We start from the raw sequence: 57,671 nt of genomic DNA, 5'->3' as shown, positions 1-57,671 counted from the left end.
CGCACTTGCTGGTGCCCGGCCCAGGACCCTGTCTCTGTCGGCCAGCTCGGAAACAGGCAAAACGGATCCACTCACCATCCTGTCTGCTCGGTGACCTTGACAACGGTCGATTGAAGATGCAAAGGCGTTCGTTCCGGAGATTTCCGTGGACGGCGCCAATGTGTTTCGTCTACGTTTTGGCCTTCCCTTCCAGTTTGATTCAAGCTGATGCTGCGAACATTGACAACTGGTTGCCGACTCAATTTTCACCAGTGATCTCAATGCAGTTGTTCTCGTCAATTGGCGCGGCAGCAGCGATTGTCGCTATACTTCGATGCCATCGTTTTCATCGGTTAGCGACGCGAGGAAAGGACTAGCAGGTTGGCAGGAGTTTTTCGGCATTGGATCTGTTTGGGAAGCGTCGTTGCTCCCACGTGCAACCGTGGCGAACGTCCCAACGGCTCACATGGTTGTGCCCAATCATTCCTGTCGACCTACTTCACTCGTTGGTGTTCCGAGGACTTGCGCGAGGAAGTTGGGTTTCCGGCCGGCCATTCGCCACGCATCGCGATGCTTTCCTTGTCGTTCACTCTTCCTTTCTTCACTGGTACCACAATGTCCGATCGTCGAACTTTTCTGAAAACCGGTGTCGTTGCTTCGGCGGGGGCCGCTGCGTTGGCTCAGTCCGCGACACTTGTGAGCGCAGCCGAAAAAGACGTTGCCGCCGAGCCAAACTTGATCGGGCAGGGTGACTTTCGTTATCGCGTTCAGAAGGACTGGGCACAGGTCAATCCGGTTCGGACTCCGATCGACAATTGTCACGAGATGGTGCAGGACTCTCGGGGACGGTTGGTGATGATTGGCGACGATCCACGCAACAACATCATCGTCTTCGACAAGTCCGGGAAAGTCCTCGACAGCTGGGGGACTTACTGGCCCGGCGGTCATGGTTTGACTCTGGTCAACGAAGGCGGCGAAGACATGCTGTACGTCAGCGAAAGTGGTTGGGCTCGGAGTCTGCAAGACGGTGTGACGATGGTCCGCCAAAACGGATACATCGCCAAGATGACAATCGATGGAAAGATGCTATTCACCATCAGTCACCCGATGACCGTCGGCGCCTACTCGCCTGAGATGGGGTTTCAGCCCACTGAAACGGCGGTTGCGCCCAACGGTGACATTTATGTTGCCGACGGATATGGATCGGATTACATCCTGCGGTACGACCAACATGGGCAATTCATTCAGAAGTTCGGCGGTCACGAGAACGAAGACAAGAACTACAACTTGGCCAACGCGCACGGCATTGCCCTGGACAACCGTGATCCAGCCAATCCGAAGCTGATCGTGACCAGTCGTGCTCAGCGAGCGTTCAAATACTTCACGCTCGATGGCAAGTGGATCAAGACGGTGAAGCTCGCGAATCTGCAGATCTGTCGACCGGTGATCCATGGCGACCATGTCTACGCCGGGGTTTGTTGGAGCCACAACAACGCCGACGTCAATCTTCCGAAGCCGTGGCTGTACCAGTCTGGTTTCACCATGGTGATGGACAAGCACGACCGAGTTGTCTCGTGCCCCGGTGGCGAGCAACCCGTTTATGAGGACGGGGTTTTGCAAACGGTGAAGCAGGACCAGGCAAGAACTTTCTACCACGGCCACGATGTCTGCATCGACGAGGATGAAAGCGTTTACGTTTGCCAATGGAATGGCGAACGAACGGCTCCGGTGAAGCTTGAGCGGGTTAGCTCTTGATGAGTTCTGGGATCACGTGTCCGTGCACATCGGTCAACCGTCGCTCGATCCCATTGTGATAAAAAGTAAGCTTGGTGTGATCGATGCCGAGTAGATGCAGCGCGGTCGCGTGCAGGTCGTAGCAGTAGGTGGGATGTTCGATTGCCTTGAATCCCAGTTCGTCGGTCGTTCCATAGCCAACCCCGCCTTGAATGCCACCACCGGCCATCCACGCCGTGAACGCTCCCGCGTTGTGATCGCGGCCTGTTGCTTGGGCGCCTTGCGCGGCAGGTTGACGACCAAATTCGGTCGTGCAGATCACCAGCGTGTCGTCCAGCATCCCGCTTCGCTTCAAGTCGGCTAGCAACGCCGCCGCACCTGTGTCAAGCACGCGGCCCCAATGCCCGTGGTCGCGGACCACATCTTCGTGCGAATCCCAGTTCGGTCGGATTTTTTTCGCGGTTGTGTTTTCGGCGCCGCAATACAGTTGAACGAAGCGGACGCCCCGCTCGACCAAACGACGCGCTAGTAAACACTGACGTCCAAAATCGGTGGTCGTTTCATCGTGCATTCCGTACATTTGTTGGGTCGCTGCTGATTCGGACGACAAGTCCGATAGCTCCGGTGCACTGAGTTGAAGTCGAGCGGCAAGTTCATAAGCGGACATTCGTGCTTCGAGATCGGTGTTGGCTTGACGGTCCGACAGATGCTGTTGATTCAATGAACGTAAGAAGTCGAGTCCCGCTTGATCTGAGTCGCGATTGACCGCATCGAAATTCTGAGGTGGAAACAGGTCGTTGATCGGTTGATGACCAGCACGCGAGTCCAGCGTGGTGGCTTGGTGGACGGCCGGTAAAAATCCGGCACCCCAATTGATGATGCCTCCTGGCGGCAAGCCCTTGGGGTCGGGCAGCACAACAAACGCGGGCAAGTCTTCGCTCTCACTTCCCAATCCGTAGGTCACCCACGATCCCATGCTTGGGAATCCCGGCAGCGTGAACCCGGTGTTCATCATGAAGCACGCCGGTCCGTGCAACGCGGTCTTGCTTTGCATGGAATAGATGAAGGCCAGATCGTCGACATGCTTGGCGAGTTGGGGGAATAGATCGGATATCCATCGTCCCGATTCACCGTGCTGTTGGAATGGCCAGAAACTGCCTTGGATATTTCCCGGCTTGGATGCGAAGAACTGCAGTTTGCCATCGGGATCAAACGGTTTGCCCGATCTTTTTTCTAACTCCGGCTTGTAGTCGAACGTATCGACTTGGCTCATCCCGCCAGGGCAGAAGATCTGGATCACCGCTTTGGCGCGGGCGGGATGATCGGTCGTTTGAACCCCTGCACCCTGAGCCGTCTGTTGCCGGAGCATCGCTTGCATTGCGAGCCATCCGAAGCCCCCGCACGCGGACTGCAGCATTTGCCGCCGATTGAATAGGTCCATGTTCATGGAGCGTCCTGTTAGTCCAGCCAGATGAATTCATTTGCGTTGAAAAGAGCACGACAGAGATGCAACAAGCCATGTTCAGCCACCAGTTGCCGGGCTGCTTCCCATTCTTGCCCGACGGGCTTGCGAACCAAAACGCGTTCGAAGGCAAGTTGAATCTGTTCTTCGGTTTGGCTTGTTTCCGAAGCAAGCTTTTCAGCCAGGTAAGATGACTGTTGCAACATGAAAGCGTTGTTGTACATCGCGAGCGATTGCAACGCCGTCGTGGTTACATTCCGCTTGGGCGTCAGGTTGGCGGAATCGGGACAATCCAATGCCGTCATGAAGGGTGAGGGCGATGTGCGGACGAGAAACCGGTACACGCTACGCCGCCACAGTTCAGCCGAATCAGCGGTCTTGTAGGTGTAGATCGGTGCGTAAGCCTCCTGGTAGTCAAAGTCACGGTAGCCAGGACCGTGCATCGCAAGGTTCAATTTACCTGTGATCGCTAGCACTGAATCTCGGACCGCTTCGGCCTCCAAGCGACGCGAATTCATTCGCCACAGCAGGTTGTTGTCCACATCGATTTCGCGGGGATCCTGCATCCCTGCTGCAACATCGGGTTCCAATCGACTTGTTTGGCGATACGTTTGCGAAGTGACAATCAAGCGGTGAATCGCCTTGAGCGACCACTTCTGACGGATCAGTTCGGCGGCCAACCAGTCCAACAACTCGGGGTGCGATGGCTGGGATCCGCCGAAACCAAAATCGCTAGGCGTGTCAACAATTCCCTTGCCAAAATGCCAATGCCAAAGTCGATTGACGATCACTCGCGCGGTGAGCGTGTTCTCGGGGGCAACGATCCAGTTGGCCAAGGCCAAACGCCGCTGTCCCTCCGGCATACTCTGGTCGCCAAACAGAAGCGGCGACTGCGACCAAGTCAGACCTCCGGGGGCGACCTCCGGTCCAGGTGATTCGGGATCACCACGCAGCAATACATGGACAGGGGCTGGTGCCTTTGATTGAACCCCAAAGAACTGAGGTGGCGGCTGAAGGGACTCCAGTTCCGCTTGCAAACGGGTCTTGTTGGCGAGCAGTGCGGATTGCCGTTCCTTCATCTCGTCGGTCAGTTCACTCGCCGAAGTCAATGCAACTCGCGGATCGCCAAAGCTGACTTGATCGTGTCCGTAGCCGTTGCCACCGTCGGTCGAGATCAGGGTCAGGAAACGTTTGTCCCGTTCGAGTAGCACATCAACGGAAACCGAGTCGTGGCGGCCGATTCGATCCCTGGCAACTTGTTCGCCATCGATGTACACATGAAACTCAGCACTTGGTTGGGCGGTTCTCCCGCCATATCCGACGGTCGAGGTAAACCGAACTGGCGAGGCGGAGTCTTGCGTTGGATCCACGGCAGCAAGAGCAGCGCGAATGTTCGATAGATCGAAGGTGATCCCCGCGTTGGCGTGCAATCCAATCATCGAATGTCCGGCGGCGGCGAAGTTGATTGAACCAAAGGTCGTTGAAAATTGACTGGCGACAGGACCATTGCGAATCAAATCCCAGGCTCGATTGCTGTGTTTGGGCAACCCCGCCGCGACCAGTTCGGTGGAGCTGATCTGTGTTTGTTCAAAGGCTGGGATAAAGACGCCGTCGATCATTGCCACATCACATGTCGCGAATTGTCCCGGTTTTCGATCGTCCAGTGCGTTTAAAGACCGTTCTTCCGACTTACCAGTACGAGGGTCGATCCCTTGCCCTTTTTTTCCTGATCCAAAGCCGTTGCCACCACCAACGACATCGGCCAGATCAATGCCGCGTCCTGTCAAATGCTGAAGCTTCGACTCGATCTCGGCCAGTGCTGATTCAAGTCGCGTCTTGCTTGCATTGTAGGCCTCTTGGGCAGTTTGGCTGACAACCCGATCCTGTCTTTGGACGCCAGCGAACACGGCGACCAATTGATAGTATTCCTTCTGCTTGATCGGATCGAGTTTGTGATCGTGGCAGCGAGCGCAATTGACCGTCATGGCCATCGTGGAGGTCAATACTTGAGTGACCATGTCATCCAAGTCGAGTGCGCGGGCAGCGCGTCGGAGGACAAGGCTCTTGGCTTCGACCTGGCCCACGAAATCCCAAGGTCCTGCCGCGAGAAAGCCAGTGGCGATCACCGAATTTTCATTCTCTGGATCGATCACGTCACCGGCAATTTGTTGTCGCAGGAATTGATCGTAGGGCATGTCGTCGTTGAATGCCCGGATGACATAATCGCGATAGTGCCAAGCGTTCTCGCGAAGCTTGTCTCGCTCAAAACCATGGGTGTCGCCGTAGTGAGCGATGTCGAGCCAATGTCGAGCCCAACGCTCACCAAAATGCTTCGACCGCAATAAACGATCGACTAATTCCTCGTAGGCGGCCGGATTTGGATCCGCGACAAACGCCGTGACGGATTCAGGAGTCGGTGGCAGACCGATCAAATCCATCGACAACCGACGAATCAGTGTGCGACGGTCGGCCGGTGGCGAAGGAGCAATCTTTGCTTGGGCCAATCGGTGTTGAATGAACCGATCGATCGGGTGCGACGACTGTCCTGCGGAAGGTTCCGGCGGTGAGACGTCTGCAAGTTCCTGGAGCGACCACCACGAAGCATCCGCCTTGGCCTTGTGCTGTATTTCAAGCCCGTCGGGCCAAACGGCGCCCTCGGCGATCCATCGCCTGACCAGATCAACCTGAGTGTCATTCAGAGGAGTGCCTTCCTCTGGCATCGAAGGCGTCTCACCGTCAGCCGCGTGGATCGTCTCCACCAGATAGCTGCTTTGAGGGTCGCCGGGGACCACATGTCCCAACTCCATCAGTCCATCGGCGAATGACAACGAGAGTTCACCACCTTTCTGCGTTTCGTTATGACAATGCAGGCAGTGCTGTTGAAAGATCGGCGCGATCTCGTTCTCGAAATCAATGGGAGCGGCGATGGACCAGCCACCTGTTGTCGATCCCCAAGCCGTCAAGCAAAAGATGCAAAGTTGCGTAAAACGCTGAACGCGAGAGAGCGAACACTTTCTCATGGTTGCTGGATGCATTTTTGGATCGGGAGGGATTTGGCGGGACTGCGACTCAACGGAAACCGCTCATCGAGCGACCTTCGGCGGGGGCATTGAGCAGGTCGGCAGGAGTCTTTCGTCATTGGAACTGTTATGGCAAACGCCACTAATCCCACGTGCAACCGGGGCTAACGCCCAAACGGCTCACATGGTTATGCCCGATCATTCCTGCCGACCTGCTTAGTATACCTTCCTCAAACAGTCATGTGGGCTGAAGGAGGTGTCCGGTGATGCTAACCAAGTTCTGCGCCGGAGCGGATCGCTGAAGCACAACACCGCCGTGCGGGCATTGCCTGGCACGGATTCTGTCGACCAAGGCTGGGGCAAGCGTTGGCGGGTCGAAGATGGCGGAATGAGTCCTTTCCGACGCTGGGGAAGGCAGGGTGTCGACGACGAAGTCTTTCAACCAAGCCTCGCGATTCACTTGGTTGTGCAGCCCTGCGGTGCGAAGTTCTTGCGTGTGTTCTTGCGGCCCGGGGAAGCGTGGCGCTCGGACGGTCGGTCGGGTTTCTGCAGTTCCTTGCCTCGGAAATCCGAGTGCCAGACTGCACTTTGCGTGTTGGGCTGATGCCTGAAACGAGGGATACCCCCGCGTGAAGCGGTCCCTCCAAGTTGCGCCGCGTTCCCAAATGGAGCGTTTTTACCTAGGATCCTGGCTGCTTTGACGATTTCTGTTCGGCAAATGATGGCCAGGACATGGATTTTTTTCCGAACCTTCACTTCGACGACCCGCTTTTCAACATGGCGGTGGTGCTGACTGCCGGTGTGCTGGGGGGCGAGTTATTTGCGCTGATCCGGCTGCCCAAGGTGACCGGATGGATTGCCACCGGCATTCTGCTTCGTCAACTTCGGTTTCCTGGGTTGGACACCGTTTTGGATCCCCAGGCATTGGACCGGTTTGGTCCCTACATGAACTTCGTGTTGGGCTTCATTGCCTTCACGGTCGGTGCCTCGCTGTACTTTGGAAGCCTGCGAAACACGGGCAAGCGGATCGGGTTGTTGCTGCTGGGCGAAGCCTTGATCACGCCAACGTTGGTTGGCTCGGTGATGTACTTTGGCGGGAGGTGGCTGGACCCGTCGATGTCGCTGCCACCGGCGGCTTTGTTCGCGGCCATTGCCATTGCGGGGGCGCCGGGAACGACGGTGTTGGTGATTCAAGAGGCCCGCGCTCGAGGCATCTTGACTCGCACCTTGTTGGCGGCGATTGGTCTCATCGACATGGTCGCGGTCGCCGCCTTTGTGTTCATCTCCACGTTTCTGGCGGATCAATCGGGGTGGGTTCATGCGTTGGAAAGTGTCGGCGTGCAGTTTGCAGTGACGCTTGCGATCGGTGCTGCTTGCGCGTTGTTGGCAATTGTTTTGGTTCAGACGGTGGTCAGTGCTGCGTTTTTGGGCCCGTTGATGGTCGCGGTTGTGCTGGGGGCCTGGGGAGCGGCGGCGAGCTTTGGCACATCGGGTGGAATCTTGGCATGCACGTTCGCCGGGATCACGCTGACCAATTTACGGCATGATTTGGTTCGGTCGGGAGAAGCCTACTTGAATGGGATTGGAGGAGCCCTGTTTGCGCTCTTCTACACGTTTGCAGGGATGAAGTTGGACTTCACCCAGATCCCGCCGGTCATTGGTTTGGTTGCCCTGTATTTCCTGTCGCGGTTGGTGGCCAAGACCATCAGTGCCTACACGGCGATGAGTTTGTCCGGAGCGACCGACAACGTTCGCAGGTACCTTGGAATGTCGCTGTTGCCCCACGGCGGCGTGGCGGTTGGTTTGATCATCTTGGTTGGCAGCGAGCAGTCAGGGTTCTCCGAAGAAATCAAGTCGATGGTGACGACGGTCGGCCTGTCGGCTCTGGCGATCAACCAGTTGCTAGGGCCAAGTGCAACGCGGTTTGCCCTGACCCAAACCGGCGAAGCTCGCCAGGACCGTCCTCGATTGCTGGACTTCTTGCAGGAGAATCGGATCATGGTGGATCTGGACGGCAACAAGGAAGAGATCTTTCAGAAACTCACCAACCTGCTGTATGCCACCACGCCAATGAGCACACCACAGGACAAGTTTCTGGAGACCGTTCGTTCTCGGGAAGCATCTCAGACGACGTGCTTGGGGATCGGTTTGATGATTCCTCACGCGATCATCGATGAACCCGGTGCCAATGATGTCAAAGGCGTGCTGGGAATCAGCAAGAAGGGTATCAAGCTCAATACACCGGACGGACGCTTGGTTCACGCGGTGTTGTTGTTGGCCACGCCTGAGTCGAGCCGCAAGCGTCACTTGGAGATCCTTTCTGCCTTTGCGACCGCGATCACGCGAGACATCAACATTCGCGAGCAGTTGTATCGGTCTCGCAGTGCGGCTCACGCCTACGAAGTGCTTCACGCCGATGATCTCAATGATGTGAATTACTTTCTCGAAGACGCTCAACAACGAGCGGGTTTGTTGGAACAAAGTGAGGAACCAGCGTCGTGAATCAACCCCCTCCAGATTCCCAGTGTGGTTGTCCAGATGTGGATCCCGCTCAAGCGGTTCGCGTCGCCGTGATCACGCTCAGTGACACGCGTGGCAAAGCAGAAGATCGCAGTGGCGACCGGATTGTCAGCTTGCTCGAGGAAGCCGGTCACTCCGTCGCGAAACGGAAGATTTTGAAGGATGATTCCAAACCGCTCGCGAAGCTGTTGGGGGAGCTTGCCGAAGACGGTTCGCTGGATGCGATCATCACGACGGGTGGGACTGGCATCGCGCCGCGAGACATGGCGGTCGACGTGATTGAGTCCCTGTTGGATGTGACGTTGCCCGGTTTTGGGGAGCATTTTCGAGCCATCTCGATCGCCGAGATCGGCCCCAAGGCGATGCTCAGTCGAGCCACCGCGGGACGGATGAAGTCCAAGGTGGTGTTCGCGTTGCCGGGGTCCACGGGGGCGGTCACGACGGGCATGAACCAGTGCGTGCTGCCGATTCTCAGGCATGCGGTGTCGCTCGCATCGCGCTGAATGGTGGGTTGTTAAATGCTTGGTGTTGTGACGCGATAGCAGATGCAAGCTTTCTTCCGACTCCAGGTTTTTTTATCCCGGTAGGGATTTTGAATGGTAGCCGGGGGTTGCTGCGTCGCAGCGCAACCCCCGGAAACCAAAAAACTCATACCGACCCTGAAAGGGGCGCGGAATCTTCGACCCTTTCAGGGTTGGGGATTGCCGGGGTCTTGCATCCGGTGGTGTTCACTGCGTTCAAACCACCGGCTACCATCTGCGATCCCTTCGGGATAAAACTCGCGCGAGCCTACCCTCCTTCGAAGGTTGAACATGGAGTGGCCTGGGCCAACGCCCAAACGGCTCACATGGTTTTGCCCGGTCGCTCCTGCCCGGCTGCTTAGCGAGGCACTAAGAAACAGCTGAAGTGGTCACGCGAAAGTTGTGACAGCATGGATTGGGCTTGCTCGGCATACAGAGGGTCCAGCTGTGCGGCGAGCTGAGCGTTCTCGGCGGCTAGCGAGGTCTTTTGGTGTTCTTTGTAACTGGTCGCCAGAAGGAAATGATTCTCGGCGGTGGGGGCCAATTGCACCAATGTTTGATAGGCCTCTTCTTCTAAACGCCGGTTGCCCAATTGGCGAGCTGCGAAAGCGATGCCTTTGTAAGCACTGATCATCGCGTTGCGTTTGCCGGGGCTGTCCGGTTGTCGTTCCCAGTGTTTCAACGAACGCTCGTAACCTCGCATGCTCTCGGCAGGTTGTTCCAAGCGTTGTTGGCAGAGCCCGTAGAAATCGAGACTAATCGGATGAAAATTGCGACCGGACATCATCGGTCGAATCCAACCGAGGGCCTCGTGATTTCGATCGAGCTGAACCAAACTGGTGATTCTTCTCCCGATCAAGGCGATGGAAATGTTTCGAGGCATCGGCTGTTGGACTTCTGATTCCAGTTGGACTTTCTGTTCGTGGAGATTGCCTTCTAACGCGGCCAGGTTCGAATCCGCGGTCGTTGCACCGGGATCGAGTCGGCGAAGCTGCGAGCACTGTTCCCAAGCCAAGGCAACGCGATGGCTGCTGAGTGATTCTTGCAGCTTCTTCTCGAGTGATTCCGCTGCTGAATGCGTGTAGGTGGCGGGAATGGCAATGGTTGCCGTTCCGAACAAGAGCCATGCCCAAGTCGGCAAGAAATGCTGGCCACCCTGCCCTGCCCCGATGACGTTTGATTGGGGGTGGTCAGGTGATTGGAGCGACGCGATGCCAACGCAAAGGTTGGCGACGGCGAATGCGGTGAGGCAAGATTGCAGTGCGCGAGCGATTGTGATTGCGAGCAGGTTTTCAGGAATTGAGATTCCATGACTCATGGCGGCCAGGCAAAGGCATCCCGCCAGCAAACACGCGCCCAGCACGATGGCGGATGAACGTGATTTCTTGGCAACCCGAATTGCTCCGGCAAATCCCATGGGCAATGCGGCGAACATGGAAACGGCGTAGACGTCGTCTCGCCCAAACCACTCGATGTGCCCGTTGGGGTCCAGCAACAGATGGCGAACGGCCACCAAGACGGCAATCACCGTGGGCGGCCAAAGCAACCAGCTTGCCGGGACGTTCTGCTTCGGTGTCTCACGGGATGACGTCATGCTGCACCCGCTGAGGGGGAGGGTGCGCGGCGTTTGGGCGACTTCCACAGCAGGCCGTCAAAGCAGTAGTGCCAAAAGGCGACGACCAAGTTGATTGTCACCCAGACTTCAAAGAAGCCGCGCGAAAGCAGGTAGTTCCCGAGGCCGATGACCAGCACAAACATGACCAGGAACAGCATCCAAATCTTGGAGAGGCGTGCCAGTGGATGGTTGGCTTTTTTTGCCCCCGACTTCTTCATTGACCAAGTCACAATGGACATGTATTCCATCGAATGGAAAATCGCGGACGCCAGTGCGAGCTGGATGACGAGTCGGCTGTTCTGGTAGTGAGCGGCCAACAGCAACGCTGCGAAGAGAGACATCACGCTCAACAGGTACAGCATGCTGGCCAACGTTTGGTTGCCGAGTTTTGCAAATCGGTGCATCGCGGAAATGGCAAACGCAGCAGGAATCAGCAGCATCCCCCAGTCCAGGAACTCCACTCCAGAGAACGAAGGGAACGGTCCTTCGGGCCAGCCAAATCCTGCCACTCGAGCGATGGTGTACAGCAAAAAGCCACGGAAGAAGAATTTCTGAAGCAGTGCCCCTTTGCTTTGCATGAATTGCGAAAGCGGATTCGAATGGTCGGAGCCTGCGCCGCTGCTTGCGGTTCGGTCAAACGGATCGGATGCCTTGGTTTTGGATGGGGGCGACGATTGGCGTTGGTAAATTCGAAAGATGCCGTGATGCTGGGACGAGAAATGCCAGGCGTTCCAGATGTAGTCGATCATACCGAGGCACAGCAGCGACCCGGTGCCGACCTGCAACCCGACGCAGACCGTCAAAATCGCGAGTGCCAAAGCGGCAAAGAGCCACCGTCGATCCTGGGACTTGTGGTGGTCGACGGACACCAGAACGATGGTGATCCAGCGGTGTGGGGCGGTGATGAAGTAGATTTGCCAGAACAGCAGGCCCTCATGGGTTGTCGTTCCACCGAAGACATCGACGAAGACCAACAGCGGCCAAAACAAATTCGCAATGAAGATCAGGTCGATGAGCGGCGAGAAGAGGAATCCACTTTGGGGATTCGCTGAGGCGACGGTCGGCGACGTTTCTCTCGAACGAGAGGTTGATGGATTGACCGCCGCGCGAGTGCTGGGTGACGGGGAGATGACGCTCATGGGGATGCCTCCCGTGTGGTCTCGGCAGCGTGGGAAGCGGTGTCATCCACGATTCGAATCCAGTGATCGCGAAAAGCGATTCCTTGGGTCCAGGGTGTGAGTGGCATGTGACATTCGATGCAGTCTCCCGCTGGTGCTTCAGGGCAAATCGTGGAAGCCTGCGGTTGATGGCAGCTTTGGCATTGCTGGATGTATTGTTGGCGATCGTGCGAGGTGGTGTCGTGCGGGTCGTGGCAAGTCGAGCAGGTGAGCTGACCCGAAGATTGCAGGTAGCATTCGCTTTTCTTCAGTCCATACGGCTGGAAACGAGCACGTTCAGCCGCCGTGGAATCAGCCGAAACGGAGCGTTCGTCGCGATGGCATGCACTGCACGTTTCCATGTGAGCACTGGCATCATGTTGGTCAATCATTGGTTTGCTCTGCTCGGGCAAGCCGCGGCCTGCAAGAATTACATGTTGCTTCCGTGGCCCGTGGCAGCGTTCGCAACCAACGTTGGCGATCATCGTGTCGGGGGTCAGCGGCAAGGGTGGAGGCGGGACGACGGTGGAGTGGCATCCGATGCAAGAACGCACGGCCATGGCATCCATGGGACGCCCAAAGCACTCGGCCGTGCCTTCACGGAAGGTCGTGTATTGATCGTGGTCGGGAGTCACATTCAGTTGGTCGTCGCCATGGAATGACGACCAACGCATCTCGATGCCGCGAGAGCCATCTTTCTGGATGGCGAGGGGAGTTTGTGCGTGGGTGCCGGATCCCAACAGCCAATTGACTGTGACCGAAAGGTTCTTTGATTGCGTGTTCGGTGGTGAAGACGCGTTCGCGGACGCCCTGCCCTGCCCTGTCGAGGTGCTGACCAAAAACTGATCCGCTTGCTTGGTGAAGCGGAACGTTTGATTGCGGAGCGAATCTTCGTATTCGCCTTGTGACAGAAGTTGCTGAGCCAACTCCGACTCGACCATCGGTGTGGCGGTTCGCGAATGACCGGATCGAAGATGGGCTTCGTACTCGACCGGATGGCAGGCCTGGCAGGCTTGGTCACCAGCGAACTGCGAGGAGACAAATTGGCTCCACTGGTTCACGGCATTTGCGACCGATGCGCCGGAGTCTTTGGGGGCCAGCGTTCGACGACTGGCCGAGGATGGCGTGGGTGCGATCGACATCAGGTCCCGTGCGACACTGGCCGCACAGACTCCGATGACCAAAAGCATCGAGAGCCCCAGAAACTGGAGGCTCTTGGCAGAGAGAATCTTGGAGAACAAGGGATGTCCTTCAGATGGGATCAACCCAAAGGAGCTTCTTTGATTTTCCAGTCTTCGCCGACGCGTTGCAGCACCCAGTTTTGAGTGGTGTTTCCGGATTCCGATGCCTTTTTCGAGCGATCGCCGCCGGAGGTAGCAAAGACGCCGCCAAAGATTTTGACGGGGACGGTCATTTGGTCGCCGTTCACTTCGCCGTCGCCTGCGATTTCGTAGCCTCGCTGAGCGTAGTCTTCGTGGTTCTCAGGAACTGCTCCATCGACGAAGACGGTGGCAAACATCTTGGGGTCGCCAGCGGCATCTCCGAGACCTTCCACGCAAGCGTAGGCGTCTTGTTCGAGAGTGATGGCTGGAGGGGCTGACGATCCACAACCGATGACGGTGAGCAACGCGAAAACGGGGATCAGTTGAATGGAGGTTTGAAAGTTCATCTGGTTTATTAAGGAGGTGAAAGAGTGCATGAGAGATTTTGAGCTCAGCCCGTCCCTCGCTTCACTCGCCCCTCCCAGCGGGAGAGGCGAGGTTGCACAGCTTTCTTGAAAGCTGTGCGAGATTCCTTCGAGGGAGTGCGACTAAGCAGGTCGGCAGGGGGCGTTCGGCATTTGAAATATCGTGGCAAGCGTGGTTGTTTCCACGTCCAACCGGGGCTAACGCCCAAACGGCTCACATGGTTATGCCCGATCATTCTTGCCGACCCGCTTACGCCAGGAGGGCTGGTTTGATGGCGTCAGCTCGATCAGGGCATTTCGAAGACTTCGCTGTTCTTCGCAGTTGCCAATGGATGCCAAACGCTTTCTTTGTCGACTGAGTCAGTGATGAATCGAACGGAGCTGTCTGCCATCAGGATATTGACGCCACCGGTGTGGTGACTGCGAGCAGCGGCCCAGATTTCGGCGGTGTCGCGTTGTTCCAGGCAAGCCAAGTATGGATTCAGTTTGTCTTCCGGGATGGTTTCATCGCAGGCAGCCAACACGTCTTTTTCGCGACTGTTGGGGCCGGTGAAAGCGGAGAAGATTGTGGCTCCCATGGCAGGCGACATCCAAGTACCACGGATGTCCGTTTTCGAGTCATGGTTGAGGATTTCGCTCATCGCCATCGTGTTGCTCATGCCGTCCAGGAAGTCTTCGCTGCCCATTCCATTGCGGTTCTGAAAGCGGTCACCTGCGATGCCGTCTTTGACGATCACATCTTGGTGAACGTAGTAGGTGCCGAACGCTCCGGAGGTCTGGTCGCTTTCCCAGGACAGCATGTCCCCTGAACCCCAGTTGGCGGCGTAGTTGGAACCCTTTGCCAAGGCTTCCAAGCCGTAGCTGCCGTCGGAAAATTGATTGGTCACGCCGGGTGCTGATGGGCAGGCAACGAATGAACCGAGTTGTTCGCGACCGATGTGTTCGAATTCCGCGTAGTACTCGCAGTGATCGCAGGGGTTCATGGTGTGACCCGTGACGGAATCTTCGCAGCGGGTGATCAGTTCCCAGACACCGGGTTGTTCCATGTAGGGGAACAACATTGGCAACCAGTGCCATCCCAGTTCGTTCTGACCGTGCTGCCAGCCGCCGGTTTTGAAGCGGTTGCCGCTTTCGTCGTAATTGACATTGCCGGGTGGAAACGATCCGAAGGCGGCCATGTGGTTGTGAAGTGCGATGCCGAACTGCTTGAAGTTGTTCTGGCACTGCATGCGGCGGGCGGCTTCGCGAGCGGCTTGAACAGCCGGCAGAAGCAGTCCAACCAAGACGCCGATGATCGCGATCACGACCAAGAGTTCGACCAAGGTGAAACCGGATCGCGTGGAAGTCCGCTGATCACAGGTGCGGGGATGTTGGAATTTCATGACTTTTGAGAGCTCTCAGGAGAAGAGAAATGAGTTGCTGAAATGAATCGGGATGGAGGCTCCGGGGATCAGGTTCTTTCACTCCCCGCAATCGAGCGCGGGGATTAAAGCAGATGAAGATGGCTCGGTTGTTAACGTTGGATGAAGGAAGTGTGAGAGAAGTGCTAGCTTTGAGCGGGCGGCTGTTAACGGTTGGTTAGTTGTCGTTAGAAGTGTTCTTGAGGGGCTTTTGGGAGCCGTGTCGGTCAGTGGTTTTTGAGGTTTGTCAGGGGGGAGGGCGATTTCTGGGTCGGGAAGTGACGATAGGCAGCTGCCGGAATGAGCAACGCCACGGAAGATCCGGAGATCCGCCGTGGCGTGGAGTGGTTTCGTTGAGGTGAGGTTCGAAGCAGGTGGGGTGCCTCGACGGGATCAGGTGGCGAATGCCCCGGGGGCCGGGACATTGCTGAAGGCAGCTCCCATGGGCGCCACCATGGCGGCGAGTCGGGATTCCGGAGCGTGGGATTTGCAGCCGAAGATGCCACGTTTCTGAATCACGGTCGCGACCTCTTGGGGAACGTGTTTTTTCCACTCGTCATCGCCGGATTCGATCATCTTCAACACTTCACGGGAGAATGTTGAAAGGTGTTCGGGGTTGTAAGCGTGCAATTGCTCGATGCAGCCTTTGTCCACCAGGTAGTCGTAAAGCTTCCGTAGTTCCGGCGCGATCTCAAGGTTCTCGACGGTGGTCAGTTCGCTGGTTTCGCGGTCCATCAACGGGTAGACGTAGAGCTTCAGGTCGTTTTTGAACATCCTGCCGAATGATTCCAGGATGCCGCCATCGAGTTCCGTGTAGTACTTTTCTTCGAAGAGTTCGTGCAGGCTGCCGGCGCCCATCGTGATCGCGATTTTCTTCTTGGTGTATTGCGACAGGTAGGCGGCCAATCGGTAGTACTCGAAGTAGTCCGAGATCAGCACGGTCATGCCACAGGCCGCCAGCGTGTCGACTCGGGCAAGGAAGTCTTGCAGGTCGATTTCGCCGTTGGCGCGGAGGTTCCGCATCGTGATCTCCGCCAGTGTCACGACTTGATTGGGATCCACGTCTTCTTCTTTGCGAAAGCTCTTTTGGGCCGCTTGGATCATGTCCAAGTTCACGTGGGTGACTGGCCGGAAGCTGCCGCGTTCCACCAAAATGGGTTTTTTGTAGAGCACTTCGGCGGGCTGGAGGACTTCGCCATCGGCGGAGAACATCGCTGCCTTGCTGAGTCCCAGTTGCACCAGGCGGAGGCTCATCACACGGTTGTCGACATGTCGAAATGCGATGCCCGAAAATTCGATCATGTCGATTTCGATGCGCTGGGTGCTGAGGTTGTCCAGCAACGATTCGATCAACTGGTCGGGTTCATGATTGAGAAAGAAGGCACCGTAGAGCAGGTTGACTCCGACGATTCCGAGTGCTTCTTGCTGGGCCGCGTTGTTGTTGTCCAGCATTCGGACGTGAAGAATGATTTGGCTGTCTTCATCCCGCGGGTGAGCTTGGAATCGGATGCCCATCCATCCGTGACACTCGTTGGTGCCGTGGTAGTTGCGGGCGGAAACGGTGTCAGCAAACGCGAAGAAGGCGGTCGAGTCGCCGCGTTGTTCCTTCAATCGTTCGATGTTCAGCGTGTGTTCTCGGGTCAGCATGTCATCCAGACGCTGGCGGCAGACATAGCGTTGGCACTCGCCGTAAATCGCGTCGCTGACGGCCATGTCATAGGCCGACATGCTCTTGGCGATTGTGCCTGCGGCGGCACCGACGCGAAAGAACCAACGCACGACCTCTTGCCCTGCTCCGATCTCGGCAAACGAACCATACCGCCGCGGATCCAGGTTGATTTGAAGTGCTTTGCGTTCGGTCGAAGGACGTTCGTTGTTCATGTTGTTTGCCCGATTGGAAAAATGGCCCTAAATCACAACAACATCTAGGTGACGATTCGGGGACCTCCAAACTCTTTTTTGTGGTCGGGCAAACGCGGGCACGGGTGACGCGTTTGGGGCCGTCGCAATCGCTACAAACCGAGAGAGCCGTTCTGACGCCGCTTGCGGGTGGCCGCAGAGAGGTGCTGCGGTGTCTGTCTGAGACTCGTTACAATGTGGGATTGGCCAATGATGCGGGATTGGCTCATCCAGTGCAGTTCGAAATTCCTACAGGTGATCGCGATGAACACGAAGATGATGTCACGACGTTGGTTCGCGAGTCGATCTGCGATGGCGATCGGCGGTGCTGCAATGTGGACGACGCCCGGGTTGTTTGCTGAAGAGTTGCTTCAGCCAACGCCCCCACTGACCGAAGGTCCGTTTTACCCCGATCGATTGCCGTTGGATCAGGACAACGATTTGATCGTGATGGGTGATCACACGACCCCGGCGGTTGGTGAGGTGACTCATCTGACTGGCCGAGTGCTGACTGCGGCGGGGACGCCGGTTCGCAATGCAACGATTGAAATTTGGCAATGCGATGCCAACGCGGTTTATCTGCACACGCGTGACAGCAACGGCAAGAAAGACCAGCAGGACAAGAACTTTCAAGGGTTTGGGCGTTTCGAAACGGCCAGCGATGGCGGGTATCGTTTTCGCACGATCAAGCCAGTGCCCTACCCCGGACGCCCTGCCCCCCACATTCACATCAAGGTCAAGCAGGGCGACAAGGATTTGCTGACGACCCAGTTGTTGATTCGGGGGCATGAAGGCAATCAACGAGATGGTGTTTTCCGCCGAGTGACGGATCCAGCCAGACGCGAGTTGTTGGTGGCTGATTTCAAGCCAATGAACGAGTCCAAGATCGGTGAATTGGCTTGCCAGTTCGATGTGATCCTGGGACAGACCCCCGCCGACGGTTGAACGCCAGCGATCGAACTGAGTGAGTCACTCAAGCGAGTTGCTAGAAACTGAGAGTTGCTAAAAAAGGGGTGGTTGGGTAACAAGGTCCGAATTGCCACGGTCGGCAATGAACAAGGGCATTCGTCGATTGCACCCTTTGCCACCGTTTCACCACCCGTCGAAAAGGCGTCGTCGTTGAATTTCCCGTTGTTGTTTCGTTTTTTGGGAACGATCTGCCTGTTGATTGGCGGGTCGATGGCGTTCAGTCTGCCATTTGCATTTCCGAGCGTTGCGAACCGAACGCATTTGCCTCCGGCGACGGAGTTTGAATCGGCGGCGGCGAGTGGTTTGCTGGCAAGCATGGCGATCTGTTTCTTTGTGGGGGCGTTCTTCCGATTTCTGGGCCGTGGCTATCGCGGTGGGGGAGAGCTCTACCAGAAAGAGGCGATGGCGATCGTGGGTCTGTCGTGGGTCAGTGCCACTGTGCTGGGGGCTCTGCCTTATTTTCTGAGTGGCACGATGATCGCGGAGGATTCGCCGATCACGTTCATCGAAGCGATGTTTGAATCTCAGTCCGGTTTCAGCACGACCGGTGCGACGGTTCTGACGGATTTAGAAACGCCTGAACTGGTCCCGCATTGCATCTTGTTCTGGCGATCATGGACGCACTTTTTGGGCGGATTGGGGATCGTGGTTTTGTTTGTCGCAATCCTAGGGCAAGGGTCGGCGGGCAAAGCGATGATGCGAGCCGAGATGCCGGGGCCAACCAAGGAAGGCAGCATGCCACGGATGCAGCACACCGCATTGGTGTTTGCGGCGATCTATGTGGGGCTGAACATCTTGCTGACTCTCATTTACATGTTCGAGGGCATGAGTTCGTTTGATGCTCTGTGTCACGCTTTCGGAACCATGGCAACCGGCGGTTTCAGCACCTACAACCGCTCGTTGGGCGGATTTGACAGTCCGTTGATTGAATACACGACGGTGTTGTTCATGATTTTGGCAGGGACCAATTTCACGTTGCTGTATTTGATGCTGTTGGATATCCCGCGGCGGCCGCTGACGGCCGCGCGACGACTCTTTCAGGACGTGGAATTTCGAACGTTTGCGATGGTCATCGGCGTGGTCACTGTAGGGGTGGTCGTGTTTGGATTGCGTGCGGAGGACGAGGGATTCGGAACGCTGGCCAAAGGGGTTCAAAACGGATTGTTCCAAGTCGTTTCCGTCATCACGACGACCGGGTACGGGACAGCAGACTTTGACGAGTGGAATAACTTTGGTCGGGGGATTTTGCTGCTGTTGATGTTCGTCGGGGGATGTGCCGGGAGCACGGGCGGTGGGATGAAGGTGATCCGGCATGTTTTGTTCTACAAAATTCTCCGATTGGAAATTGAGCGCGCCCACCGCCCTCGTGTGGTCCGGCCTTTGAGGGTGAGTGGTGTCGCGGTCGATGACCCTCAGTTGGCACACAATATTTTGTTGTACTTCTGCATGGTGTTGGCGATTTTCGTGATGTCCTGGTTGGCTTTGGTCACTTTTGAGCCCAATTCCACGTGGGGAGTTGTGATGACCAACACGCCTCTCGAAGACGTGGTGGATGAATCCATCCGTGCGAGAGAATCCGGTGAAGAAGTGGTGATCGTCGACCAATCCCAGGCTGGCAAAGAGTTGTTGCGTGGGACACTGGACGAGAAGTTGCTCGATTCCGCGAGTGCGGTCGCGGCGACTCTGAACAACATCGGTCCGGGATTGGGCGTTGTGGGAGCCACCCGGAACTACGCCGGGTTCAGCCAGGGCGCCAAGTTGTTGTTCGTGTGGCTGATGATGCTGGGGCGAGTCGAGATCTTCAGTGTGCTGCTGCTATTTGTTCCGTCGTTTTGGCGAAGGGTATGAGATGATGACTGCAACCCAATCACACGCAACGCTTCGTGCCTCCAATCGTGCTCCGCTGACAATCGTGAGTGCGTTGTTCGCGGTGGTTGTGATGGCGATTGCATTTGTTTCGTGCACGCCTGCCTTGGCGCAGTCAGCGACGGGTGACGCCTCATCCGGAAAGCGTCGTGGGGTGCTGATTGAGTTCAAAGAGGACATCAATCCACTCAGTGGTGCATTGCTCAAACGCAAGTTCAAAGCCGCGGTCGAATCCGGCGCCGATGTGATCATCCTGGACATTCAATCGCCCGGTGGTTTCACCTCGGTGACGTTTGAGTTGATGGACATGGTCTTGGAAGCCAAGGACGTCGAGACGGTGGCTTACATCGAAAAGGATGCGATCAGTGGTGCCGCGTTGCTGGCTTTGTCGACGGACACGATTTTGATGCGTCCCGACGCTCGGATGGGAGATGCTGGCGAGATCGTGATGGGCGAAGACGGTGCGTTTCGTTACACGCCGGCCAAGAGTCGCAGTGTGCTGGCCCAGAAAGTTCGCGACACTGCCGAGGCCACGGGGCGACCACTCGCGTTGGCGGAGAAGATGACGGACAAGGACATGGTCGTCTATCAAGCGACCAACAAGAGCACACGAGAGCAACTCTATTTGTCCGACAAGGATTTGGCATCCAAAGACGACGCCGATCAATGGGAGCTCAGCCCACCGATTCGGGAAGCGGGCAAGGAAATGTTCTTCACCGTCAACGGTCGTCGTGGGGTGGAGCTTGGGATGGTGGATCAGACCGTCGAGGGTCGAGACGAATTGGCAAAGGTCTTGAACTTGCAAGAACCCATTGTCGAGATGGAACGCAGTTGGACGGACACGTTGGTGTTCCTGTTGAACACTCAGTTTGTCACGTTTCTGTTGTTGTTGATCGGGTTGGTCTCACTTGCAATTGAGTTGTCGGCACCCGGGATCGGCATCGGCGGTTTGACCAGCGTGCTGTGTTTTGGGTTGTTTTTCTGGGCGCGTTTTTTGGGTGGGACGTCGGGTTGGTTGGAAGTGGTTTTGTTTCTTGCGGGGATCCTGTTCATCGCCGCAGAAATCTTTGTCATTCCCGGATTTGGTGTCGCAGGGATCAGTGGGTTGGCGTTGTCACTGGGGGCATTGGTGATGGCTTCGCGTCGATTCACGTTGCCCGAGAACGAGATTCAGTGGACTTCGTTGGCTGCGGACATGATGACGGTGATGGGGGCATTCTTAGGTTTCCTGGTTTGCTTGGCCGTGATGGCGAAGTATCTCGGCGAGATCCCGGGGCTGAGTCGATTGACGCTTCGTCCACAGGTCATGGTGGCTGCCGATGGCGGCGCCAGCGCCACCTTGGTCAGTGGCCCGGCTTGGCAGCGCGTGGAGGTCGGTGACAGGGGAGCGGCAATGTCGCCTCTGCGTCCGAGTGGCAAGGTTCAGTTTGGCGATGACGCGGTGGACGTTGTGACCGAGGGGGACTACATCGACCCCGGAACGGAAGTTCGTGTGGTCGGGAAGCAGGGGGCTCGTGTCACCGTTCGGAAAGTTTGAGCTCGCCGGAAGTGTCGTTGTCGGGAGGGGACGGCATCCATTTCTCGTAGGTGCTCGCGACCCAGCTGGATAGTAGGAACCAGGGGATCAATGCGGCCAACCAAGTCGATGTGATTTGGTTAGGATTCATGCGGGACGCCAGGAACAGCAAACCCACGGCGACCACGGCTTCAATCAAAGGTTTGACCACGCCCTTGATCAGAAGGATGGTTTCGTTGCGAACGTTGGGCGGCAGGATCGCATAAGCAGAAGTCATGCTGGGTTCGTAAAGTGATCGCTTGAGCACGGTCAGGCCTTGGCCAAGCGTGAACAGCAGGATCAACACCGCGGGGGATTGGTTGATCAACGCGATCAGCCCGAGAATGCTGAGCAGCAAGGGGTAGGCGCCGAGCGGCATTCCGATGCCGTAGCGATCGAGCACTTTGGTCGCGACGGTGAACTGGACCAGGACGATCAGAATGTCATTGATGGCATAGAAGCCAGCAAAGTAGGTCAGCAGTTTGTGTTCCACGAGCAGGTGTTCCCCTGCAATCACCTTCCATTGGTAGTCGACCATCGTGACGGCAAAAACGTTGAAGGCGATCAGGCTGATCAACCCATAGCGGTAACGATAGATTGTTTGGCTGGCGGGAGGCCGCTTCATCGAACCAGTGTTCTTGGAAATCCGACGCTGGGAGGGTTCGATTCCCGAGTTGGGGGCGGGCGTCGGTCTCTCTGACATCGCGGGGACATTGGGGATCCATCGCAGCAACACGATCGTGGCTGCGTCCAAGCCGATGATGATCTTCAGCCAGGTGGTGTCTTCTAGCACGGAGGCACCGAATCCCATGGCCGCTCCCATCGCAATTCCGGCGATCGGAGCGCCGGCGGCAACCAGGACAAAGGGGCGTTTGGAGGTCGACGATGCAAACGCATTGTTGACCAACGTCGTCGCATAGATCGTGTTGACGCAGCCTCGCACCTCCGCGATCACGTAGAGAACACCCAGCAAGACAAGCGAATGATGCTCGACCGAGATCATCGCGGTCAGCCAAGCGGTGACCGATGCCAAGCCGATCCAGCTGCCGATGACGCTGAAGCGTGCAGGGAATCTTTGGTTGATCAGGTGGGTGACCGCAGACACGGCGATCACGGTGACCGCCGACGCGACAAGAGCGACTGGCAGTGCCTCGGAGCCCATCCGTGCGATGAACAGGCTGACTCCCAATGCCCTGGCAACCGAATAGGTTGCGGAGGTCAAAAAGGTAAACCCACACAGGGTGATCAGGGTTTGGCGAGGCTGAGTCAAAACGGCACGGAGCCTCGTTGGACTGGAAGGGAGGGATCCATTTTAATCACCCGTCCAGTCCTCGTTGAGCCGGCATAGCGTCAGCGAGCGGCGACCTCAATTCAAAGGCAGCGGTCGGCCGCTGGCAACTTCGCGATCATCGCGTGTGAACGTACGAAGGCACGTAGTAGATGATTCGGTTGCGGTGTTGGTACTGGCCGAAGTTGCTGTCCCAGGCAGGACGCAAGTTGGGATTGCTCGCCCAGTAAGACGCTTCCAGTCGAGCTTGTCGTTGACGAGACGCTTCGAGAGCACGTGCTTGTCGCAGTTGCATCGCCAAGGAGGGGATTGCTTCTGCGGCGGAGCCCGGTGAATGGACGAGTTTGCGATCCGAGGGGCTGTTCACTGGTTCTGCTTCGGGAGCAGCTTCGGCGACGGCGGGTGCCATTGGCGGAAGTGCCAAGCGTTCGGCGTTCCGTTGAGGCGTGTCACGCTGCGGCGACGCTGAAAACAGATCGTCCAGCCCCTGTGCCGAAGCGGCTGGGGCCATGATTGCGCCAATCAACAAAGCAAATAGATACGGGACGGTCGATTTCATAGGTAAACCTCAGCGAATGGACTGATTTCGTTGGTGGTATCGTCCGGCCTGCCGAGTGGGCTGCTTTGGATTGATCAATTCTCCCAGGATAAAAGCGGGGTGCGGGCGGCTCAGATCGATTTTGGCGGCGCAAACGAACGCGTTGGTTTGCACATTGAAAGCAGTCGTGACAGCTGTTTTTATCGGCAACTTTGGGGAGGAAAAAAGGTTTACGCGGGTTGCAAGGGTTGGCAGATTGCCGTGAAACGGCTCTTGCGATGGATTCTGGCAACGACAGGGTGCAATTTATGAACGTTTTGCTAATCTAGAGGTTGGAAACCGAATTCGGGTTGCCGAATCGATCACAAGTTGTCCCACCTTTCTCCTTCCCGAGTCACCATGATTCAACAAACTCTTCGCTGCGTATTCGCACTTGCATTGCTGGCCACGACCGTTGGTTGCCCACCGCCAGCACCACCAGCTGACGTGGACGTCGACACCGACACCGCAGCTCCTGTTGTCAGCGACAACGCCACTGGCGCTGCTGAAATGCCTTCGGACAACGTGACCGGCACCGCAGAAACTCCCTGAGTTTCCGCCCCACTGGAATTGAAGTCAGAGGATTGAATTTGGTCACACTCGACCAAGTTGATTTGAACACACTCGCTCGGCTCGCGGACGCTTTTGTTCGCGAGCCGATTGCGTTCCCGGTCTGCTTTGCCGTCACCGGAACACTGGGTGCTGGCAAGACACGTTGGACGCAGGAACTCGCCCGCGCGATGGGATTGGACTCGTCTGAAGTGACCAGCCCCACGTTCACCTTGCTCCGAACTTATCGGGCGAAACAGCACACTCTGCACCACGTTGACGCGTACCGGGTCGGTGATGAAGACGAATGGTGGGAATTGGGGTTGGAGGAGTGCTACCAAGAACCCAACGCCTGGACCGTGATCGAATGGGCTGATCGGTTTGCAGAAGCGATGCCACCCGAAGCGATCTGGATGCAGATCGAGATCCAAGCGGATTCACCTGAGTCCGGAACTCGCGAAATTCAGCTTCGTTGCGCCGACCCTGAGCGTTGGCAATGGGTCGAGCGTGTCCTCGATCATCTTCATCCAAGAAGTTGACCGTCCGGGCGGCGCGATGGGCCCCGCCCAGTTGAACGGATCAGCACAGATTCCTACAGCACACCCTTCGTGCTCGGGATTGCATCGCTGCGAGGGTCGCTTTCAACGGCCATCCGGATCGCTCTCGCGGTGGCTTTGAAAACACATTCACTGATGTGGTGAGCGTTGCTGCCGTGGTGCAACAAGACGTGCAGGTTGCACTTCGCATTGACGGCGAACGATTGCCAAAAGTGTTCGACCAATTCGCTGTCAAAGGTTCCAATTTTGGGGGCCGCGATGGGAGCGTGGTACTCAAACGCGTAGCGTCCACCCATGTCGACCGCTGACGTGACCAAGCACTCATCCATCGGCAACGTGAAGTGTCCGTAGCGACGTACACCGGCGCGATTGCCGAGAGCCTGGTCAACCGCGGTGCCCAGCGCGATCCCGATGTCTTCGGCCGTGTGGTGATCATCGACGTGCAGGTCGCCCTTGGCTTCCACGGTCAAGTCAATCAAGGCGTGCTTGGCCAGCAGGTCCAGCATGTGATCGAGAAAGCCGATCCCGGACTTGCGTTTGCCAGCACCGCTGCCGTCGAGGTTGACCGACAACTGGATGTCGGTTTCGCCCGTTTTGCGTTCCAGGCTGACTTCGCGTGACGAGTTGGAGTGGGAGGGGGTCATGTCGAGTCCGCTCGGGCGGGAAGAGTAAGGTTGAGAGATTGCATCGCACGCTCGATCATCAACAAGCACGCATCGATTTGTTCGTCGGTCCCGACACTGATTCGCAATCCATCGCCCCAGTCGGGGAAGTCCATGTATCGGATCAGAATCTGGCTTTGTTTGAGGTACTGGTGAATTTCGGCGTGTTTTCCTTCGGGGTGGCGGCACCACACGAAATTCGCGTGCGATGGTGTCACGTCGAATCCAAGTGTTCGCAAGCCGACGGTCAATCGTTCTCGGGTGACGTTCATTTTGGCAACGACATCGGCCAGCCAGTCTTGGCACCCCATCGCGGCGGTCGCGGCGGCGATTGAGATCGCGTCGCAGTTGTAGCTGTCTTTGATCTTGGTCAGTTCCGCGATCACATGTGGTTGAGCCACCAGGAACCCGAACCGGATGCCTGCCAGACCATACGACTTGCTGAGTGTTCGGGTGACGAAAATGTTGTCGTTGGACTGCACCAGGTCCAGGCAGTTCTCTTCCGCGAAGTCCGCGTAGGCTTCATCGATGACCAGCGGGCAGTCGAGCGAATTGGAAAGTTCGGCGATCTGGCTCTTGGAAACGATCGTTCCGCTGGGGCTGTTTGGATTGGGCAGCAGCACCAGTTTCAGGTCGTCGCGATTTTCGCCAAATGACTGCGGGAGTTCCCACGGATCGTTGAATGGGACTTGTTCCCAGTTCGCACCTTGGATGTCAGCCAGCGTCCGGTACAGGATGTAGCTGGGGTAAGGCAGTCGCAACGACTCGCCTTCGCCAACAAAACCGCGAACGAGCAAGGTCAGGATTTCGTCGCTGCCGTTGCCGGCGAGCACCCATTCCGGACCAGGCAATCCCAACGCATCCGCGGCGGCTCGTCGGAACGAGGTCGCCATGGGGTCGGGGTAACGGTTCAGTGGTCCGGTTGCGGCGGACTGGATCGCGGAGACCACCGGGGCCGGAGGTGGGTAGGGGTTCTCGTTTGTGTTGAGCTTGATGAATTTGCCCGGTGGCGGTTGTTCCCCCGGGATGTACGGTTTCATCTTGGATAGCGCGGGACGGTATTGCAACGAATCAGCTCGAAGGAGAATGTCGGAAGGGCCGGCGGGGAACAGGCATTGTAGTCATTTCATGACAACATCCCATTCCGGGCGAAGCCGAAATGGGATGCTGGGTTGGACATCGTGGAATTGGAGTGACCGCCAAGCGGCCAGTCAGGTTCACCGGTTCGGGAAGAACTGTTGGTTGATCGAGGGAACGCTTGTGCCAGGACGTTGGGGACTTGGCGCCCGATTGCTGGACTGGCCGGTCGGTGAATTCACTGTGGGGCGTGAAGGGGTGTCCTGCTTTTGAATGTCACTGAGGTTCCAGCGTTTTCCGTTCAGGCCGTCGGAAGGGTTCCAGTTCAAACCAGGAACGAACATCAGCGAGGCGATGCTGGGGCCATTGATCGATGCGGTTCCCCATTCGGTTTCGACCGTGATGAGTTTGACATCGGTCGCTCCCGTGATCGAGTCACCGTTGAGCATGACCACGGTGGTGGTCGCGTCGTTGGCGGAGGCAAAGCGAATGCCGGCAACTTCCGACAAGGGGATGCTGGCGGTGCCGAATGACGTCTGCATTTGCAGCTGAGTCGTGTCGGTCAGCGTGCCTTCGATTTTGGAATCGTTGACCAGGCCGACGGTCACGCTGAGTGGACGGGCTTTGGCAGACATCTCGGCTGCTTGGACCGGGACCGCCTTGGTCGGTTCGGCTTTCGCAGGCGATGCCTTGGGGAGTTCTTCGTCTTGGGCGTGGGCCGAGACGGAAACCACTGCCAGGGCGGCAGCCATCAAAAGGTGGAAGCAACGGCGTTTCATCGGGAAGACTCCGAGGAGATAAGCGAAGGGACTGTGCGGCTAAATGTAGGGGGGACTACCGTAGCGAAAGTCATCAAGACTTTCGGGAATTTGTCAAGCAAGCCGAAACTCTTGATGAGTTTCGCTACCCGGGCAATGAGGCCAAACCGAAACTCTTGACGAGTTTCGCTACCCGGGCAATGAGGCCAGTCGAAACTCTTGACGAGTTTCGCTACCCGAACCATTCGCTGTCACGGACCACTAGCGTAATCGATCCGCAGGATGAAAGAAGAGAGCCTGCCACTCAAAAGGGTGGAATGCTCTCTTGGCGATCGTCAAATCAGCCCATCTGGTGTGACCCGCCTGAATGAGGCGGGGCGATTCAGCGTGTCGCTTCTATTCAGCGAGCAATCCGTCCATGGTCGAAACCAGCGATTTGACCGCGTCGACGCTGTTTTGGAAGGCCTTGGTTTCTTCGTCGGTGAGCGACAATTCGATGATGCGTTCGACGCCACCGCTGCCCAGCACCACTGGAACGCCAACGTAGTAGCCGCCGACGCCGTACTCGGAATCGCAGTAAGCAGCGACAGGGACGACGCGTTTCTTGTCTTTGACGATCGCTTCGACCATTTGGGCACAAGCCGCGGCGGGAGCGTAGTAAGCGCTGCCGGTTTTCAGCAAGGAAACGATTTCGGCGCCGCCCTTGCGGGTCCGGTCAACGATTTCGTCCAAGCGTTCTTTGGAGATCAGTTGGGTGACGGGGATGCCGCCCACGCTGGTGCAGCTTGGGATCGGAACCATCGTGTCGCCGTGGCCACCCATCAACAAGGCGCTGATGTCTTCCACGCTGACGCCCAGTTCCATTGCCAGGAACGTGCGGTAGCGAGCGGTGTCCAAGACGCCAGCTTGGCCGATGACTTTGGCGGGTTCAAAGCCGGTGACTTTGAACATCTGCTGCACCATCGCGTCGAGCGGGTTGCTGACGACGATGATCACCGCGTTGGGGCTGGTGGCTTTGATTTCTTCGGCAACGCTGGTCACGATTTTCGCATTGGTGGCCAACAAATCGTCGCGGCTCATGCCTGGTTTGCGAGGCAGTCCGGCGGTGACGACGATCACATCGCTGTCGGCGGTGTCGGCGTAGTCCGTGGTGCCGACGATGTTCGAATCAAACCCCATGATTGGCGAGGCTTGCATCAGGTCGAGGGCCTTGCCGCGAGGCATGTCTTCGGTGCGTGGGATGTCCAAGAGAACGACATCGCCGAGTTCCGCTGCGGCGCACCAATGAGCACAGGTGGCACCAACATTTCCGGCTCCGACGATGGTGATTTTAGCGCGACGCATGAGAACTCTTTGGGGTGAAGGTGTGCGGGGACTGATTGGGTGAATTCTGCACTTATGGTGGCATCCGTGATTTGAGCGTCAAGAGGGCACGCGAGGGAGCTGGGCAGCCATTGAGAAACGCCGGAGGGGCTGACGGCGGTCGCAGAAGGAGGCCGCCTCGCCGAGAAATTCGACGATTTGAAACGCCGTCGCAACGATTGGAGGTCGTGCGGATTTTGAGATCGTTTTTCAGCGGGGCCGGGCATGGGACGCGGCGGGTGATGCCCTCCCCGGGATTCTCGCTGAACGCTCGCATTCCGACCCTCCCCAACTGCGTTCAGGAGGGTGAATTCAACCTCGCGAGCACGGCATTTAAAAACTGCACGATCTCATTGCCCGGGGGAAACAAGGTGTTCCGAGCGGGAATGTTCCATGCCCCGGCAGTCAGGTGAGCCAGGCGAGAGGCGAGTTGCCTGAGAGAAAAAAACGAGCCAGTTTTGCTTCCTGCAAAACTGGCGTCGCTCTGTTACCAATTCAAATTGTTACCCGATGCGAACAGTCCTTGTCGGCGATCGGAATTCAAGTTCACCAATGCACCTTGATTGCGTGAGAGAAATCAAGAAGCATCGTTGGGCAACATTAAAATGAAGGGAGTGACGTCCGTGTCAATCGAAGTATTCAAACTGCGATGTGGAGTCCAAACCGTCTCCCGTGTATCGATCACACTCGTTGTGACGAACAAAAACATGGCGAAGCCCTTCGCCATGATTCAGTCAATGGAAAGTTGCCGTGTCAATCAAATGACGCCGGACGGTGACCCCGCTTGTCCAAGGGGAACGTCGAAGAAAGTGTGAGGCGATCGGTGCTTGACAGACTGAAAAGAAATTCTGGCAAACCGCATCGAACACACTCCGTTGGAAGAGACAAATCATCGACCACAATCGGTTGAACAGAACGTTCAGTGCAACCGCTTCACAAGCTTGTGAAGGGATCGAAGATGTGTGGGTCAAGCGAGCGAAAATTTGGCGTGGTGAACCATCGATGTCAACAACAAAGTGATCAAAAAAACATTCGCGTTGACCGGTCAATTGATTTGACCTTGAAAATTGCGACTCGTTCGGGTGAAGTTTTTTTTGTCAACCAAGGGGGAACCGTGGCACGATCAGGCACGGATGCGAAGTCGCAACATCGCACATGCGAAGTCGCGTATGATGTCACGCAAACAGGTTTCCTTTTCTTGGTTGCGGCATGTTGTCCGATGGGATGATTCGATGACGTTGCGTCATCGCCGCCGTGGCACCCGGTGAACTCAACGTGAACGAACTGAACGCGTCTTCCGAACTCGTTTCGAACGAATCGCAAACGCATTTGGACCCTGCTTCAACGGGATCCGATTCTGCCGTTGAACCAAGTTACTGGTTCAGCGATGAGTACGTTGCTCGGATGCGCCAAACAATGGGGCCGGACGCTTGCCGCGCGTTGTCGATCTATCCCCTGCCCGACTCGTTTTGCTTGTCGGTGATTGTGCCGGTTTACAACGAGTGCTCGACCGTGGAGTCGGTGCTGAACTCGTTGCGCAACACCGGCCTGCCGATGCAGATCATCGTGGTGGATGATGGTTCCAACGATGGATCCGGGGAGTCATTGCAGCAATATCAAAGTGACCACAATGTCACACTGATACGACACGCGGAAAACCGAGGCAAAGGTGCGGCGATCCGCACAGCGATTGAAGCCACTCAGGGCGACGTGGTTGTGATTCAAGACGCGGACAGTGAGTACGACCCCGGCGATTTTCGGGTCATGTTGCAACCGTTGTTGGCTGGGGAAGCCGATGTGGTCTACGGCACGCGCTACGGTCATTGCGATCGCCAGGTCTCGCCGTGGTGGCATCAGGCCGTCAACGGGTTCATTTCTTGGTTAGCCAGCGTGGCAATCGGGCCGCGTTTGAGCGACGTCGAAACCTGTTACAAGATGGCTCGCCGTGAGAGTTTCTTGGGCATTCTGCCGCAGTTGAAGGAAAACCGCTTCGGAATTGAAATCGAGTTGACGGCTCGCTGGGCGCGGAAAGGGTTGCGTTTCACAGAGCGTCCCATTCGTTACCACCACCGCTGGTACGACGAAGGCAAGAAGATCACTTGGCGGGACGGGGTCGCTGCTCTGGGGTGCATCTTTCGTTACGGATTGCTCCGTCGATGATCTGCGAGCGGGGCTGCAACGCGGAGTAGCGCAGGCGAACGGATCGCGATGCAGGGTTATCCCGCACAGAGGCTTCAAATTGGGCGGCTGAACAGAACGACAGGATGAAGCGATTGGGTTTCACGTCGCAGGTGTTTCACGCAGTGGTTGTTTCGTGAAAAAGAAACGCTTGTGGCCGTCTGTTTCACGGCCCTGGGCGGTCGCGGAATCGTCTTCCAGACAGGGGAATTCGACCCCGTTTCGATCTGTTCTTTTCCAGGCCGAGTTGGGTATGGTCGCAATCGTGAAACGGAGACTCGACGAGGTCTCGAAAGCCAGTTCACTGATGGGCTTTCGCGGACGCTGACCAGCGATTGAGCGCAGGTCGTTGTCTTGTTGGAAATCCGTTTTCGTCAGCCCACCCCATGCGGTGCGAAGGATTCGCCAAATGCACGAACGGACGATGCGAGCCGTGGCTCGAGGTTTGTTCGTTGCCTGCTGCGCGGTTCCGACCTGCGTGACGATGCTGATCATCCTCGTGATGTGGTCGCCGTGGTATCACCGCCGATGCATCCGGGCGACGGAAGCCACGCTTGCGCTGCAAACTGGTTTGGATGTTCGAATCGGTTCGCTGGAACGCGTCAGCCCAACGACATGGCAGCTGGGCGACGTTCAATTGCGAGACAATGAAACCAAGCAATCGATCGGCCGGATTCGGATTGTTTCCTGGGTGCAAGAGGACGACCGCACGATCGTTCGGTTGAGCCAACCTGAGATTCGCGCGGAGTATCTCGACGACGTGTGGCAGTTGGTTCATGACCGATTTCTTTGTCGGCCCGAGCACACGCTGCATCCGATTCGGTTGGCCGCTGATGACCTGACGATCCAGTCCGCGCATTCTCAAATCACGGTTCGTGATTTGGACGGCAGAATCTTACCGGGCGAGAAAGAAGTCTCCGCCGTTTTGTATTGCATGCTGGCGGGGGAACGACCCGACATTGAACCGATGGAAATTGAAATCAAACGTCGCCGTGACGAGGGGCAGCCACGAACCAGCGTTGCGTTGCGAACCGGCGAACTGAACGCACCACTTGCCTGGTTGGCGGGCTATCATCCCGCGTTTGAAAAACTGGGCGACGAGGCAACGTTCCATGGTGCAGCCAAGCTGTCTCAGGTGCCCAGTCAAGCTGGAGCAGGGGCGGCTGGTTTGGTTTGGATGTTGGATCTCAGCAGCGCTCGAATCGAGAACATCGACATGGCGAGGATGACGGAGTTCTTGCCGCATCGTTTGGTCGGCAAGGGATCGTTGCAGTTGAACCGTTGCCAGATTGTTCCTGGTGGCGTGGTGGATGTCGACGGGGTGGTTCAGATCACACGTGGCTGGATCTCTGCGTCGCTGTTGCCGCGTTTGGCAGAAGACTTGGGGTGCCAGTTGTCCACCGCGGTTCCGGATGACTTTCCATTTGATTTGATTGCGATCGACTTTGATTTGTACGACGGCAAGCTCGCGATGGAGGGCTTGTGCAACAGTCAGCGCGGGTTTGAAAAGATGCCGCCTGGAACGATGTTGTGCGCTGGGGGCCAGCCGATTGTGAGGACCGGTCCTCAACAGATTGCAGCGACTCAATTGATGCGTCTGTTCGCGGCTCCGCACAGCGTGTCGGTGCCAGTCTCCGGCCAAACGCTGGAGATGCTTTGGTTGCTTCAACCGCCTCGCGGTCCGCTCACGTTGAATGATTCCATTGGGAGTGTGCCGGGAACGCCACGAGTCGATGAATCAGGGCTGCCTGTTGGTCAAGATGCACCCCGGGTTTCGGGACGCATCAGCGGGTTTCAATCGGCTCCTGCTCCGAACGATGTGCCATCCCAACCACGTGGCTATTGGTAAGCAAGACGAAACAAGACCAGTCGTCGGTCCTTGGGCAGCGGTTCATTGCGTGGCCGGTGAAAGTCGCTTCAAGGCTGGGTCGGTGACGTTGCTGCCCAAGCTCACGCGATCAGCCAGCGCATCATGGCTGTTGATGGAATCCGCTTCTTGCGTGATTCGGTAAACTCCAGCCAAGCAAGCGGCGGAAACGATGAAGCAACATGCCGTCCAGTAAGGATGGTACGCCGGTCCATTGGCCGAGTTTTGAATCAGCTCATTCAAGATCGGCAGATCCAATTCAGTGACCCGTTGCAGCGACACCGAGAGGGCATTGTTGCAGAAGTGAATCGCGATGCCTGGCAACACGCTTCCAGTTCGCAGTGCGATCCAGCCGAGCAGCAATCCCATGAACGTGGCTGAAATGGATTGTTGAAGCACGCCATGCGAGATGCCAAACATCAACGCGGTGACCAAGACGGCTCGCAACGGGTGGCCGCCGCGGACCAGTCCGCCAAAGATGAATCCGCGGTACGTGAGCTCTTCACAGATCGCAGGCACAAACGCCATCAACAGGATCACCGATGTCCACGGGGCCGATGCGATTTGCTGAGTGAACGGCAGCATGGCCTCGACCGCTTGGTCACTGAGTGGGTACATCACGCTGATCCATCCAGCCAATTGGATGTAGAGCGGATGAAGCATGACACAGAGCACGCCGATGACCGGCCAAATTCGCCAGTTTGGAAGATTGAGTCGCAGGCTGGTGCGCAGAGAGGTGGTCAGCATGACCGACATCAACAACGTCGGAGCCAAGATCAATCCGAGTTGGGGGATCAGGACCAGCGTCGCGATGCCCGCAAAGGTGGTTGGCATCTCGGTCACGGCTAGTTTGCCAAAGAAGAGTCCGACGAGCACCACGGCTCCGCATCCAAAGGCGACGGTGGGAGTGGCTGCCAATTGGCGGTCACGCCATAGGTGTCGGAACCAAGCCCCGAGTTCCCACTGGTCGCCATCACCAAACAAAACGGATTCGGATTCGAACTGGCGGCGGGCCCACTGAACGGCCAACCACAGGCAAATGCCCGTGACAAGTGCAACGGTCGGAACGTACGTCAAGGCTTCGACCATGTGTCCCTCGACCAGAGTTCTGACGAGCAAGAACATCCCGGTGACGGGAATCAAGCTGGTGCCCAAGCTCAGCGTCGTGCCTGGCAACATCGGTAGCAAGACCAGTGGCAGTGTCAGCATCATCAGCGGCATCAGGTAGTACTGGCCTTCCTTGCTGCTGCGTGCCATGGCGGCGACCGCGAGAGCCAATGCGCTGAACAAGGCTGACAGCGGAATCAGGGCCACGAACAACCACAGCATCGGGATCAAGGGCGGCGTTCCCATGGAGCCGCCCGCGGGACCAATCGCGATTTGGTTGAACACAAACGTGCTGGTGACCAGCATCGAGCAGGCGTTGAGGATCGCGGTCATCATGCTGAATGACATCACCGCGCCGAGCTTGCCCCAAACGATTTCACTTCGAAGCGTGGGGCTGCAGAGCAACGTTTCCAGCGTTCCACGTTCTTTCTCACCAGCGACCAAGTCGATCGCAGGATAGAACGCGCCGGTCATCGCCCAGATCAGCATGATGAAAGGCAGAAGCTTGCTCCAAAACGCTGCTTCGCGAGTTCGCTCCGGGGCGATGTCGACGTCACGGACTTGGAACGGATCCAAGACCGAAAGCTCCATCCCGGCCGAGGACAATCGATTGCGAACCCAGGTTCCACGCCAGTGATTCAAGATCGAGGCCATGCGCTCTCTCGCGACCAGAGACTGGTCCGAGGCAACGTTGTAAAACAGCCCGATGGTGCCTTGTTGGTTGGGCTGGGTTGAGCTGGTTTCTGAGAGAGGTGTTTCAAAACAGATCACGCAGTCATAGATGCCGTCGCGAACCCAGCTTTCACTTCGTTCGCTCAAATCACCGGTGCGTGCCAGTTCGCTGGTTCGAAAAGTCGTCACGTTGACGTTGCGAACATCTTCGGAGACCGCATCGGCAAATCGGTACTGTGGCAGTGCTTTCTCTGGCGTGTCGGTGTCTTCCGCTTCTTTCTCCACCAGCAGCGGAGGGATGTCACCAGTCGCGGCGGCTTGGACATGTTCCATTCCGATCACGCACACCGAGATCGGATGTTGTTGGGTGAACTGCGCGATCTGCAGCAGCAGCATTCCGACGATGGGATACAGCAAGATCGGCAGAACAATGATCGTGAACAGGGTGCGACGGTCTCGCAATTGATCTCGCATTTCGCGTGCGTAGATCAAGCCGATGGTTTCCAGTCGCGGTCGATTGGCTTTGGCGGCCCGCTCGCGTTTTTGTTGGGATGATTCGCTCATTGAACTGCCTCCGTGGTAGCGAGCACTTGGCCACTGTCTTGGTCGTTTTGGGATGCTTCGTGTTGTTCGTTGGCTTCGGCGGTTTCGTGTTCGCTGAGCAGCGAGAAGAACAGTTCTTCGAAGTTTTCTTCTTCGTGCCGGTCGACCAGTTCACCCAAGGTGCCCGAGTCCAAAATGCGTCCGCGATGCATGATCGCGATTCGGTCGCACAACCGTTCCACCTCGCTCATGATGTGAGTCGAAAAGATCAGGCACTTGCCCGCGTCTCGTAATTCGCGAATGACTTCCAGCAGGTTGCGAGCGACCAGCACGTCCAGTCCGAGCGTTGCTTCGTCAAACACGAGCACCGGTGGGTCGTGCACCAAGGCTCGAGCAATCGAAACTTTTTGCTGCATGCCGGTGGACATCTTGCTGCCCGGAACATCGCGAAACTCATTCATCCGAAGTTGGCTGAACAACTTTTCGAGTCGATCGTTCAGTTCGTCGCGTTGCATGCCATGAAGGCGGCCGAAGTAACCGACCATCTCCCAGGCTGTCATGCGGTCATAGATCGCGGTGTTGTTGCTGACGAAACCGATGCGGCGACGGACTTCGGTCGGCTCATGGGACACGTCGTAGCCATTGATCGTGGCGATCCCGGAACTGGGACGCAGCACGGTCGAGAGGATCCGCAGGACCGTGGTTTTTCCGGCGCCGTTGGGGCCGAGCAGTCCAAAGATTTCTCCCGGTTGGACACAAAATGAAATGTGGTCAACGGCCAAGAAACGTCCCCGACGAAGGTCCTCGTAGGCCTTCGACAGGTGTTGGACATGAATCATGAGGTATCAGCCAGGCTCGAATGCAAACGGTCAGTCAGCGGTTCCCGGCGCTTGCACGTGGGTTCCTTTGGGAACCGTAACTCTCAGCGGCGTGTCAGGCGTGATTCCATTCCCTGAATGCGGGCCGCAGGAGTCAAACCGATGACGTGATGGACCGTTTGTTGGGCTTGGTCCGGTCGAATGGATTGTGTCGAGGGCACCGTCAGTTGGCGGGGCTTGGGCACCGCAAGACCAGGCAATCCATTTGCTGATCCAGGAAGATCCCTCCAGGAAAAGGGCCGGTATGGTTGATGGAATCGGAGGGTGGGGGTGTCATGGTCGCTGCACACGCAAGCATCGCCAGTCGCTGCCAATGTTCCATCGTCATGGAGCCTCGCGGCCAACCCAGTTGGTCCCATGCCAATTGGCTCGCCGCGACGATGATCGGACGCTCGGTCATCCAGTCCTGAATGGTTGCCACCTCACGGTTGTGTGAGTGGGCTTGGGTGGGGTTTGCCAATCGCCGCGTGTGAATGATCCATTGATTTTCACCCAAATCAGTGTGCATTTCCAGCCAGCGGTGAGCCAGTCGACGCATCATCTCATTCGTTTCGCGTTGCAGTTGAGCGGCGCGGTGAATTGCCTCAACCGCGGTTGGGTACCGGTCCTCAATCAGTGGCAGCACATCGTGCCGAAGCCAGTTGCGGGTGTAGTGAGTGAGTTGGTTGCTGGCGTCTTCCCGCCAGGGTTGTCCGATTTCACGAAGCCCTGCTCGCAGCGTTTCGCGACGGACTTGGAGAAGCGGACGCCGCACAACCAGGTCCGTGTCCAGGTCCGATGTTTCGGCGATGCCGGCCAACCCCAGGGGGCCTGTGCCGCGAATGAAATGGTGCAGCATTGTTTCCGCTTGGTCGTCGGCAGAATGAGCCAGCGCCACGTACCGGCAGCCATGTTGCTGCGCTGTTTGTTTGAAAAATTCACGACGGATTTGACGCAAGGTGCCTTCGTCGCTGGCTGGGCGTGAAGCGGCGGTTTCGTTCGGCTGGCGAACGGAATGTGTCACGCAGGGCAATTGCAGTTGCTGGCAGAGTTCACGGACGAATGCTTCGTCGGCATCGGATTCTTTGCCGCGAAGGCCATGGTTGCAATGGGCAACGATCAACGGGGCGGTGACGCGAGTCCGGTTTGGCTCCGTGGTATTGATCGCAGCGGAGTCCTCCGCCCACAGTTCCGCGAGCAGTCGAATCAGCGCGACGCTGTCCGCACCGCCGCTGCACCCGACCAGGGTTGCGACGTCGGAGGATCGGCCGTGCCGGTTGGGCCACGAAGTGCGAATCGCATCCTGCAAGGACCGCCAGTGGGCGGTCGCGTTGAAATGGGAGGGCTCGTCGGGATGGGGTGGATGCACGTGGCCGATCATTTGGTGGTATGGGGGCGTCCAAGGGGCTCGTGTCCGTTTCCTGCGTCAGTTGGGTCGGTTACACTCGCGATTCCGTCTTAACACCACCGCTTTCAATCCCGTGCTTTGCATTGGACGTTTTGCTCATGTGGCTGATAATTTATCTGCTGTTCCCTCGCTTTGCGACCGTTGGCGTTCTGTTTGCCAACCCGGTGTCGCTGCGATCATGTGTGAAGCAAGGCGTTTTGCACCACCTCGACCTTCGGTGCACGCCTGGGATGAACAAGCGGCTTCGAGAATCTAATGAATCCGCAACTCGCCTCCACCATCCTTTATTGCCTCTTCTTCTTTTTCCTCGGTATTGCTGCCGTCCTGGCCTTCATCCAGCGTCAGGCCGTCAAACGCCGCGAACGGCTTGAGGCCGAAGCCGAAGCGGTTCTCGAAACCGCACGCCGAGAAGCTGAAACACGAGGCAATCAAATCATCGTCGACGCTCGCGAAAACGCATTGGCTATCAAGGCCAATGCAGATCGCGAAGTGGCAGCGATGCGCGAAACGGAACAAATTCGCGATCGCAAACTGGATGCTCGCGAAGACCAGTTGGCCTCCGGTCAAGAGTCCTTGCGCAAAGCCCAGCGTGGTTTGGAGAGCAGCCAAACGCGTCTCGCCGCGCAAATGCGAAATCTGACCGAGCAACGTGCCGAACTGGATCGTTTGGTTCAAGAAAGCCAGCGGGCACTCGAGAAGGTCAGTGGCATGACGGAAGAGCAAGCCGCTGAGAAATTGATGCAGTCGCTGCGGCAAGACCTCGAACACGAAATCGGTTCGACGGTGTTGAAGCATCAGCGTGAGTTGGCCCGACGCGTCGACGCCCAGGCTCGCGAAATGTTGTTGACGGCGATGCAGCGTTACGCGTCGGTGCACACCGCCGACACGACCACCAGCACCGTGGGGGTGCCGACCGATGACATGAAGGGCCGGATCATCGGCCGCGAAGGTCGCAACATTCGAGCGTTTGAAAAAGCCACCGGTGTGGATCTGATCATCGATGACACCCCTGGTGTGGTCGTGGTCAGTGGCTTTGATCCGGTCCGCCGTGAGGTGGCGCGGATGTCACTCGAAAAACTGATCGCCGACGGCCGGATTCATCCATCGAAGATTGAGGAAACGGTCGAGCAGGCTGGCAAAGAGATCCAGTCGTTCATCTTGCAAAAGGGGCAGGAGGCTGCCAGCGAAGTCAACGTGTCGGGGTTGCATGATCGCGTGATTGAAATGCTCGGGCGGCTGCACTTCCGAACCTCCTACAGCCAGAACGTGTTGCGGCACAGCGTGGAAGTGGCGTTTCTGGCCGGCATGATGGCTGAAATGATAGGTCTGGATGGCGATCTGGCGCGTCGTTGTGGGTTGCTGCACGACATCGGAAAAGCCGCCGATCACGAACTGGAAGGTGGGCACCCCAAGATCGGTGCTGACCTGCTGCGTCGCAGCAAAGAGAACGATGAAGTGGTGCATGCCGCCAAGGGCCACCACGACGAAATCGTGACGGAGTTTCCTTACACGATGTTGGTCGCCACCGCCGATGCCTGCAGTGCGTCTCGGCCCGGTGCCCGTCGTGAATCGCTGGAACGTTACGTCAAGCGCATGGAAGAGCTGGAATCGATCGCTCAACGTTTTGATGGCGTGCAACAGGCCTACGCCATCTCGGCGGGGCGCGAATTGCGAGTGATGGTCGGCAGCCAACAGGTCAGCGACGAACGAGCCGCTGCGATCTGCCGCGACATCGCCTCGACGTTCGAAAAGGAACTGACCTACCCCGGTGAAATCAAAGTCACCGTGGTCCGCGAAGCTCGCTTCACCAACACCGCGAAGTAAGAATTGGCGTTCCGATAGCGAATGCAATTTTTCTTCCGGCTTCTGTTTTTCTTCATCCCGGTAGGGATTTCAGATGGTAGCCGGGGGTTGCTGCGTAGCAGCGTACCCCCGGAAAACGAGCTTCCATCAACTCTCCATCCCGCCGTGGGGGGCGTGTCCATCGGTGACGCGATCGCTTGCCGACGGCTACCCTCTGATATCCCTAGCCGGATGGAAACTTGTGCAAACGCATGGCCGCCACAAGCCCAAACATTTCGCAGCCCAGGCTGACGCCTAAACGGCTCACCTAGAACTGCTTCGACGGCCTGGGAAGGCCATCGTACATCCAGCTGGCCATCGCACCTCAGCCAGCCATTGGGATGACTTGGCTGAGGATGATCGTGGTGACCAAGCCACCGATCGAGAGTGTGGCCAGCAGCGGCGTCCAGCTTCGCAGCGATTCACCTTCGGTCAGGCCACCCATTTTGGTGAACACCCAGAAACCGCTGTCGTTCATCCAGCTGCCCATCAGTGATCCGCTGCCCACGGCGGTCGCAACGTAAACCAAGTGGAACGGAGGCTGTTGTTCACCAAGGATGGCAGCCATCATTCCGGCGCCGATGATCATGGCGACGGTGCTGCTGCCTTGGGCCACTTTCAAGACCGCGGAAATCGACCAGGCCAGCAAGAGAATTGCGAGTCCCGCGGCTTCACGGCCTTCGAAGAACTGTTGGATCGTGTCTGCGATGTTGGTCGCACTGAGCATCGCTCCAAAAGCACCGCCGGCGGCGGTGATCAGGATAATGACGCCGCCGCTCATCAACGATTCTTCCACGTCCACGCCGACTTCTCGCCAGGACAATTGGCGGACAATCTTGAAGGTCAGGATGGCTGACAAAGCGGCCAGCAACAACGCAAAGTTGGGGTTGCTCCACAGCCCCAGTGAATTGGCGGTCTTTCGCATCGAAGTGTCCCAGCGATGCGGGGCCAGCAGTTCAGGGTAGGCCGAGTCCAACAGGGCACGGTTCATGCGGCGGCGATCGACCGGCTTCATGCGAAGTTGATCGGCGGCCATGAGTTTGCTGCTGACCTCGGGGATCTCGACGTCGTCAAACGCATCCGCGTCGTAGAAATCGGGGTCGAGCAACGCCTCGTTCATGGCAGCCAAAAACAGGGATTCTTGTTCGGGGCTGGTGGGCGGTGTCTTGAGCGTTTGACGTTGTTCGTCGGTCAGTTTGGAGCTGCCGACCAATCGTCCGGCGGGTGACATTTCGCTGGCGTTCACAAATTTTTCGCTCAGCAGTTCAAAGCTTTCAATGTCGGCCGCGGCGATGGCCGCGCGATCTTCTTTGTCGGCCAAGGTCGTCGCCAGGGTCCCGGCACCGATCAAAGCGACAGGCAGAACCACCGGCAGCATGGACGACCACAGCGACGGCAGTTGTGCTTCGGCCAAGGGTTCGTGTTTGTCTTCGTTGGCGCCCAGCGGACGCATCGGCACCGGCATCTTTTTATCGACGATGACCGAGAAAAGGAGGCCCAGGATTGCGGAGGGAATCGCGACCGCGGCCCCGACTGCCATCATCATTCCAATGTCCACGCCCAAGATCGCGGAGACCAGCAAGGGGCCGGGGGTCGGCGGTACCAAGGTGTGCGTGATCGCCCCACCCGTGGCGATTGCCATCAAGTACCGCAGATAATGGGATTGAGTTCGTTTGTGAAGGCTGCGAGCGAGCGGAACGAGGAGGTAAAAGACGGTGTCAAAGAACACCGGCACGGCCAGGATGAAACCGCTGATCATCAGGCCCAGGGAGGCTTTTTTTTCTCCGGTGATTCCGACCGCGGTGCGAACGATTCGGTCCGCGGACCCGCTGTCCAGCATGCATTTGCCGATGATCGCGGCCATCGCGATGACGATGCCCACCCCGCCTGCGGAACTTCCGAAGGCGGACACCACGGCATTCATCCGAGTGCCCGCGTCGGCATCGGTTTGAAAGCCCACCAACAGGCTGACGAACAGTGCCGAGATGATCAACGCCAGGAAGGCATTGAGTTTCAACCCGATGATCATCGCCAGCACGCTGACGATGCCGGCCAAAACCATCCAAATGGGCGTCATTGAGATCGATTCCGTCGCTTGCTGGCCCGCGTCCAAGGCGGCATCCGCGGCAAAAGCATCGCCGGCAAAAATCGCGAGCGAGAACAGACCTAAACAAGCGGCCAAGCGTTTCATCGCCGACCCATTATCCCAAGGCATCATCCGGTTCGTATCCAATGTCGATTTGAAGGACCAAAGTTTCAGGGAAGGCAGTTTGCCACCCAGTTTCGGTCGCTGTGTGGTGCGATTCATTCCCTACGTTTCGACCGAGCGTCAGATCGTAGCAGAAACCATCGCTGAGTTTGGGTTTCGGGCGTCGTTCGCGCCGTTTGGGTGGATTGCTAGGATGGTTGTCCCGACGGTTTTTTGCTTTTGTTGACCCGTTTCACTCTCAGTTGATCCAACCACGCCATGACCGATTTTCGAACCGAACGCGACTCGATGGGCGAAGTCCGCGTGCCGCAAAACGCTTACTACGGTGCCCAGACTCAACGTGCGGTCGAGAACTTTCCCGTCAGCGGATGGCAGCTCCCCCCGTCGATGATCGCCGCGATGGGACGCGTCAAATTGGCGTGTGGGATCGCGAACCGTGATCTCGGAAAACTGACCGGTTCTGGCAAGAACCCGCTCAGCGATGGACAAGTCGAATCGATGTTGTCGGCGGCCAAAGAAGTCGCTGCTGGGCAGCTTGCTGACCAGTTCCCCGTGGACGTGTTCCAAACGGGTAGCGGCACCAGCAGCAACATGAATGTCAATGAAGTGCTGTCCAATCGAGCGATCGAAATCGATGGTGGCGACCGGATGGCCGAGGCAAAGTCGATTCACCCCAATGATCACATCAACATGGGGCAATCGACCAACGACACTTTCCCGACTGCGATTCACGTTGCCGCGGCCTATGAAATTGAGAATCGGTTGCTGCCCGCGTTACGACGCATGCACGAGTCGCTGACGGAAAAAGCCCAGGCCTGGGACAAGATCATCAAGATCGGACGCACTCACCTGATGGACGCAACGCCGTTGCGGTTGGGGCAAGAGTTCGGCGGCTTTGCGAGACAGGTCGAATTGTCGATCGCCCGCGCTGAAGCGGCCCGAGACGCGGTCTTGGAATTGCCGGTTGGTGGCACGGCGGTTGGCAGCGGGATCAACACGCACCCTGAGTTTGGTGCCCGCGTCGCAGCCAGTTTGTCCGAGCAAACCGGGATCGCGTTCATCGAAGCGGTCAACCACTTCGAAGGCAATGCCAATCGCGATGGGTTGGTCGATTCGCACGGCGGGCTGAAATGCATCGCTCAAACCATGCTCGGGTTGGCGAACAACATTCGCTGGTTGGGCAGTGGCCCTCGTTGTGGTTTCTATGAAGTCAAATTGCCGACTCGCCAACCAGGGAGTTCAATCATGCCCGGCAAGGTCAACCCGGTGATGTGCGAGTCGTTGATGCAGGTCGCCGCGCGCGTGATCGGCAACGACACCTGCATGACGGTCAGCGGCGGATGCGGCGGCAACTTCCAGCTCAACATCATGATGCCCGTGATGGCTCACACCATCTTGGAATCCATTGAGTTGTTGGCCGGTGGCGTGACCGCCTTCATCGATTTCTGCTTGGATGGCATGGAACCCAACGAGGAAGCCTGCGAAGCCGCGGTGGAGCAGAGCCTTTCGATGTGCACGAGCTTGAACCCGTTGATCGGCTACGAACAAGCCGCGGCGCTAGCCAAGGAAGCGTTCAAGTCTGGCCAAACGATTCGCGAGCTGTGCCAAGAAAAAGGAATCTTGGCCGACGACGTTCTGACCGAGGCCTTGGATCCTTGGAAGATGACCGAACCGCAAGCGTAGCTCCGGTTTTCATCGGATATTTTCGACCAAGCAAGAGAGGCGGGCTCGCTGCCACGCCCATTTGCAGACGTCGTGCAGTTTCGAAGTGCGGTGCATCACCTGCTTGGGGCGGGGCGCCGCTGCGGCCTACAGATCCAGTTCGTCCAGCGAATCGATCAAGCGATCCAGGTTGTCCTTGGGCTTCTCACTCAAGGCAGCTTGTCGCTTTTTCAGGTTGTCATCGATTCCAACTGCCTCACGTCCGGTGAGCAGCAACTGTTCATCGCGTTCTCGGGCGGCGGTGGCGATCGGGTCGCCCTTGTCGGTGGGAGCACCAAACAACTGCGACAGGTCGATCTTGAAACCTTCGTCGCCTTCGGTCACAGCACCAGCGATCGCGGGGGCTTTGTGCTGTGGGAAAATGATCGCGTTTTCGGGACACACGCGACTGCAGGCAGGGCAACCTTTGCGGCAGTTGTCAGGTTGCTCCACCAAGATGTTTTCGACTCCATCCACGCCGTAGACGCCGAACAAGCAGAAGTCGATGCACTCCATGCAGTTCGTGCAGCGACTGAAATCGATGACCGGGTACCAACGTCGGCTGGTCGTTTCATCGACTTCGACAATCTTTCCGCCGACAATCGGCAGCGATTGATCGGGCTCGGCGGCGATGTTCAGGATGCGTTTGATTTCGCCGATGAAATCGTCCACGGACTCGGAGACCTTCAGGTCCAGGCAGTGAATGGTTCGGTCGGGGCGAGGGTACAGGTCGGTCACCCGGTCGACGGCTTCTGGCTCGTCGCCGGCTGAATCGGAGGATTCCGAGTCTGGGAGCGACAATTCTTCCTCGTCGTCTTCGTCTGCCCCCAGTTCGACTTCGCCGGTGGCCCCGCCGATCCCGTTGCGGTCCAGGACCCAGTGAGCGGCTCGCGAGAAGATCCAGCTGCAGACGATCAGGTCGCCCTCGATCTTTTGCAGCAGTTCCAGGGATTCACCACCCTTGGGCAAATCGTACAAGTGAGGCACCATGATGACCTCGACGCCGTCGAGCTGGCCCGCGGCCTGTGCGATCGCCGATTCCAGCCCTCGTTTGGCCGGATTGCGAGATTGTCCCTTGGAAACAACCAGCGTGCACGTGGTGGGTTTGACGGCGGAGATCATGTTTCATCCGAAGGAGGCGAATGGGGCGCGACTTCATCCTGACTCTTGAGACGCGACAAATCAACCGGAACCATTTCCGCGGAGGGCGTTCTCTCCGGCCCTGGACCGTTAGTCTATACTCTCTGCGTTAGCGCAATCTGTTTGCTCACGCACGCGATTTTCCTCTTTTCTGCCTTTTTGCCCAGCCTCGCATGTCTGTTGCTCTGTTCATTCCCTGCTACATCGACCAGTTCTTTCCCGATGTCGCGATCGCGACATTGACGTTGCTGGAACGCTTGGGGGTCCAAGTGGAGTATCCCGCCGGGCAAACCTGTTGCGGGCAACCAATGGCGAACACTGGATGCGATGCCGAAACGGCTCCGGTGGCCAAGCAGTGGGTGGAGCGGTTTGCTGGGTATGACGCTGTGGTGTGCCCCTCCGGCAGCTGTGCGTCGATGATTCGGAACCATTACGCCGATTACTTTGGTCCCGATGACACCGAATTCCAGCATTTGCGTGAAAACACGTATGAGCTGTGCGAGTTCATTGTGGATCGCCTGGGAGTCCGATCGATTCCCGGACGGTATCCACGGCCGGCGAGCATTCACTCCAGTTGCCACGGTCTGCGAGAATTGCGGCTGGGCGCGTGCAGTGAAAACATGACGCCGCGGGAAGACAAAATGCGGCTGTTACTGGAATCGCTGGATGGAATCGAGCTGAAGTCACTCACCCGCGTGGACGAATGCTGTGGTTTTGGAGGGACGTTTGCGGTTGCTGAACGAGAGACCAGTGTGGCGATGGGAATCGATCGCGTGACGGATCACATCTCGTCCGGCAGTGAAGTGATGATTGCCGGTGACATGAGCTGTCTGATGCACATGGGCGGGTTGATCCGCCGGCGCAACATGCCGATGTCGGTCAAACACATTGCCGAGGTGTTGGTGGAGGCGATGCAGGAAGGTTCCCCCGACGCGGACCGAGCTTCCTCAGCGTTGACGAATCCCTGACCGTTTGACGGTTTCGGCGTTCTTGTTTGTTTGAATGAATTCCAAAGCGAAGTGACTTCTCTTGACCTCTACTCTTCCCATCGTCGATCACCCGAGTGCCGCTCGTGAGTTTGTGACCAATGAACCTCGGTCGCATTGGCATGATGATTCGTTGTGGTTCGTTCGCAGCAAACGTGACAAGCAAGCGCAATCGATTCCCGAGTGGGAGTACCTCCGCGAGCAAGCGTCGACGATCAAGAATCATACGATCGCAAAGTTGCCCGAGTACCTGCAACAGTTCGAGGCCAATGCAACTCGATTGGGAGCGGTGGTGCACTGGGCGGCTGACGCGGAAGAGCACAACCGCATTGTGTTGGAACTGCTTCGCCGCAACGACACACTTCGGATCGTGAAGAGCAAATCGATGTTGACCGAGGAGTGCGGTCTGAACGAATACTTGATCGACAACGGCATCGAGGTCGTCGACACGGATTTGGGCGAACGCATCGTGCAATTGCGTGGCGAAACTCCCAGTCACATTGTGCTGCCGGCGATTCACATCAAAAAAGAAGAAGTCGGCGACACCTTTCATCAACATCTCGGCACACGCGCTGGCGAGTCGGACCCACAGGTGTTGACCGAAGCCGCACGGGGGCACTTGCGGGGCAAGTTTTTGAGCGGTGAAGTCGGGATCACCGGCGTCAATTTCGCGATCGCGGACACCGGCGGTTTGGTCGTTTGCACCAATGAAGGCAACGCCGACCTGGGCGTTTCCTTGCCGCGAATTCACATCGCTTGCATGGGCATCGAAAAGTTGGTGCCACGGTTCCAGGACCTGTCGGTGTTCACTCGGTTGCTTGCTCGCAGTGCAACCGGCCAGCCGATCACCAGCTACACGTCGCACTTTCACGGGCCCCGCGACGAGAACAGCGAACTGCACATCGTGTTGGTCGACAACGGTCGCTCGAAAATTCGCGACAGCAAAACCTTTCGTGAGTCTTTGAACTGCATCCGCTGCGGCGCTTGCATGAACACTTGCCCGGTGTATCGCCGCAGTGGCGGGCACAGCTATCGGGCCACCGTTCCCGGTCCGATCGGTAGCGTGCTGGGTCCCGCGAAAAATGCCAAGGCTCACAAAAGTTTGCCCTTTGCCTGCAGCTTGTGCGGATCATGCACCGACGTTTGCCCCGTCAAGATTCCACTGCATCACCAGTTGCTGGCGTGGCGAAAGGTCTTGGTGGGAAAACGCTTGGTTGCCTGGAACAAACGCATGGCGATGAAGGCGGCTTCGTTCTTGTTCCGCAACCCAACGCTGTTTGCTGCGGCGGGGTACTTCGGGCGAGTCAGTCTGAAGGTGCTGCCGAAATCGCTAACGCACAATCGTTTCAACACGTGGACCAAAGACCGAGACCTTCCTGAACCTCCCAAAGAATCGTTCCACGAGTGGTATGCGAAGAACCGGCCATCGGGGGCGGCAACGGCTTCGAAGGAGGAGCGATCATGAGCGAAGCACAATCCAACAGTCGGCAGATCATTTTGGATCGATTGAAAGGTTGCATCGTCGATGCGCCGGAGTTGCCCATGATCGATCCCGCTCGCGTGATTCAGTTTGAGGATCGTTTGCAGCAGTTTCAAGACACGTTGGCATCGGTGGGCGGCGAAGCCCATCTGGTCAACACGCCCAGCGAAATTCGCGAGAAATTGCAAACCATCGAAGTCTTCCAGTCCGCTCGCCGGATCGCGTCAACGGTTCCCGACGCGGTCACGCCGACCGTGGATTTAGCGACCATCGACGACCCGCATGCCTTGTCAACGTTGGACTGGACGATCGTTCGCGGCGAGTTTGGTGTGGCCGAGAACGGAGCGATTTGGATCGACGGCAAGACGCTGCCTCACCGTGTCATGATCTTCATCGCCCAGTACTTAGCGATCGTGATTTCGCGATCGGATTTGCTGAACAACATGCACGAAGCGTACGCCCGAATCGGCACTCCCGACCCTGGTTTTGGTGTCTTTGTGTCCGGCCCCAGCAAGACGGCCGATATCGAGCAGTCGTTGGTTCTGGGCGCCCACGGATGCCGCAAGCTCCAGGTTTTTCTGCTGCCTTGATTCTTCAACAGAGATTGAAGACGGCTGATAGAATGGGAAAGCCACGTCGAGTGAATGCGGTCTTTGTTTTCCCTTGTCTCGAATCAGTTGAGCGACAGCAAAATGACCACGATGAATGAAATTCTGACGGCTGCGAAGGCTCTTCCTTCCGAAGAGAGAGCAAGGTTGATTGAAGCGCTTTGGGACGGCATCTCACCAGCTGACTGGGTTCCACCGGATTCGCAGTGGATTGCTGAGGCGAATCGACGAAGCGATGCTTATGATTCCGGAGAAACGTCCGGTGCGCCTTGGGGAGAAGTCCGCGAGCGTGCTCGTCGCCAGGCGGGCCTCGATGGTTAATGTGATCGTTTTAAAGGATGCCGAACGCGACTATTCCGAATCCTTGAGTTGGTATTCAAAGAAGAGCATCGGTGTCGCCGAGGAATTCAAAAGAGTTTGATCACGCAATCGCGTTGATTTCGACCGACGCGATGCGCTTTCCAAAATGCGATGCTCGGCATCGTTTTTATCTGTTGCGTCGATTTCCGTTTCGTGTGATCTACCGTGTTGATGGCGAGGATGTTGTTGTCGTCGCTGTCGCACACGGTTCGCAAGACCCAAACTACTGGGCAACCCGGCGATCGGATTGATCGCTGAAAATTGGTTTCTTGATTGGCGAGGATTCATGTTGATTCGCAAGTTCGTCGCCGAAGATCGTGATGCGGTTGTGGATCTTTGGTTGACGGTATTTCCTCGCTCCACTGGGCATAATGATCCTGGCACGTCGATCGATCGCAAAATGGCTGCGGACGATGGATTGTTCTTCGTGGCAACGGACGAAGAGAATGTGGCGGGCACGGTGATGGCCGGATACGACGGGCATCGCGGATGGCTGTATTCCGTCGCGGTGTCGCCTGCCTTCCGGCGACGTGGCGTGGGGACTCGATTGGTCCGGCATGCTGAATCGGAACTGGCCCGTCGTGGTTGCCCGAAGGTGAACCTGCAAGTGATCGCCGACAACAGCGAGGTTGTTGCATTCTATCGATCACTCGGATTTCAAGTGGAAGAACGAATCAGCATGGGCAAGCTGACGGGGGAGTGATCGATTCGACGGCGAAGTCCATGTCGCAGGCATCGTGTGGCGGACGTGCAAAGGATTGCCGGAACGCTTGGGTCGGGACGCAGAGCGATGGCCTTACGAAATCCATCGTTCTTGGCACCGACGGACTCGGAAGTCCGTCGTACGGCTAGCCCATGTCTTCGATCATTGCTTTTCGGTGTGCGACGGCTTCCCGCTTGGTTTTGAACGTCAAGAAACGTTGGACCCCCTCTTCCTGCCAAGTCGCCACCCAGCGGCCGTAAAAGTTTCTGCTGACGCCGGTCACACCCGAGGTGTTGTTGGTGGGTTTTTTGCGAGGTCCCTTGCGCCACTGTCGCTCGCCGAGCTCTTTGATCTTGGCGTCACGCCATTTCTGGGCCTTGGCCAGCGACTTTCGGATCCCGCCATCGGAGAACCGAAAGTACTTGGAATGTTGCTCACCTTGGCGGACGATCCGAACGGTCCAGCCTTCGAGACCCCGGGAGATGTTTAGGTTTTTGTTCTTGCTCATGCGATCTACGATAATCTGCCTCTGACCGGCGATCAACATAGAGTTCACGCACGGTCCCGGGATCTCGCAGGATCAAACCGCTGGGAAACGGCGAATCAGGGGGATTCCCAACCGACAGGCTGGGTCCAAGCCTGCTGTTTTTGGTCCTGGAAGGACGGGTCTCGGGGAGGTTGGCTGCTGGTCACGACCGCGCGGACATACAATTCTTTTCCGGTCAGGGTGTACTGAGGCTGAAGGCTGTCGGAAGCTCCGACGGTCACGCCGATTCGGTGCTCGTCGATCAGGCCGTCTTCCTTGGCCAGGGTGGCGATGAACTTGGTTTGATACGTCGTGTCGGGATCCGGTTGGATTTTCAGTGACAGGGTTTGTGACTCGGCGTCGTAGTTCATGTCGTCCAGGCTGACCCCGCTGGATGCGTAGAAGTCGCCGCGTTTCATCGCGCGGATCAGGTGCTCAGGCGTCAGGTATTGGCTGCGGACCATCACCCATCCGCGGCCGGGGCGCGATCCGGGCTTGCCATGGTATTCGTGACTGTCATCGGTTGCGATGCCCATCATCGGTGGGACGTTCAGCGAAGTTTGACGCAGGGCGTTGATGATGTCCCACATGCGTTCGATGCTGGGGTGATCGTCGTCGCCGAGATGATTGACACCGGGGTGCCCGTTGTAGACTTCGAAGAACCGTTCGGAGACGACTGATGCGAGGTCCTCGGCGGTCACGGCGTAGTGAAAGTTGGGATGGTTCACGTGCGGCAGGACTTCGCGTCCGTGAGCCTTTTCGTGTTCCAGAATCGCTCGCAGGTTGTTTTCGATCACTTGGCGAACCGTGTCGCCGCCGGCGGGTTCGAGGGCTTCGGCCAAGTTTGTCGCGTTGATGTGAACCGGTTTGCCATCGCCGCGGTCGCTGATTTCTTCCGCGGGAATCAGGATGAATTGGTGGTGTTGTTCGAGCAGATAGCGGAACTCATCGAGCGGTTTGAGCCGCACTTGGTAGTCCGCTTGATCCTCTGTGCCGCGAGTTTCGACCCACGCGTCGCCGAATCGGGCTCGGTAGCGATCTAGGATTCCGGCGTCGCTGCGCTGCAGGATTTTCGAATAGTCCATCCATCGCGAGCCTTCACTGAGCACGTTGTGGTCGGTCAGGGCCAGGAAGTTGTAGCCCTCGGATTGGTACCAGTCCCCGATCATCTCCGGGAATTGATCGCCGTCACTCCAGAGCGAGTGCGCGTGGATATTGCCCTTCCACCATTTCAGTGCAGGTTCCTCAGCGTGGCACGGTTGTGAGCAACAGAGCGACGTGAAACAGAGCGACAGGAGGAAAACAGGAAGCAGGCGAGGATGCAAACGCTGGGAGAGTTTCATGGTGGAATTCAGGCGAGAGAGTTGGCGGGAGATCGAGTGTCAGTCACAAAGTAGAACCAGTCACCGAGAAGAACAGTTGCCCCAACTGTTCACGTGAGGTGCTCATTGTCTTTGGAAAATGTGAAGCGATCGCGGTGAACGCTGGTTCGTCGTGGCCGATGGCATGGAGCGGAGCGCTGCTTGACGGAACGGGGGGGCGCTCGACTTTGGTCGCGTTTCACAAAAACGTTTCATGCTGAGTGCCCTTTGTACTGGACATTGCGGCAGGACGCATTCTTTCTCAATCCAATCTTCATGATGAGAGACGCTGAAACGGTGCCGATTTGGCTCGAAAACGAGCTGCGCAGACAAAGGGAGAGAAACTTCACGTTTTTTCCGATTGCCGTCAAAGTTTACCCGACCGCCATCCGATAACTACTTTCGGATGAAGGTCTCGTTCCATTCGGTGGAACGTTGTTGGGCGGGACTTTTCATAGGGGGGCTTTCCACACTCGGCCCGTTCGGGGACATGCCATGCCGCACTCGCGGCACTCGTGGGGCATGTTCTGCGGCGGCACCGCGCCAGGGAAGTCCAGGGCATGAATCGCTCACTGATCCGTTTGACTGCACAACTGCAATTGGGAATCACACTCCTGATCGCCAGTGGGTGCGCACCAACTCAGCCGTTCTTCTTGAACGAGTCTCCGGACCTGAACTACTATCTCAACTCAGCCACCCAGATTGAATATCCGGATGTGGACGTGGAGAGTCTGCCCGAAGCGACGGAGTCGTTGCCACCGCTTGCGATTGGCAATCACGACTACCAGTTCTGGGATCTGACGCTGGAAGAAGCGACCAACATCGCGTTGCAAAATGCGAAGTTCTACGTCACCACCAGCGGGATCGCAGAAACCCGTCAAAACGTGTCCGATCAGTTCATCAGCGGAACCGCGGATCAGTTTGGCAGCATCTATGATGTCGCCATCCAGCAAACGACCACTCAGTCGGTTCCTTTGACGGTGGATAGCAATGGCAACCGCACGCTGCCTCGTGGTGTGTTGCGAGCCAACCAAGTCGGCGGTGTCGAAGATGCCTTGGCCGAATTCGATGCTCAAGCCAGCGGTTTCCTGAGCTACAGCAACACCGACCGTCCACGAAACTCGGGCAACAGTGCTGTTTCAACGTCGTTGTTTCAATCCGATGATGTGACCGCTCAAGCCGCGATCAGCAAACGCTTCGCAACCGGTGGGGTCGCCACGCTGCGTCACCAATTGGTTTACGGTTACAGCAACTTGCCCACGGCACCGTTGGCTCTGAACTCCGCATCGCGAGTGGTTCCAAGTGATTACACCGTGACGATGGAAGCACAAGTTCAACAACCTTTGATGCGGAACCGCGGCACCTTGGTCAACCGAATCCCGGTTGTCTTGGCCAGCCTGAACGAAGACGTGTCGATCGCCGAATATGAAATTCAAGTTCGCAACTTGGTCCGTGACGTTGAGAACGCTTACTGGGACCTGTACGTTTCCTATCGCAATGTGGCCACGGCCGTGGTCGCTCGCAACAGTGCGATGGCGACTCAGCAGTTTGCACAACTCGCGTTGGAAAACGGCACGGGAACATTGCAAGAATTTTCGCAAGCCAAAGGACAGTACTTCCAGTTCCAAGCTCAGCTCGAAACGGCACTGGCTGGATCGAATTTGCCCGGGCCGGATGGTGCTGGTGTCTATGGTGCCGAAAACCGATTGCGGGAGCTGATGGGATTGGCTGCAACGGATGGGCTTTTGATTCGTCCGATCGACGAACCAACGCTCGCTCGAGTTGAATTCGATTGGTTCGAGTCGGTTGCTCAGATGTTGTACTTGTCGCCTGAGCTTCGTCAGACCAAGACTCGGATCAAGCAACAAGAACTGGAAGTGATCTCGGCCAAGAACCAGATCCTTCCCGAGGTCAACCTGTCGTTGCTGTACCGCTGGGTCGGTGTCGGTGACACGCTCGGTCCTCCCAATGGCGGCACCGGTGAATTTCCTGAACCAGGCAGTTCCGCACTCGGCAGCCTGACCGGTGGTGATTTCCAAGAAGGTGCGGTACGCCTCGAAGTGACTCCGCCCGCCTTTGGTGCACGTCGTGAATTGGCACGCATCCAGAACGCAAAGCTCCGCATTGTTCGCGAACGATCCAAGTTGCAAGAGGACGAACGATTGCTTGTCAGCAAGTTGTCGGGTGCCGTTCGCAAGGCTCGCTCGCATTACCAACTGACTCACACCAACGCCCAGCAATGGCAAGCGTTTGAAACCGAAGTGGAAACTCGATTGGCGGAATACGAAGCTGGCACACGAGACATCAACGTGGTCCTGCAAAGTCAGCAACGCAAGGCTCAAGCCGAGATCAGCTACTACCGTGCATTGGCCGAATACAGCAAGTCGCTGAGCTACGTGGACTACTTGAAGGGAACCTTGCTCGCCAACAGCGGCATCACCCTGCGAGAAGGACCATGGAACAAGAAAGCCTACTGGGACGCACTCGAACGAGCTCGTGAACGAAGTGCTGGCAAGAAATTGCAGTACGGTGTGACTCGTCCAGGCGTGGTTCGCCAAGGGCCTGTTCGGGATGCGGATTCCGTTTCGCAAATCGTTGGCAGTGGAACCAGCACCCACGGGCAAATGTTGCCACCGGGTGAGTTCGAGATGAACGCGGCTGACGGCCAAGTCTTCTTCGGCGATGCCAACGGCGATTCGTTGCCAATGGACATGGGAATTGTTCGCGACCCAATGCGAATTGAAGATCAACCACTCAGCGAGTACGGCACCAGCACTCACGAAATGTTGCAGGCTCCTCAGCCCATTGATCGGCTGTCGGCTCCCGTGACCGTTCCGACACCGGCTCCTTCGATCGAATCGGCACAGCCACTTCGGTCGCCCGCCGCATCGTCCAGCGATGGTGCGTCGTGGGGAACGGCTCGCCGAGTCCAACCCGCGGCCTACACGGCACCCGTGACCACATCGGTCGCGGAACCTGCCGAGTACTCACCACAACCTGTGCGACGGAAACCCATCCCTCGCTGAAACACCTGAACACGAACCAGGTCTGAACCCGAGTCACTGACCGGGCCAGATCGGTTCTCATCACCTTCGTAGGGGCGGAGGCTTGGGTGGTTGTCGTCCGACACACGCGCGTTGGATCCACGACCCACCCCCACGACTAGCTCGACCGGTCTGCTTGCAGGCCCGTCGGGCTTTTCGTCGTTTTCAAGTCAGTCCGACCGGCTTGGAATCCATCAGACGAGAGCGAAGCAGGTACGCAGGTGTCATCGGGTATGTGAGCCGTTTGGCGTTCGCCACGGTTCCCACGCAAAACCGGGGCGAACGCTGGGCTGCGAAATATTTGGTGTGATGGAACGCATTCGTTTGCGCAAGTTTTCATCCCGGTAGGGATTTCAGATGGTAGCCGTCGGCAAGCGATCGCGCCACCGACGGACCTGTAGCCCACGCCGCCACTCTCCATCCCGCCGTGGCCGATGGCCACGGCGGGATGGAGAGTGTTTTTTGGGACGCTCGTTTTCCGGGGGTACGCTGCTACGCAGCAACTCCCGGCTACCATCTGACATCCCTACCGGGATGAAGAAAGACAGCAAGCCGGAAGGAAAATTGCATTCGCTATCCGAACGCCAACATCAAACATTTCGCAGCCCAGGCGAACGCCCAAACGACTCACAAGGTGAAACCCAATCATTCTTGCGTAGCGGCTTTGGAGTCGGTCGAGCCGTGAGGGTGGCTGGCATGATTTTGGTTGGTGGGTTAGGAAAGGTTCGGCCGCCTGCTAGCATTGTCGCTGAGCGTTGGATGCATCAAACGCTCCAGGGTTTGAACCCGCTTGTTCGGCCCACTCACCTTTCCATCTCCACTGTTGATCGACCATGATTCGCACGCGATTTGCCCCCAGCCCGACCGGATACTTGCACATCGGCGGCGTCCGTACCGCACTTTTCAATTGGCTGCTCGCGAAACAGGCTGGCGGGCAATTCATCCTGCGAATCGACGACACGGACGCGGGACGCAATGTCGAGGCGGCCCTGAAACCGATCCTGGACGGTTTTCGTTGGCTCGGGATGGACTGGGACGAAGGCCCCGATGTCGGCGGCCCCCACGGTCCCTACTTCCAATCACAGCGAGGCGATTTGTACCGAGCCGCGGCTGAGAAGCTGCTCGCCGACGGTCACGCCTACCGTGATTTTGCCAAGCCCGATGAGTTGCAGGCACTGCGCGAAGAAGCTCAAAAAGCCGGCGAGGCATTTGTCTACGATCGCCGCTGGATGGCGGAAGACGAAGCGGCCGCGGCCAAGTTCGAAGCCGAAGGTCGCCAAGGCGTCCTGCGTCTGAAGATGCCCCGCGAAGGACAATGCGTGATCCAAGATTTGATCCGCGGCGAAGTCGTCGTGGAATGGGCGTCGGAACAAGACCATGTGATCGCGCGTGCTGACGGCAGCCCGCTGTATCACCTGGCCAGCGTCGTCGATGATCACGAACTGAAGATCACGCACGTCGTTCGGGCCGCGGAACACCTGCCCAACACGGCTCGCCAAGTCTTCATCGCTCAATCCCTCGGGTATGACCTGCCGATCTACGCTCACCTGCCCTATGTGGCTGAGCCCGGTGGATCTGCCAAGTTGAGCAAGCGAAAACTCGACAAGTACAAGAAGAACCGCGACTTCGCAGTGTTGCTGGCTCACGGCGAAAAGATTGCCGAGCGTTGCAACATGCAAATCGACGCGGACACGTTCAATCCCGTGCTGGTCGATTTCTATCGTGAAATCGGATTCTTGCCCGATGCGTTGCTCAACTACCTGTTGTTGCTGGGTTGGTCGCTGGACGGCGAAACCGAAAAGTTCACGGTCGCGGAAATGATCGAGAAGTTCACTCTGGACCGAGTCAACAAGGCTCCTGCCTCATTCGACCCTGCCAAATTGCAATCGTTCGAAGGCGATGCGTTCGCGGCATTGTCCGACGAGAAACGAGCCGAGTTGGTTCGCCCGTTTGCGGTCGCCGCTGGCTTTGTTGCCGAAGGTGATTCCGATGAAACGTTGAACGAGGTTCTGGCTGCTGCCGGTGATCGTTTGAAGATGGCCGGCGACATCATCGATTTCGACTACTGCTTCGTGGACGACTATGCCATCGACGAAAAGGCGTACGAGAAACGTCTGGTCAAGGCCGATGGCGCGAAGGAGTTGCTTGCGAAGCTGAACGAGACTTTGAAAGCAGCGACCGAGTTTGACGCGGCCAGCGTGGAAACCACGGTGAAGTCATTCTGCGAATCGGAAGGCATCAAGATCGGCCAAATCATTCACGCCTTGCGAGTCGCGACGACGGGAGCGGCCAGCGGATTCGGCATGTTTGAAACGCTGGCGGTTCTGGGCCAAGCCAAGGTGACAGCACGAATCGAAAAAACGATCGCTGGTCTGCCAGCGTAGAGCCGTTGCCCGCAACGGTTCGCGTGATCAGGTCTCAGCCGGAGCAATGCACGGTCATTGCTCACCCGAATTGGCGGCGGAAGTACCCCATGCTCATCCCGTAGATGGCAGCTCCGAACAGAGCAATGGCGAGGATCGAATCCCACAATAACCCAATGCCGGACCCTTTGAGCATGATGCCGAGGCTGGCGTCGATGTAGTGATGCAGCGGCGCGATGGCGCTGACAGCGCGAAGCACCGGCGGCATGTTCTCGGGCGGCGTCCATGCTCCTGAGAGGAAGACCATGGGGATGAAGATCAAGGCGGTCAGCATGCCGACTTGGGCCAAGTTCCTGGCGATGGTCGCCAGCAGCATTCCGATCCCAGCGGTCGTGAAAACATAAATCGCGGTCACTGCCATGAACAGCGTCAGGCTGCCGCGAAAAGGGACGCCAAAGAAGGGTTGCAAGATCAGATGAATCGTGATCATGGTGCCCACCAGGATCACACTGGTCATGGCGAGCACCTTGGGAAACATCATTTGAAACGTCGACAGCGGTGAAACCAAGAGTTGTTCAACGGTGCCGCGTTCTTTCTCACGGGCCATCGCAGAGGCCGGCAGCAGGATCGCAAACATCGTGATGACATTGAGCATCTCCACGACGGACATGAACCACGCGTCGTCCTGATTGGCGTTGTACCAAACACGATGTTCTTCGTGGATGATCGGCGCAGCTTGTTCGTTCAGGCCGATGCCTTCTCGCTGCATCGCGGCCTCCAGTCCATATTGCCCGACAATCTGCTCACCATAGCTGGTCGCCAAAAATCCCAGGACGGGGTTCGAAGTGTCGATCTGCAATTGCACGCTGGTGGTTTCGCCGGCCAAGAGGGATTCCTGAAACTGCGGCGGGATATCGAGCACCATCATCGCTTCCCCGCGGTCGAGCAAATCAATGCTCTCGCCGTGATTGAGAACTTCGCCATCGATGCTGAATTGAGGCGGGCGAAAGCGATGGATCAGTTCTCGCGACGCGAAGCTGTGATCGGAATCGTGGATCTGCAAGGCTCCATTCTGCAATTGCATGCTGACTCCTGATCCGGCCAGGAAGACTTCCAGCGTGAAGGCGTACAGCATGAACACAATCAAAATTCGATCGCGGTAGAGTTGCAGGTACTCTTTGATCGTCATCACTCGCATGCGGTTCCACCACACAACGAATGCTCGGCCGCGCCGGGGGCGAGCCTCTGGTTCGTCAGCCGCGTGCTGCGAACGTCGTTCTCCTGCTGTTCGAGTTTCGGGACTCATGTGCTGGGCCTTTTGTGGAACATTCGATATCCGATTGTCATCAGCCCAGCTGCGTAGAACGCCAGGACCAGAACATCAGGCCATAGCTCACGCAGTCCCACCCCTTTCATGAAGGTGCCGACGATGATGTTGGTGTAGTACATCGCCGGCAGTCCATGGGCGGTCATTTGTGCCGTTGGACTGAGCGATGAAATCGGCACGATCACTCCCGAATAGAGGATGGAAGGGATGACCGTGACGATGAAGGTCACCACCATGGCGGCCACTTGGGTTCGCACCAGGACGGAGACAACCAATCCCAGACCGGTGGTGCAAATGATGTACAGCAGCGTTGCCGGGATGAAGAACAGCAAGCTGCCTTTGAAGGGAGCACCAAAGAGCTGGGTCGCGATCAGCCAGAGAATCACCGCATTGGCGGAGGAAATGCCCACATAGGGAATCAGTTTCCCAATCAGGAATTCGAGTCTTGTGACAGTCGATGAATAGATGTTGTAGATCGACCCGCGTTCTTTTTCGCGAACGATTCCGAGCGCCGTGTAGAACGGGGGCGTCATCATCAAGATGACCATGATCAGCCGCGGGGCAATCGCCCAATCGCTTTTCATGCTTTGGTTGTAGAGATACCTCGCTTCCAAGGTGACCGGACGGATGGACGTGGCGGCTTGCGCCAATGGGATTCCGCGGCGTTTGGAGATATACGATGCCAGCACTTCGCTGGAGAACGAGGTGTTCATCGCCAGCACGTACCCCTTGGTCGTTTGGGCACGAAACGGAAACGTCCCGTCGATCAGGGTTTGCACCACCACCGGCCGGCCACCAAGAAGTTCCTTTTGGAAGTTCTCCGGGAGAATGATGGCAGCACGGATTTTGTTGTCCGCTAACAGAGGCGACAGGTCGTGCACGTCGAGCGCGTACCCCTTGAAATCAAAGTAGCGTGAGTCGATGTAGCGGTAAGCATATTCGCGGCTCAGGTTTGTCCCGTCACGATCCACAATCGCGAGTGGGATGTCTTCGACGTCCAGTGAGAGGCCATACCCAACGACGAGCATCAACGAGACTGGCACCAGGAACGTGAGCGCGAGAAACATGCGGTCTCGCACGATCTCTCGCCATTCTTTGGATGCCACGGCGGCGACGCGACGCAGATTCATTGCGTTTCCCCGTTTGCTCTCGCGTCGGCTTTTTCAAGGGCGAGG

45 protein-coding genes (1 of these 45 only partly in view) are annotated in these 57,671 nt (G+C 57.3%); 21 read left to right on the top strand and 24 right to left on the bottom strand.

Annotation, left to right across the window (positions count from 1 at the left end):
- Positions 1 to 594: 594 nt before the first annotated feature.
- On the top strand, positions 595 to 1,734 hold the full coding sequence (locus tag UH5x_RS12465) for an NHL repeat-containing protein (protein WP_482635829.1): 1,140 nt from the start codon (positions 595 to 597) through the stop codon (positions 1,732 to 1,734).
- On the opposite strand, the gene UH5x_RS12460 is transcribed toward UH5x_RS12465, so the two are convergent.
- Both UH5x_RS12460 and UH5x_RS12455 read right to left on the bottom strand, forming a co-directional pair.
- Positions 1,724 to 3,160 (bottom strand): DUF1501 domain-containing protein, encoded by a 1,437-nt coding sequence (locus UH5x_RS12460; RefSeq protein ID WP_482635828.1) that lies wholly within the window; start codon positions 3,158 to 3,160, stop codon positions 1,724 to 1,726. The two genes, UH5x_RS12465 and UH5x_RS12460, sit on opposite strands and share 11 nt — an antisense overlap.
- A gap of 11 nt (positions 3,161 to 3,171) precedes the next feature.
- Positions 3,172 to 6,195: a DUF1553 domain-containing protein gene (locus tag UH5x_RS12455; protein ID WP_482635827.1), complete on the bottom strand. Its 3,024-nt coding sequence runs from the start codon at positions 6,193 to 6,195 to the stop codon at positions 3,172 to 3,174.
- Between the two features lie 732 nt (positions 6,196 to 6,927).
- On the opposite strand from UH5x_RS12455, the gene UH5x_RS12450 reads away from it, so the two are divergent.
- Together UH5x_RS12450 and UH5x_RS12445 are read left to right on the top strand one after the other, a co-directional pair.
- Positions 6,928 to 8,697, top strand: a complete 1,770-nt coding sequence (locus UH5x_RS12450; RefSeq protein WP_482635826.1) for a cation:proton antiporter domain-containing protein — start codon at positions 6,928 to 6,930, stop codon at positions 8,695 to 8,697.
- The gene (locus UH5x_RS12445; protein ID WP_482635825.1) at positions 8,694 to 9,218 is read left to right on the top strand and encodes a MogA/MoaB family molybdenum cofactor biosynthesis protein; all 525 of its coding nucleotides are present in this window, start codon (positions 8,694 to 8,696) and stop codon (positions 9,216 to 9,218) included. The genes UH5x_RS12450 and UH5x_RS12445 overlap by 4 nt, the downstream gene beginning before the upstream one ends.
- A 376-nt stretch (positions 9,219 to 9,594) precedes the next feature.
- Here the strand turns inward: UH5x_RS12445 and UH5x_RS12440 are convergent, their stop codons facing one another.
- The 6 genes from UH5x_RS12440 to UH5x_RS12415 all read right to left on the bottom strand — a co-directional run bounded on the left by UH5x_RS12440 (position 9,595) and on the right by UH5x_RS12415 (position 16,976).
- On the bottom strand, positions 9,595 to 10,830 hold the full coding sequence (locus UH5x_RS12440) for a tetratricopeptide repeat protein (RefSeq protein WP_482635824.1): 1,236 nt from the start codon (positions 10,828 to 10,830) through the stop codon (positions 9,595 to 9,597).
- The gene (locus UH5x_RS12435; protein WP_482635823.1) at positions 10,827 to 11,990 is read right to left on the bottom strand and encodes a hypothetical protein; all 1,164 of its coding nucleotides are present in this window, start codon (positions 11,988 to 11,990) and stop codon (positions 10,827 to 10,829) included. The genes UH5x_RS12440 and UH5x_RS12435 overlap by 4 nt, the downstream gene beginning before the upstream one ends.
- Entirely contained in the window at positions 11,987 to 13,249 is a 1,263-nt protein-coding gene (locus UH5x_RS12430) for a multiheme c-type cytochrome (RefSeq protein WP_482635822.1), read from the bottom strand. Before UH5x_RS12430 ends, UH5x_RS12435 begins: the two co-directional genes overlap by 4 nt.
- Before the next feature lie 20 nt (positions 13,250 to 13,269).
- Complete coding sequence (locus UH5x_RS12425) at positions 13,270 to 13,677, bottom strand: hypothetical protein (RefSeq protein ID WP_482635821.1); 408 nt, start codon at positions 13,675 to 13,677, stop codon at positions 13,270 to 13,272.
- A gap of 305 nt (positions 13,678 to 13,982) precedes the next feature.
- Positions 13,983 to 15,077: a DUF1559 family PulG-like putative transporter gene (locus UH5x_RS12420; RefSeq protein WP_482635820.1), complete on the bottom strand. Its 1,095-nt coding sequence runs from the start codon at positions 15,075 to 15,077 to the stop codon at positions 13,983 to 13,985.
- Between the two features lie 411 nt (positions 15,078 to 15,488).
- Positions 15,489 to 16,976 (bottom strand): TonB-dependent receptor, encoded by a 1,488-nt coding sequence (locus UH5x_RS12415; RefSeq protein ID WP_482635819.1) that lies wholly within the window; start codon positions 16,974 to 16,976, stop codon positions 15,489 to 15,491.
- Positions 16,977 to 17,249: 273 nt separating this feature from the next.
- Here UH5x_RS12415 and UH5x_RS12410 point away from each other — a divergent pair, with 273 nt between their 5' ends.
- From UH5x_RS12410 to UH5x_RS12400, 3 genes are all read left to right on the top strand, one after another.
- Positions 17,250 to 17,939 (top strand): dioxygenase family protein, encoded by a 690-nt coding sequence (locus tag UH5x_RS12410; protein WP_449314168.1) that lies wholly within the window; start codon positions 17,250 to 17,252, stop codon positions 17,937 to 17,939.
- A 72-nt stretch (positions 17,940 to 18,011) separates the two neighbouring features.
- Positions 18,012 to 19,811: a TrkH family potassium uptake protein gene (locus UH5x_RS12405; RefSeq protein WP_173442688.1), complete on the top strand. Its 1,800-nt coding sequence runs from the start codon at positions 18,012 to 18,014 to the stop codon at positions 19,809 to 19,811.
- Positions 19,812 to 19,815: 4 nt separating this feature from the next.
- On the top strand, positions 19,816 to 21,366 hold the full coding sequence (locus UH5x_RS12400; protein WP_482635976.1) for an NfeD family protein: 1,551 nt from the start codon (positions 19,816 to 19,818) through the stop codon (positions 21,364 to 21,366).
- On the opposite strand, the gene UH5x_RS12395 is transcribed toward UH5x_RS12400, so the two are convergent.
- Both UH5x_RS12395 and UH5x_RS12390 read right to left on the bottom strand, forming a co-directional pair.
- Positions 21,347 to 22,654 (bottom strand): hypothetical protein, encoded by a 1,308-nt coding sequence (locus UH5x_RS12395; protein WP_482635818.1) that lies wholly within the window; start codon positions 22,652 to 22,654, stop codon positions 21,347 to 21,349. The genes UH5x_RS12400 and UH5x_RS12395 overlap by 20 nt on opposite strands.
- A 136-nt stretch (positions 22,655 to 22,790) precedes the next feature.
- A complete protein-coding gene (locus UH5x_RS12390; RefSeq protein ID WP_047815349.1) occupies positions 22,791 to 23,231 on the bottom strand; it encodes a hypothetical protein in 441 nt (146 codons plus the stop codon).
- A 378-nt stretch (positions 23,232 to 23,609) separates the two neighbouring features.
- On the opposite strand from UH5x_RS12390, the gene UH5x_RS12385 reads away from it, so the two are divergent.
- The gene (locus UH5x_RS12385; RefSeq protein ID WP_047815347.1) at positions 23,610 to 23,801 is read left to right on the top strand and encodes a hypothetical protein; all 192 of its coding nucleotides are present in this window, start codon (positions 23,610 to 23,612) and stop codon (positions 23,799 to 23,801) included.
- Positions 23,802 to 23,833: 32 nt separating this feature from the next.
- Positions 23,834 to 24,337, top strand: a complete 504-nt coding sequence (gene tsaE / locus UH5x_RS12380) for a tRNA (adenosine(37)-N6)-threonylcarbamoyltransferase complex ATPase subunit type 1 TsaE (RefSeq protein ID WP_482635817.1) — start codon at positions 23,834 to 23,836, stop codon at positions 24,335 to 24,337.
- A 53-nt stretch (positions 24,338 to 24,390) separates the two neighbouring features.
- On the opposite strand, the gene hisB is transcribed toward tsaE, so the two are convergent.
- The 4 genes from hisB to mdh form a co-directional block, all read right to left on the bottom strand.
- Positions 24,391 to 24,999 carry an imidazoleglycerol-phosphate dehydratase HisB gene (gene hisB / locus UH5x_RS12375; RefSeq protein ID WP_047815345.1) on the bottom strand — a complete coding sequence of 203 codons (609 nt, stop codon included), beginning with the start codon at positions 24,997 to 24,999 and terminating at the stop codon, positions 24,391 to 24,393.
- Entirely contained in the window at positions 24,996 to 26,084 is a 1,089-nt protein-coding gene (gene hisC, locus UH5x_RS12370; protein ID WP_482635816.1) for a histidinol-phosphate transaminase, read from the bottom strand. The genes hisB and hisC overlap by 4 nt, the downstream gene beginning before the upstream one ends.
- A 150-nt stretch (positions 26,085 to 26,234) precedes the next feature.
- Positions 26,235 to 26,873, bottom strand: coding sequence for a hypothetical protein (locus UH5x_RS12365; protein WP_047815343.1), 639 nt, complete (start codon positions 26,871 to 26,873; stop codon positions 26,235 to 26,237).
- A 375-nt stretch (positions 26,874 to 27,248) separates the two neighbouring features.
- Complete coding sequence (gene mdh, locus UH5x_RS12360) at positions 27,249 to 28,196, bottom strand: malate dehydrogenase (protein WP_047815342.1); 948 nt, start codon at positions 28,194 to 28,196, stop codon at positions 27,249 to 27,251.
- A 1,293-nt stretch (positions 28,197 to 29,489) separates the two neighbouring features.
- On the opposite strand from mdh, the gene UH5x_RS12355 reads away from it, so the two are divergent.
- Together UH5x_RS12355 and UH5x_RS12350 are read left to right on the top strand one after the other, a co-directional pair.
- Positions 29,490 to 30,374, top strand: a complete 885-nt coding sequence (locus tag UH5x_RS12355; RefSeq protein WP_047815373.1) for a glycosyltransferase family 2 protein — start codon at positions 29,490 to 29,492, stop codon at positions 30,372 to 30,374.
- A gap of 427 nt (positions 30,375 to 30,801) precedes the next feature.
- The gene (locus UH5x_RS12350; RefSeq protein WP_236696366.1) at positions 30,802 to 32,241 is read left to right on the top strand and encodes a hypothetical protein; all 1,440 of its coding nucleotides are present in this window, start codon (positions 30,802 to 30,804) and stop codon (positions 32,239 to 32,241) included.
- Positions 32,242 to 32,283: 42 nt separating this feature from the next.
- Here the strand turns inward: UH5x_RS12350 and UH5x_RS12345 are convergent, their stop codons facing one another.
- From UH5x_RS12345 to tilS, 3 genes are all read right to left on the bottom strand, one after another.
- Positions 32,284 to 34,602, bottom strand: a complete 2,319-nt coding sequence (locus UH5x_RS12345; protein WP_482635815.1) for an ABC transporter permease subunit/CPBP intramembrane protease — start codon at positions 34,600 to 34,602, stop codon at positions 32,284 to 32,286.
- Complete coding sequence (locus UH5x_RS12340) at positions 34,599 to 35,420, bottom strand: ATP-binding cassette domain-containing protein (protein ID WP_047815336.1); 822 nt, start codon at positions 35,418 to 35,420, stop codon at positions 34,599 to 34,601. Before UH5x_RS12340 ends, UH5x_RS12345 begins: the two co-directional genes overlap by 4 nt.
- Before the next feature lie 202 nt (positions 35,421 to 35,622).
- Entirely contained in the window at positions 35,623 to 36,807 is a 1,185-nt protein-coding gene (gene tilS, locus UH5x_RS12335; protein ID WP_482635814.1) for a tRNA lysidine(34) synthetase TilS, read from the bottom strand.
- A 294-nt stretch (positions 36,808 to 37,101) separates the two neighbouring features.
- Here tilS and rny point away from each other — a divergent pair, with 294 nt between their 5' ends.
- On the top strand, positions 37,102 to 38,670 hold the full coding sequence (rny, locus tag UH5x_RS12330; protein ID WP_047815334.1) for a ribonuclease Y: 1,569 nt from the start codon (positions 37,102 to 37,104) through the stop codon (positions 38,668 to 38,670).
- Positions 38,671 to 39,013: 343 nt separating this feature from the next.
- Here rny and UH5x_RS12325 read toward each other — a convergent pair whose 3' ends face one another.
- Positions 39,014 to 40,879 carry a GntP family permease gene (locus UH5x_RS12325; RefSeq protein WP_047815372.1) on the bottom strand — a complete coding sequence of 622 codons (1,866 nt, stop codon included), beginning with the start codon at positions 40,877 to 40,879 and terminating at the stop codon, positions 39,014 to 39,016.
- A gap of 276 nt (positions 40,880 to 41,155) precedes the next feature.
- On the opposite strand from UH5x_RS12325, the gene UH5x_RS12320 reads away from it, so the two are divergent.
- Positions 41,156 to 42,580, top strand: a complete 1,425-nt coding sequence (locus UH5x_RS12320) for a class II fumarate hydratase (protein ID WP_482635813.1) — start codon at positions 41,156 to 41,158, stop codon at positions 42,578 to 42,580.
- 126 nt (positions 42,581 to 42,706) lie between these two features.
- Here the strand turns inward: UH5x_RS12320 and UH5x_RS12315 are convergent, their stop codons facing one another.
- Positions 42,707 to 43,720, bottom strand: a complete 1,014-nt coding sequence (locus tag UH5x_RS12315) for a ferredoxin family protein (RefSeq protein WP_482635812.1) — start codon at positions 43,718 to 43,720, stop codon at positions 42,707 to 42,709.
- A 191-nt stretch (positions 43,721 to 43,911) separates the two neighbouring features.
- Here UH5x_RS12315 and UH5x_RS12310 point away from each other — a divergent pair, with 191 nt between their 5' ends.
- From UH5x_RS12310 to UH5x_RS12280, 7 genes are all read left to right on the top strand, one after another.
- On the top strand, positions 43,912 to 44,706 hold the full coding sequence (locus UH5x_RS12310; RefSeq protein ID WP_047815331.1) for a (Fe-S)-binding protein: 795 nt from the start codon (positions 43,912 to 43,914) through the stop codon (positions 44,704 to 44,706).
- A gap of 61 nt (positions 44,707 to 44,767) precedes the next feature.
- Positions 44,768 to 46,189, top strand: coding sequence for a lactate utilization protein B (locus tag UH5x_RS12305; RefSeq protein ID WP_482635811.1), 1,422 nt, complete (start codon positions 44,768 to 44,770; stop codon positions 46,187 to 46,189).
- Positions 46,186 to 46,794, top strand: coding sequence for a LutC/YkgG family protein (locus UH5x_RS12300; protein WP_482635810.1), 609 nt, complete (start codon positions 46,186 to 46,188; stop codon positions 46,792 to 46,794). Before UH5x_RS12305 ends, UH5x_RS12300 begins: the two co-directional genes overlap by 4 nt.
- Before the next feature lie 54 nt (positions 46,795 to 46,848).
- Positions 46,849 to 47,133, top strand: coding sequence for an addiction module protein (locus UH5x_RS12295; RefSeq protein WP_083435004.1), 285 nt, complete (start codon positions 46,849 to 46,851; stop codon positions 47,131 to 47,133).
- Positions 47,054 to 47,233, top strand: a complete 180-nt coding sequence (locus UH5x_RS12290) for a hypothetical protein (protein ID WP_482636138.1) — start codon at positions 47,054 to 47,056, stop codon at positions 47,231 to 47,233. The genes UH5x_RS12295 and UH5x_RS12290 overlap by 80 nt, the downstream gene beginning before the upstream one ends.
- A gap of 31 nt (positions 47,234 to 47,264) precedes the next feature.
- A complete protein-coding gene (locus UH5x_RS12285; RefSeq protein WP_102017610.1) occupies positions 47,265 to 47,423 on the top strand; it encodes a type II toxin-antitoxin system RelE/ParE family toxin in 159 nt (52 codons plus the stop codon).
- Between the two features lie 35 nt (positions 47,424 to 47,458).
- A complete protein-coding gene (locus tag UH5x_RS12280) occupies positions 47,459 to 47,875 on the top strand; it encodes a GNAT family acetyltransferase (RefSeq protein ID WP_482635809.1) in 417 nt (138 codons plus the stop codon).
- 145 nt (positions 47,876 to 48,020) lie between these two features.
- Here the strand turns inward: UH5x_RS12280 and UH5x_RS12275 are convergent, their stop codons facing one another.
- On the bottom strand, positions 48,021 to 48,383 hold the full coding sequence (locus UH5x_RS12275) for a hypothetical protein (protein WP_236696364.1): 363 nt from the start codon (positions 48,381 to 48,383) through the stop codon (positions 48,021 to 48,023).
- A 95-nt stretch (positions 48,384 to 48,478) separates the two neighbouring features.
- Positions 48,479 to 49,744, bottom strand: a complete 1,266-nt coding sequence (locus tag UH5x_RS12270) for a CehA/McbA family metallohydrolase domain-containing protein (RefSeq protein ID WP_482635808.1) — start codon at positions 49,742 to 49,744, stop codon at positions 48,479 to 48,481.
- Positions 49,745 to 50,322: 578 nt separating this feature from the next.
- Between UH5x_RS12270 and UH5x_RS12265 the strand changes: the two genes are divergently transcribed.
- Both UH5x_RS12265 and gltX read left to right on the top strand, forming a co-directional pair.
- Positions 50,323 to 52,788, top strand: a complete 2,466-nt coding sequence (locus UH5x_RS12265) for a TolC family protein (RefSeq protein ID WP_047815324.1) — start codon at positions 50,323 to 50,325, stop codon at positions 52,786 to 52,788.
- A gap of 851 nt (positions 52,789 to 53,639) precedes the next feature.
- Positions 53,640 to 55,190 carry a glutamate--tRNA ligase gene (gltX, locus tag UH5x_RS12260; RefSeq protein WP_047814223.1) on the top strand — a complete coding sequence of 517 codons (1,551 nt, stop codon included), beginning with the start codon at positions 53,640 to 53,642 and terminating at the stop codon, positions 55,188 to 55,190.
- A gap of 61 nt (positions 55,191 to 55,251) precedes the next feature.
- On the opposite strand, the gene UH5x_RS12255 is transcribed toward gltX, so the two are convergent.
- The 3 genes in view from UH5x_RS12255 to UH5x_RS12245 are tightly spaced (each overlapping or abutting the next) and all read right to left on the bottom strand, a layout consistent with a single transcriptional unit that may run on beyond the window.
- Positions 55,252 to 56,475 carry an ABC transporter permease gene (locus UH5x_RS12255; protein WP_482635807.1) on the bottom strand — a complete coding sequence of 408 codons (1,224 nt, stop codon included), beginning with the start codon at positions 56,473 to 56,475 and terminating at the stop codon, positions 55,252 to 55,254.
- The gene (locus UH5x_RS12250) at positions 56,472 to 57,626 is read right to left on the bottom strand and encodes an ABC transporter permease (protein WP_047814224.1); all 1,155 of its coding nucleotides are present in this window, start codon (positions 57,624 to 57,626) and stop codon (positions 56,472 to 56,474) included. Before UH5x_RS12250 ends, UH5x_RS12255 begins: the two co-directional genes overlap by 4 nt.
- On the bottom strand, positions 57,623 to 57,671 hold the end of the coding sequence (locus UH5x_RS12245; RefSeq protein ID WP_201778940.1) for an ATP-binding cassette domain-containing protein. The gene runs 1,976 nt beyond the window's last position; the window shows 49 of its 2,025 coding nt (coding positions 1,977–2,025); its start codon lies off the right edge, out of view — the gene reads right to left on this strand; its stop codon occupies positions 57,623 to 57,625. Before UH5x_RS12245 ends, UH5x_RS12250 begins: the two co-directional genes overlap by 4 nt.

Source organism: Rhodopirellula sp. UH5 (assembly GCF_056839225.1).
Note: the sequence above shows the minus strand (reverse complement) of the source record. Positions and strands in the feature narration are given on the sequence as shown.

What these genes read in the sequence shown, in the direction of transcription:
- UH5x_RS12465 (WP_482635829.1), top strand. Translation starts at nt 595, where the DNA reads ATGTCCGATCGTCGAACTTTTCTGAAAACCGGTGTCGTTGCTTCGGCG.
- UH5x_RS12460 (WP_482635828.1), bottom strand. Translation starts at nt 3,160, where the DNA reads ATGAACATGGACCTATTCAATCGGCGGCAAATGCTGCAGTCCGCGTGC.
- UH5x_RS12455 (WP_482635827.1), bottom strand. Translation starts at nt 6,195, where the DNA reads ATGAGAAAGTGTTCGCTCTCTCGCGTTCAGCGTTTTACGCAACTTTGC.
- UH5x_RS12450 (WP_482635826.1), top strand. Translation starts at nt 6,928, where the DNA reads ATGGATTTTTTTCCGAACCTTCACTTCGACGACCCGCTTTTCAACATG.
- UH5x_RS12440 (WP_482635824.1), bottom strand. Translation starts at nt 10,830, where the DNA reads ATGACGTCATCCCGTGAGACACCGAAGCAGAACGTCCCGGCAAGCTGG.
- UH5x_RS12435 (WP_482635823.1), bottom strand. Translation starts at nt 11,990, where the DNA reads ATGAGCGTCATCTCCCCGTCACCCAGCACTCGCGCGGCGGTCAATCCA.
- UH5x_RS12425 (WP_482635821.1), bottom strand. Translation starts at nt 13,677, where the DNA reads ATGAACTTTCAAACCTCCATTCAACTGATCCCCGTTTTCGCGTTGCTC.
- UH5x_RS12420 (WP_482635820.1), bottom strand. Translation starts at nt 15,077, where the DNA reads ATGAAATTCCAACATCCCCGCACCTGTGATCAGCGGACTTCCACGCGA.
- UH5x_RS12415 (WP_482635819.1), bottom strand. Translation starts at nt 16,976, where the DNA reads ATGAACAACGAACGTCCTTCGACCGAACGCAAAGCACTTCAAATCAAC.
- UH5x_RS12400 (WP_482635976.1), top strand. Translation starts at nt 19,816, where the DNA reads ATGACTGCAACCCAATCACACGCAACGCTTCGTGCCTCCAATCGTGCT.
- UH5x_RS12390 (WP_047815349.1), bottom strand. Translation starts at nt 23,231, where the DNA reads ATGAAATCGACCGTCCCGTATCTATTTGCTTTGTTGATTGGCGCAATC.
- UH5x_RS12385 (WP_047815347.1), top strand. Translation starts at nt 23,610, where the DNA reads ATGATTCAACAAACTCTTCGCTGCGTATTCGCACTTGCATTGCTGGCC.
- hisB (WP_047815345.1), bottom strand. Translation starts at nt 24,999, where the DNA reads ATGACCCCCTCCCACTCCAACTCGTCACGCGAAGTCAGCCTGGAACGC.
- UH5x_RS12365 (WP_047815343.1), bottom strand. Translation starts at nt 26,873, where the DNA reads ATGAAACGCCGTTGCTTCCACCTTTTGATGGCTGCCGCCCTGGCAGTG.
- mdh (WP_047815342.1), bottom strand. Translation starts at nt 28,196, where the DNA reads ATGCGTCGCGCTAAAATCACCATCGTCGGAGCCGGAAATGTTGGTGCC.
- UH5x_RS12350 (WP_236696366.1), top strand. Translation starts at nt 30,802, where the DNA reads ATGCACGAACGGACGATGCGAGCCGTGGCTCGAGGTTTGTTCGTTGCC.
- UH5x_RS12345 (WP_482635815.1), bottom strand. Translation starts at nt 34,602, where the DNA reads ATGAGCGAATCATCCCAACAAAAACGCGAGCGGGCCGCCAAAGCCAAT.
- UH5x_RS12340 (WP_047815336.1), bottom strand. Translation starts at nt 35,420, where the DNA reads ATGATTCATGTCCAACACCTGTCGAAGGCCTACGAGGACCTTCGTCGG.
- rny (WP_047815334.1), top strand. Translation starts at nt 37,102, where the DNA reads ATGAATCCGCAACTCGCCTCCACCATCCTTTATTGCCTCTTCTTCTTT.
- UH5x_RS12325 (WP_047815372.1), bottom strand. Translation starts at nt 40,879, where the DNA reads ATGAAACGCTTGGCCGCTTGTTTAGGTCTGTTCTCGCTCGCGATTTTT.
- UH5x_RS12320 (WP_482635813.1), top strand. Translation starts at nt 41,156, where the DNA reads ATGACCGATTTTCGAACCGAACGCGACTCGATGGGCGAAGTCCGCGTG.
- UH5x_RS12315 (WP_482635812.1), bottom strand. Translation starts at nt 43,720, where the DNA reads ATGATCTCCGCCGTCAAACCCACCACGTGCACGCTGGTTGTTTCCAAG.
- UH5x_RS12310 (WP_047815331.1), top strand. Translation starts at nt 43,912, where the DNA reads ATGTCTGTTGCTCTGTTCATTCCCTGCTACATCGACCAGTTCTTTCCC.
- UH5x_RS12300 (WP_482635810.1), top strand. Translation starts at nt 46,186, where the DNA reads ATGAGCGAAGCACAATCCAACAGTCGGCAGATCATTTTGGATCGATTG.
- UH5x_RS12295 (WP_083435004.1), top strand. Translation starts at nt 46,849, where the DNA reads ATGCGGTCTTTGTTTTCCCTTGTCTCGAATCAGTTGAGCGACAGCAAA.
- UH5x_RS12290 (WP_482636138.1), top strand. Translation starts at nt 47,054, where the DNA reads ATGATTCCGGAGAAACGTCCGGTGCGCCTTGGGGAGAAGTCCGCGAGC.
- UH5x_RS12285 (WP_102017610.1), top strand. Translation starts at nt 47,265, where the DNA reads ATGCGCTTTCCAAAATGCGATGCTCGGCATCGTTTTTATCTGTTGCGT.
- UH5x_RS12280 (WP_482635809.1), top strand. Translation starts at nt 47,459, where the DNA reads ATGTTGATTCGCAAGTTCGTCGCCGAAGATCGTGATGCGGTTGTGGAT.
- UH5x_RS12275 (WP_236696364.1), bottom strand. Translation starts at nt 48,383, where the DNA reads ATGAGCAAGAACAAAAACCTAAACATCTCCCGGGGTCTCGAAGGCTGG.
- UH5x_RS12270 (WP_482635808.1), bottom strand. Translation starts at nt 49,744, where the DNA reads ATGAAACTCTCCCAGCGTTTGCATCCTCGCCTGCTTCCTGTTTTCCTC.
- UH5x_RS12265 (WP_047815324.1), top strand. Translation starts at nt 50,323, where the DNA reads ATGAATCGCTCACTGATCCGTTTGACTGCACAACTGCAATTGGGAATC.
- gltX (WP_047814223.1), top strand. Translation starts at nt 53,640, where the DNA reads ATGATTCGCACGCGATTTGCCCCCAGCCCGACCGGATACTTGCACATC.
- UH5x_RS12255 (WP_482635807.1), bottom strand. Translation starts at nt 56,475, where the DNA reads ATGAGTCCCGAAACTCGAACAGCAGGAGAACGACGTTCGCAGCACGCG.
- UH5x_RS12250 (WP_047814224.1), bottom strand. Translation starts at nt 57,626, where the DNA reads ATGAATCTGCGTCGCGTCGCCGCCGTGGCATCCAAAGAATGGCGAGAG.